Here is a 57,671-nt window from a genome sequence, read left to right on the forward strand (position 1 = left end):
GGTGGGGTTGCGGGGTGGTGGTGGGTGCGTGTGTGGTGGCGGATCGCGCTCGAGAGCACAACAACCAGTGAAGGGTGGGGTTGCGGGGTGATGGTGGGTGCGTGTGTGGTGGCGGATCGCGCTCGAGAGCACAACAACCAGTGAAGGGTGAGGTTGCGGGGTGGTGGGTGTGTGCTTGATTACGGCGCGACGCCGGCAATAACGCGAGCCGGCGCCGTGGTTGCTTGTCGGAGGCGCTATGCCCGTAACAGCGCGAGGCCGCAGCGGGGATCGCCAACTAGCGCTGTAGTTGATTACCGGCGGCGCTACGACTGTAACAACGCGAGGCCGCAGTAGGGTCGCCAACCAGCGCTGTAGTTGATTACCGGCGGCGCTACGACTGTAACAACGCGAGGCCGCAGTAGGGGTCGCCAACCAGCACGTTCGTTGATGTCCCGCCGGCAATCTGCTGGCGAAGCGCTTGCCAGGTCGCTGCGAGCAACGGCAGATTATGGGTCTGCCCACCTCCCCACACTGACTGCAACAACTCTTCCGGAGTGAAGGTGCGGTAGGGGGCTTCAGCCAAGACGCAGAGCAAGGTAAACGATGGCAGATCGAGTTCGAGCGGGCGGCCATAGTACGTAATACTACGCGCCGCTAGGTCGAAGATAAAAGGGCCAAGCGTAAATGGCGGCGGCGCATAACGCTGCCGTCGCCGCAACTGCGCCCGCACCCGCGCCATGAGCTCATCAGCGCGAAACGGACGGGTGACATAGTCATCAACACCCTGCGCGAACGCCGTCACAACCAGCCGGTCGTGCCGCGGCCCCAAAACGACTAGCGTACCGGTATACTGCATACGTAACGCATTCAGCAGATCGAGATGGTCGCTGCCCGGCAGATCGATCAACGCGAGATCGATTTGCCGGTTCAGCGTGTCGAATAAGACGGTAGCGCCTCGCGCTGTTTGAAGGTAATACCCAGCGGACGTGAGCAGCGGCGATAGATATTCATCAATATATTCGCCCAGTCCGCCAATCAAGATGCAATACGGAACGCTCATTCCCCAACGCCTTGAATTCAGAGACTAAGTTGCTGTTTATATCGCTACGGTATAACTTTGCATTCTGCCGGCGGTGAGGTGTTCACCTCGACCACGACGCCATCCATCAATCCCAAAAACTGGCGCAGCGCCAGCTCGGCATTGCGCGTTCCCTGTTCCATAATCCCATCTTCGCATGCCGCTTGCAGGATCTGCTGTTCGGCTGCTTTCCGCGCCATCGTTTCAAGGTTTGGGTTTTCGGGGGCAAAGAGACCGCGATCGCGGCTGTAGACGCGCGTTTTGCTGTTGTCGAGCGTCGCACTCAAGACTTGCACCGGCGGTAGCCACACGGTGATCTGTTTTCCATCAGGCGAAACTGTGACGGCGTCGGGCGTGAGCTGGCTAAGATCGACGCCAACCACCACAGTGCCATGGGCGATCAGCAAGAGTGCATCACCCGCTAACCAGTCACCGATAATCGGAATATTGCTCCCTTGGCGAATGTCGATCACCCGCTCGATCGTATATTTGCTGGTTTCCAGGCGGCTCAGTTGCTGGATCCGTTGCACCACTGCCGCGCTACTGATGATCTGCGGGGTTGGCGTCTGCACAATAACTTGCGGGTTCGGCACTAACGAGCCAAGAGCATTCAGCCGTTGCGACAGCCAAAACACGCCTAGCCCGACTACTAGTATGAGCAGCAGGAAGATGACGAATGATACTGACCACCCGCCGCTCATCGATCGCGAACGGTAACGAACAGGGAGTGGTTCGTCCCAGTCATCGTCAATCCACTCGCGCTGCCGGCGCAAACGCAACAACCGTTGAGCCCGGCGGCGAATATCATCATCGTCGTCGTACATCGGAAACCTCATGAACGATTGCGGAAGCATCGCACCGTTGTGAACGAGATGTGGGTACGGCCTAGCATAAGCAATGCTATCTACTCAGTCAACGTTAGGCAACGACCCTTATCACACCCCGCGTCGCTGCTACACTTTCGCGCCAACGTGAATAGCCACTGCCCCCAACCCGTACAACCGGTAGAAGACGTGACGCCAACCAGCTTCGCGCATCATTTCGGCCAAACGATCGGGCGACGGAAACACACGCGCCGACTGGGGCAGATACGTATAGGCGCGCCGGTCGCCGCCGAGCAAGGTGCCGATCCACGGCACGACCTGCTCGAAATACACCCGGTGCCCCCACCGGATGAGCGGGTTGTGCGGGCGGGCGACTTCGAGGCAGGCCATCATCGCGCCGGGCCGGGCTACGCGGTACATTTCGCGCAACGCAGCGGGAATATCGGTCACGTTGCGTAACACGAAACCAGTGGTAATCGCGTCGAAGGTATTGTCAGGAAATGGTAATTGCAACGCATCGCCAGCGACAAACGCCGCCCGGCCCGCTGCCGCCAATTCGGCAATTTTGGGCTGGCCGGCCTGCATCATGGGGAGGGTAAAATCAACCCCGACGACGATGCCATCTCGCGTCCACCCGGCCAACTCCGGCAAGAAGTCGCCGGTGCCGGTGCCGACATCGAGCGCGCGACCATTCACCGGCGGCGCGACATATTCGACCACTTTGCGCCGCCAACCTTGATCCAACCCAAAAGTCATCACCCGATTGACCCGATCGTAACCGCGGGCAATGCGGGCAAACATCCGCTCAACATAGGCCGCTTTTTCTTCTGGCGGCGGTAATACGTTGGTTGTTAATCGATCTGGGGCCATGGATTCCCTCGGTGATATATTTGTTGGAGCTGCACCACCGTGCGGCGCTACGGGATGGACGTTCGTATTAAAACATAGGGACGGCTGACGTTACGCGGATGGGCGAAATAACGCGCGCAACTCGGCAGGTGAACGGGCCACGGCCAACGCAGCCATTAACTTCAACCGCGCTTTCACCCCGCTCAGATTGGGGGCGAAAATCACGCCCAACTTGCGCAAATCATGATACGCGCCGACGAAGCCAAATTCGTCACCCAACCCACCTGCACCGGCCCGGCTCGCCGCCACCACTGGGATCCGCCGTTGCACCACTTCGGCCAGCGCCGGCAGCCACCACGGCGGCAACCGCCCGCTGCCAAACGTTTCAATCACGATCCCGGCTACATTATCGGTAATGCTGTGGCGTAATTGCCGGTCGTCAGCTCCCTGTGCGACCCGGATCAAGTCAACCGGCTCAACCAAGCGCGGCGCGGCGATGTGTTGCCGCGCCAGCGGACGCCAACGCAAATGGGCATGGTCGCCTTCAACCCGGCCTAATGCGCCCCCGGCAGCAGTAAACATACCGGTGCCCTGACTAAAGTGCGATTGTACGACCGCTGCCGCATAAATGGTATCATCAACCACCACCAACGCACCCAACCCGGATGCCGCCCGCGTCGCCGCAACGGTAATCGCCGCCTGCAGGCCATTGGTCGCGGCAGCGCCGCTCGCGTTCAGCCGCGGCAGGCTGGTGACTGCCAATGGCGGACCATCAGGCAAGAGCAGATCGATCAAATAGGCCGTCTCTTCGAGCGTATCACTGCCGGAAGCAACCACAATTCCGTCATACGTGTCACGCAGCGCATTGATCCGCTGCACCAATGCCAAGACCTGCTGCGGCGTCAGATGGCTACCGGGTAAATTCGTGAATTCTTCAATGGTCACGATCAAATCAGAACGCAGCGCCAACGGCTGCTCGTCACGACTGCCGAGCGCACGCCGGATAACCAGAGCGCCACCGGTTGAGAGGATTAAAATCTTTGGCATAGCGGTTTTCGGGCAACCCAGCAGATGCGCTGAGTCATAGCGGTAGGCGGTTGAAAGGTAAAGCCGTCATAACACCCTTCGATCATAAGCCCGGCAGTTTCGATCATCGTTGCCACCTGCTCTGGCGGGTAGGCACGTTCGATATGGATCTCGTCAAAACGCTCGTAACCGTCGTGATCATTGCCGATAAAACCGGTCAGCCACATAGTTGACGTATCGCTCACCGGGTCAAAATAGGTGCGTTCCACTTGCACATAGCCTGCCTGTTCACTGAACGAGCATTGGCCCCAATCGACGGCCAAGAAGTGGCGTGTATTCATATCAGCGACAAACAAGCCTCCCGGCGCCAAAACATGCCCTACGCCATGCAAGCACGCAGCTAGATCGTTGGCGCTGATCAGGTAATTGAGGCTATCATAGGTACACGTAACCAGATCAAAGGCATTTGCCGGCAGCAACTCAGCCACCTGACGCATATCACCCTGCCGCAACTCGACCGCTGTTGCAACGCTCGTGAACTTGCTCGCCGCTTGCGCCAGCATCGCCGGCGAACGATCAAGACCCGTCACTACCCAACCGCGTTCGGCCATGGTAGCGAGCAACGTGCCGGTGCCGCACGCGAGATCCAGCATCTGTTGCCCAGCAACTGGGTGGCGCTGCAAGATCTCTTCCAGATAGAGCGCGGTCAGCAGGGCAAACCGGATCTGGCCGCTTCCATCATACACCGCGGCGTAACGATCGTATGTCATGAAGATATTGTACCACTCCGCCCAAGCGGAACCCAAAGCGAGACAATAAAGCCAACAATGATATGCTCGACGTTGATCAACAAGAAGAGCGCCGCCAGCGTCAACGCCTGTTCTTGCGAATAGCCATACGCAGCCAGCGTTGCTACTAGTATGACATCGCGCACCCCGACGCCGCCGATCGAAATCGGCAACGCTTGCAAGACCGAGATGAGCGCTGAGGAGCCGATCACCACCAATAATGGCACTGCATTCAGATCAAGCGCGAGGTAGAGCAGCCACAACCGCAAGAAGGTAAAAAAGACCGACGCGATGGTTGCTACGCTCACGGTGGCAATGAGGCTTGGCGTGAAGGTCAGGCTATGCATTTGCTCGTTCCACTGATCGAGCCGGGAACGCAAACGCGGCGCGATCCGCGGTAAGACAACGGTGAGCAGCCACGAGCGCGGCCCGCGCGCTGTGAGCAACACCGTGACCGTCACCAGCCCGATTCCCACTACCACCACAATCGCCTGTTGTAACTCGCGGCTGGGCAACAGGCGTCCCAACGCAAAAACCCCGATCACCCCCAACGCCGACATAATAATCAGGTCGCACAGCCGATCCAGCACCACCGAAAGCAGGGCTGGCGCTACCGGTTGGCCGCGGTTTCGTAAATATACTGCCTTTAATAGATCACCGGCCTGTCCTGGCGTCACCGTGCCGTAGAAAATACCAACCATATAAAGGGCGCACGCTGTAGGAAGATCGAGCACGATATTCATTGCCCGCAAAATCTGAATCCAGCGCCATGATTTGAGGATGATGAACGGAGGCAACAGCGCCAGTGACCAGATGATTGGCCCGATCTCAGCCGATTGCAAAATCGCCCACAGCAGACCGAGATCGCTGGTAAGCAGAAAACCGATCAGCAACGCTGGCCCAATCAACCGGAGCAGCCACGAGAAGATGGGTCGCATGAACGCACTACTCCTCTTCAGTGATGCGTGGCGGGCGTTGGAAGCGGAGGGCAGCGACCTGCTCGGCATTCAGCCCGAACATAAAAATGATAATGCTGCCGATAAACAAGCCCACGGCTGAGTTGGGAATATGGAAGCGCAGCGGATCGGTGATAAATATGCTGATCAAAAATGAGAGCAAGGCTAGCAATTGCATCGAGACGGCAACCGGAAAATAGACGCGCAACGGCGCGAACAGCGAGACAATCCGCAAGATGATCAGGCCAAAGCGAATGCCGTTGCGTAAGAGTTTTTGCCCGCTCTGACCACCTTGCCGGCGCTGGCTGATCACCGGCACATACCCGACATGGTAGCCGGCCTTCAGCAACGCCAGCGTGCTGGTCGTGGGGTATGAGTAGCGATTGGGCAGCAAATTGATGAACTCCATAATCACGTCGCGCCGCATCGCCCGGTAGCCGCTGGTCAAATCACGCACCTCGGTTTCAACCAGATAGCTGCCCAGCGCATCGAGCGCCCGGTTGCCCCAGCGCCGGAAGACCGAATCGCCTTGCGTGTCGCGGGTGCGCGCGCCAACCATCATATCATAGCCATCCGCAATGCCGCCTAACAGATCAGGGATATAGCGCGGATCCATCTGCCCGTCGGCATCCATGAGTAGCACGACCTCGCCACCCGCCCGCCGGATGCCGGTTTTCACGGCTGCGCCGTTACCACGGTTGACTGGATGCCGGATAACCCGCGCACCCGCGGCTTGTGCAACCGCAGCCGTCTCGTCACGCGAGCAGTCATCGACCACGATAATTTCGGCGGTAGGCAAGACCGAGCGCACCCGCTCGATCACGCCGGCAATGCCATGCGCTTCGTTGTAGGCCGGAATGACCACGCTCACGGTAAATGGATAGTCGCGAACGGCCTCCGGCATTGCCTGCGACGAAATCTGCATCGGTTGCATCATATCCCTTCAGCGAATTGATATCTGCTGCACCATCACGCTCAACGGGCGCGCGTCGGTGTTGTCCGGCAATGATTGGTAGGGTAAGAACGTCGGCGCGCTCAGACTGAACGTCACCTCGCGCACACCCTGCATCTGTGCCGGCAATGGCAGATAATACACCCGCCAGCCCCCTGGCGCAACTATGATCGGCATACGTTGGTCGCCAATCGTGACCGTCAGCGGAGTTGGCGCCGGTGCGGCTAACCGTAGGGCCAGCATCTCATTGCCGGCGAGCGGCTCCGGCAAGGGCAAGCAGATTACGCCTTCGCCTTGCAGCCAGCGATAGGTTGTCGCGCCAGCGCGCTCGCCGAAGGCAAATCCGTACAGATACCCAAGGTCAAGGTCGTTGCCAAGCGTTAGGGTTGTCGTTGGTGCCGGCGTTAACCACGCGAACGCCAGCCGCTGCACATCTTCACCAGCTTGTTCTTCGGTGTTGCGCAGCAGGGCCATCGCCGTCGCCGCATCACCTTGCGCCCGCGCGATTGCCCCTCGCACCAGATTATTCCGGTGGGTTGGGTAATCGCCGATGATCTGGCTAGCTTCATCGTACCGCCCTTGCGCCAGTAACCAACTGGCAAACTCGGCGCGGCCATCGGCAAAATCGGGATCAGCCGCCAGCATTGCGCGGTAGGCCTGTTCGGTCGCAGCCGCATCACCGCGCGCTATCGCCTGTTGCGCCGCTGCCCACGCTTGCTCGCGGGCAAGACCGGCACGGATGATCTGGGGGTAGTCACGATAGCTAAAAATGAGCACTGCAAGGAAGAGGCTTGTCGCGAGACCGGCTAACGTAAAGCGATCCCAGCGCCACGGCTGTTGGCCGATCCGGGCCAGTGTCGCCGCCCCATACAGCGCGAACCACAGCCAAACCGGCAAAAGGTAACGCGGTTCGACGTGGATGAGCATCACCATCAGACACGTATAGCCGATCCAGCCGAGCGCCACCAGCCGAAACGCGCCTTCACGAGGGCGTGAAAGCAAGGTGAATGGCGTCGCTAGCACCATCACGAGCCAGATGAGATCACTGACGATGCCGGCTAGCCAGATCTCGCGGACAGGACGGGCAAAGAAACTGGCTTTGACAAAAAAGTCTTCGATAAACTGCGCTTTCCAGATATGGTAAAAGTGCGGCCAGAGATAGCGCGTAAACCGCCACGGCTCGGTTTGGATGATTCGCCGCAATTCGGCGCTCACAAATCGTTGCCGCTCTTCTTGCGGCAAGCGTAGTAGTATCCCTTTTGCCTCACCTTCACCACGGCCCTCATGCACGGCATCGCTCATCGCGATCCAGAGATTAACCGGGCCAAGGGTGTCAATCAGAATAATATCGCGGTAGAGGATGTAATTGCGGATCGTCCACGGCGTAATCGTCAGCGCAAACGGCAGCAGAAAGGCCAGCAAGGCTAGCGCGACTTGCTGCCGACGATGTTGGCCGGCGGCGCGCCATGTACTGATCGCGATAAAGAGCACCGCAAACGCAGCGCCGTATAAGCCCGGCGAGCGAGCCAAGGCTGCGAATGCCAATGTTACGCCGGCCCCGATCAGCCAGCGCAGCCGCCGGTCATCACGCCAGCGCACGAGCAGCCACGCATGGATGAATAGCATACTGAAGAAGAGCTGCTCGCTGAGGATGAGCGCCGGCAACTCTACGAACGGCATCCAAACGGCGAGGATGGACGCAAAGAGAAACCCGGTGCGCTGATCAAACAAGCGCCGCGCCAGATCGTAGCCAAGCGGGATGAGCGCCAATGATAAGACAACTTGGACGGCACGAATCAGGGCAATCCCGATAGCCGGATCGCCGAACCACAACCCAATCCGCAGCATGGCCGCGAAGAAGAAGATGTGGCCGGGCGGGCGCACGAGCCACGAATTATCGACGTATTCGCCGGTGACGGCAGAGCGGAGGGCGCGCACGTAGTAATCGCCGTCATCGGCTGCCGAAAAGCGCGGATCGATCTGATTGACCGCAATAAACCAGAGCCGCAAGGCGAGACCGATCACGACCAGCACTCCAATGACCACAGACGGTCGCCTAACCACTTGGGCCAGCTTGATGCGCCGCCAACGCGGCGGCTCGATCGCTATGGGTTGGGTTGGCGAATATTCCATAATCTGCTCGTTTCCTCATTCACCGCCGGAGAAGACACCTGCATCGTATAGAGCGTAAACCGTCCGGTGCCAATCCGGGCTACATCCGGCTGCGGCAACGGCGGCAACCCTTGCATGTTATCCCACAAGAGGTAATCGGCGTGCAGCGCTTGCAATTCGGCATACGTCACCGTGATCGGAACCCGCCGGTCGATCAGGTGCGCGATGGCCGAGTATTTGGCCAATGGCAGCCGGTCGGGGATAGCGGCGACAAGTTTTGCGCCAGTAGCCGGCACCGTGTGTTGCACCAACTCGACCGCGGCCACTTCATCCGCCGGCTGCGCCGTCAGCACGGCTCTCACCCCATTGGCCGAGCCGGGGAGGAGGATGGTGATGACAACCAACGTCGCTAGCAAGAACGAGCGTTGGCTCTCCCAAAGCTGCGCCAAAGCCCACGCCGCAGCAACGGCGTATAGCGGCGCCAACGGTAAAAAGAAGCGCGGCAAGATGAAGGCAGTGGCAATTGCCGCCACGTACAACCCGATCAAGGCGATCAAGGCCAGCCAACGCCGATCGGCACGGTTGCGCCACGCCAGCCACCCTACCGCCGCGATCCCGCCGATCGCGAACCAGTTAGCCGGCCAACCCAGCAAGCGCAACTGATCGGCCCGGCCAAACTCGCTCACATCTTCGGCACCGGCGCCGAGAAAACCCACGATATTGCGGCCCCAGTTGGTCAGAAAGCGCACAGGATCCCGCCCAATCACTTCTGCCAGACTAATGCTATTGGGAACCTCATTCCACCGGCGCCAGTCAGTATTGGCGTAGACCGCCAGCCAGATATTTTTCGCTTGCTGATTGAACAATGGTTGGCCAGTTTGCACCGTATTCACCACAACCTGCGGCGCTGCCGCCAAGGCAAATCCTACCACAAAGCTGAACGCAGCGCGCTTCCCGGCCCCTAACCAGAGCGCAATGGCGCCCCACAGCAGCAAGATCAAGCCGGGATGGCGGATGAGAAACGCGGTGCCGGCCAGTATTCCGGCGAGGAACGCTATTAGGCGCGACGATCGCGCATGCGCGTGCAAGGTGACGGCCACCGCTAACGTGGAGCAGGCAGCAAACGGCATATCGCTGCCAATTAGCAAGCCGTATTGCGCCACCATCCCGCTCAGCGCTAACACCATTGCCGCCAGCGCTGCCGGAGCGGGTGGCAGCAAACTGCGCGCCAGCAGATAGCCGGCACCGATTAACACTCCGCCGCTCACAAGCGCAATGAGGCGCGCGGCGAGAAAGGCATTATCACTGGTCAATGGCCGTACCAGCCAGAGCAAGAGCGGATAGCCGAGATTGTAGAAGCCATCGGCTTGAAAGATGGTTGCCAGCGTATCGCGAGTGGCAAACACCCGAAAATCGTTCTCGACGCCGGGCCGGGCCAGCGTGACATGGGCTTGCATTGCCGGCATCAGCCACGCCATCCAACCAAGCGCGACGGCAAGCGCGAGAACGGGCAGGCTCCAGCGCGGCCAAACGACGCTCAGCTGCGGCCATTGCCAAACAACATAACCGGCAGCGACCAACGCCACCGTCGCCGGTGGTAGATAGAGCAAGGGATACGGGCTGAAGCGGTAGAGTAGCAGCCAGAGGAGGCCATACCCCACGACCGCAGCCAGTACGAGTCGCCACGACCGCTGATGCAAGATCATCCCGGCCAAGGCGCCAATCAACGCCGCATATCCCAATTGCGCAGGGTACGGCAGCAACGGCGGCATGGCGCTGAGCGTGATCTCATCCAACAGGATGCGCGCATCTATAGCGGGTGAAGCGAAGCGGATCACCACATCCACCGCTTTCGTCCAGCCGCCGGTGAGATAGACCGTATGTTCTTCCCAATCACCGCGGGCGAGCAACTGAAGCGGCACTTCGTCATTCACCTGTACCGTCAGCGGCGTGCCAGCCGGCGCCTGCCACCGGAACGTAACGATCACCGGCGCACCCATCTGCGGCAAGCGCAGCGCCGCTGCCGGCAACACCCGCCGCACCGCCCCATCAGCGCCGGCCATCCCAGATTCGGGTTCGCTGAAGCCTTGCGCCACCGCCGCGTCATTGCGGCCAATGTCAAACGTGCGTTGCACCGGTGTTTGGCTAAAGAGGGCAATAACTAGAACGGCCATGATCGCACCGGCCAGCGCAGGCTTCAGGGTTGGCATAGCGATGAGCGCTCTCACAAGATCCGGCCCTCACCCATTACGGTGTCGCCGTGGGTGTAGTGAGCGGTAACGGCTCTTGTACCGGCACGTCCGCCGATGGCGGCGAAACCAAGGCCCGGTTCACCCAACCGGCGCCGCTGCCATCGGGATTGGCAATAAACGAGTCGGGACTGCGCCGTTCGCCTAGCCGGATCAGATACCACTGATCATTTGCGGTGCGGGCCAGAAAGATGATCTCATCACCGGCATTAATGCGCCCAATCGGCTGGTTGTTGGTGCCCGGCAACGGGCGCACATTCGCCACTTGCAAGGCTGTGCCCGTGATCGGCTGCGCCACTGCCGGCGCCGGAGTTAGGTTGGCCGCTGGTGTTGGCCAGCGCGGGGTCGCAGTCGGGCGCGGCGTCGGCAGCACCAGCGTCGGCAATTCGGTTTGGCCGGGCACGTAGCGGCCAAACTGATCCAATTCGTTGCGTAGCGCGCCAATTACCCCAAACGCCAGCGCTACCGACAACAAAAAGATTACACTCACTACAGCTAGCTTGATGAATTCAAGGCTCTGCGCCCAAATGCTGCGCCGGCTCAGCAGATCGAGCGCACTCTGCGCGGCGCCGGCCACCGATTCGCCCCAACTGGTGCGGCCTTGATCCGAACGGGCCACTTCGCGGAGGGCCAGCAAGGACCGCACGTCCCCAACTTGGATCAAAGCTCGCACTGCTCCCCAGCGCACATTGGCGTTTTGATGCTTGAGGGCGGAGATCAACGGCCCGGTTGCCCGGCCATCACCAATCTGCGCCAACGCTTCTGTCGCGCGATAGACGGCCAACCAAGGCTGATCAGGGTTGACGATGGCGCACAAGGCCGGCACTGCCGCTGAGCCGATATTGACCAGCGCATCAACCGCTTCGGCATGGCGCGGATGGTTGGGATGGCCAAGCGCGCCAATCAGCTCGTCGATCTCATCCCGCGAGACGGGACGTTCTGCCGGTGGGGCTGATCGCGGCAGTCGGGGCGCGGTCAAGCGCCGGGTTGGGCGCGGGGTTGGAGTAGGTTCAGGCGGTGATTGGTTTGGTTGCGGTTCAGTCGTCATCAGTCTGCAATCTCTCCGGCATGTGGCTAGCGCGTCAGCAGCCACTGCTCAAACCGGGCTACGATCAGATCAAGCAGCGTGGCCGCCGCTTCAGCTTTCAACTGCCGCGGCAATTCCACGGCCTGCTCACCATCAAGAACGGTTAAGGCAATCTCAGGTTGGCCGATGCTAGCGATGGCATCGTTGGCAACGATCAGATCCAAGCCTTTCCGTTGCAGCTTGCTGCGGGCATTGGCCAATAGATCATGCGTTTCGGCGGCGAAGCCAACCTTAAAGATGTCGGTGCGGTGGGCTAATTCACCGACGACATCAGGATTCTGCACGAGTTGCAGCGTCATGCCTTCATCGCCATACTTCTTAATCTTCTCAGCCGCCATCTGCGCCGGGCGAAAGTCGGCCACTGCTGCATTCATAATCAAGATATCGGCGTGGACACACGCGGCTTGCACCGCCGCGCGCATTTCGAGAGCGGTCTCGACGGCAACATACGTGACTGCCCGTGGCGGCGTGAGCGCCGTTGGCCCGCTAATCAGCGTCACCGTCGCACCTAGATCACGGGCGCGTTCGGCCAGTGCATACCCCATTTGCCCCGATGAGCGGTTGCCAAGATAGCGCACCGGATCGATCGGCTCACGGGTGCCGCCAGCCGTCACCACCACGCGACGGCCCCGCAACGGCCCGTATTGGCGGCCCAGCAAGGCGCGAATTTCGGCCAGCAGATCGGCTGGTTCGGGGAGGCGACCGCGTCCAACCACCGGTTCGGCCATCCGGCCCACCTCCGGCTCAACCACGTAAGCCCCGCGCGCGCGTAGCGTCGCCACATTCGCCTGTGTCGCCGGATGTTCGTACATCGAGGGATTCATTGCCGGCGCAATCAGTAATGGGGCGCGGGTCGCCAGCACGGTGGTGGTAAGCAGGTCATCACACAGACCGGCGGCCAGCCGGGCAATGGTATTGGCCGTCGCCGGCGCGATCACCACCGCATCGGCCTGCATGCCAAGACTCACATGACCGATCACTCCATCTTCAGGCAAACGCCACATATCGTTCAACACTGGCCTTCCAGTGAGCGCTTGAAACGTTGCCGGGCCGACAAACCGCTCGGCGGCTTCAGTCATAATGACGTCAACCTGCGCCCCAGCCAATGTAAGATCGCGCGCCACTTGCACGACTTTGTAAGCGGCAATACTGCCGCACACACCTAGTACAATTCGTTTGCCCGCCAGCGTATCCATACCATTTCCGTCATTCAGGCCGACTCCCTGCGGGCGCATTGTAGCACATGTAACGCAATGCCACAGCTGCGCGCGGTGTAGCGTAAAATGTTCACTAAATTACGCGCTAAAAGCTCTTGCAGAACCGATAAGCTTGTGCTACACTTCACAACACTCTCCCCGAACCAATGGAGGACTTTCGTGGAGCGTTCTGATTTACCACCCGATGTTGTCATCCGGCGACTTCCTCTCTATGCACGGAGCTTGCGCTACCTGCTCGAAGAGGGTATTCACTCCGTCTCTTCCCAAGAGCTTGGTGAACGGATCAATGTCACCGCGGCCCAGATTCGCAAAGACCTTTCGTACTTTGGCGAGTTTGGCAAGCAAGGCATCGGCTACGATGTCGAGAAGTTGTTGCAGCACATTGAGCGCATTCTTGGCATTAACCAGCACTGGCCGGTTGCGCTGGTTGGCATCGGTCTGTTAGGACAAGCGATTGCTCGCTACGAAGGTTTCCGTACCGAAGGCATTGAGATCGTTGCGCTCTTTGACTCTGACCCGGCCAAGATTGGTCAGCAAGTCGGCGAGCTGGTCGTGCAAGACTTTGCCAATGTGCGGCGCGTTATTGCCGAAAAGCATATCAAGCTGGCAATTATTGCCGTGCCAGCGCTGCAAGCGCAGCGCGTCGCCGATGTGTTGATCGAAGCTGGCGTTCGCGCTATCCTGAGCTATGCACCGATGATCTTGCAAGTGCCGGAAGATGTCTGGGTGCGGTATATCGATCCGGTGGCCGTGTTGCAAAGCATGACCTATTACCTCGCCCGCGAACAATCGCCCTCGTAGGGCCGCATTGCCGGATGCCGCACGGCAGTGCGGCCCCCGGTGATGCGCCTCCGCCCCCCGCGGTGCGCCTCCGCACGGTGGTGCGGCACGGTGCCTGTATGCAGGCGTAGCGAAAGGAACGCGTGTGCTGGCAAGCTTCAAGCGGCACCGGTTCGGAGTACTGATCAGCGGGTTGATTGCAGCCTTGCTGGTCGTGCAATTGTGGCCGGTTGCGCCGGTTGAGTTCGCGTTCCGCCCGCCATTCGCGCCGGTTGCGGCCCACGCCAGCCATGCCTTCACCACTTTAGCTGCTCGCACCACAACACCACTGCTCGCCGCATGGGATGCCCGCACCGGCATCCCGACCTTTCTCGTTCCCGCTACAACTGATGGCCGGCTACCCTACACCCCAACTGTTGCCGAAATTGGCAACCCGATCGCGGTTGCCCGCGGTTTTCTCGACCGCGAACGCGCGCTCTTTGGCCTGCGCAGCGTTGCCGCCGAGTTGCGCCCGTTGCCGACGGAACCCGATCGCCAGCTCGGTTTTCACCACATCCGGTTTGAACAGGTCTACAACGGCGTACCCGTCTTCGGCCGCCGATTGATTGTTCATCTCGATCCGGCAGGGCAGGTGGTAGCGGTCAACGGTCATTTCGAGCCGGGGATTGCGGTCGAAACCCAACCTGCGCTCGCGCCGCAAGCCGCGATGACGCTTGCGCTGGGCCATATTTGGCAAGAATTGGAGCCGGACGAGCGGAAGCAGGTGCAATTCACGCCGTTGCCCGATCGCACCAGTTTGATGATCTACGTCCGTGCCGACGGCCGTGCGGTGCTGGTATGGTCGGTGCGCGTGCTGACCACCGCACCGCTCGGCGAGTGGCAGGTGTTTGTGCATGCGCGGCGCGGCAGCGTGATGCATGCGATTGATCAACTCGCCGGCGCGAAACGCCGCCGCACCTATACCGCCAACAATACTACCCGCTTGCCCGGGCGCTTGCTGGCCGAAGAGGGTGAATTGCCCCGTGATACGATTGCGCGCGCTGCCCACGAGGGAGCCGGCAAGGTCTACGACTACTATTTCAATACCCACCAACGCGACTCGTTTGACGGGCGCGGCGGCGCAATGGTCTCAACCGTCAGCTATGGCAGCGATCCCGAAGATGCCGATAACGCAGCGTGGGTCGGCGAGCTCAAGCAGATGATCTATGGCGATGGCGGACGGCTCTTTCGCCCGTTGCCGTACGGTCTCGATGTGATTGGCCACGAGTTTACCCACGGCGTGATCGATGCGACGGCGCAATTGATTTATGAAAACCAACCGGGCGCGCTCAACGAGTCGTATGCCGATGTGTTTGCGGTGATGATCGATCGCGACGATTGGCTGATCGGCGAAGATGTGGTGAAGTCGCCGCCGTATCCGGTCACGCATCTGCGGAGTATGGCCGACCCGACGTTAGGCGGACGCTATGACGCGCGCGATCCGCTGCGCAGCGTGGGCCAACCGGCCACGATGCAAGAGTATGCGAACTTGCCCAATACCCGTCGCACCGACAACGGCGGCGTGCATGTGAATAGCGGCATTCCTAACCACGCCGCTTACTTGCTCGCGCAGCAGATCGGGCGCGAGAAGATGGAACAGATCTATTATCGCACCCTGACCCAATACCTCACACCGAGCAGCAACTTTGCCGATGCCGCCGCCGCTACTGCCCGCGCCGCCGCCGATCTCTACGGCCAGACCGAAGTCGCGGCGGTGCGCGACGCCTTTGCCGCCGTTGGGATCACCAACACCGCCACCCCCGGCGGGCCGGTGGTGCAGCCGCCAAGCAGCTTGCCTGCTACGCCTCCCGCGCCGCCGGCAGCGCAGAATCTCCCTCCCGGTTGCAGCGACCTGATTGTCAATGGCGGTTTTGAAGCTGAAGCCGGTTGGGAACAGGTGACAACCCTTGACGCCTCGTTGATCGACCCTGAGGTGCCCCGCAGCGGCAAACGCAGCGCATGGCTCGGCGGAACTGATCAAGAGAGTTTTCAGCAAATCTATCAAGATGTCCGTATTCCGGCTAACGCCACTAGTGTCGAGCTGCGTTATGCCCGGCTGGTGCATTTCGAGCTCAGCAGCATCGCCGGTCTCTTTTCCGGTGAAGCGTTCTTCTCAGTGGTCATTGCCGATACCCGCACCAACCCGCTTACTATCGTGGAGCAGATACGCTCCAGTGAGGGCGATGACACGTGGCGCGACCGGCGCGCCGATGCTAGTCAGTATGCCGGCAAGACGGTGCGCATTATCTTTGCCGCTGAAAACCCGCGCGGCAATATCAGCAGTATGTTTGTCGATGATGTTGCGTTGATCGCTTGCACGACCGGCAATGCGCCAAACGCACCGCCGGTCAACAACAACGATCTGGTCTTCTTGCAAGGCACGATCAGCGATGCTGACAGCGGGCGCGGCGTGCGTGGCGCGCAGATGTTTATTCTGAAACCGGGCATCACCGCCCGCCAAGCCGCTGCCGATGATACCCTCACGCCTGATGAGGTATTGACCATAGCGATCGCCGATGACAATGGCAGCTTCCGCACTGAGCAACCGGTGCTGCGCGGCCAGAGTTATAGCGTGATTGTGGTGGCGCGCGGGTATCGCACGATCCTTTCTGATGGCGAATTGCGGATTCCGGCGACGGCAGCCAATCCGTACCGGGTCGATGCCCAAATGCGCCGGTCGCGGTAGTAGGGGTGGAGCATGCTCCGCCCGAAAAGCAGAGTGTGCTTCGACCCTACCGTCACCTACGGCAACCGTCTTGTAACAAGTACGTTTTATGTCAAATGAAACCTTAGAGTGTTGTATCTGCCATCAACCCCAATCACCACCCTACCACATTCTCGGCAGGAGGGTCTATTGCGCGCGCCATTATGCGCTGGTCAATAAACCGCACCGTGGTTTTTGGCAAGCTAGCCTCATCCAGATTCTCGGTATGGCTGCGCTCAGCGCGCTGCTGGCATGGCTGGGCAACGCCATCGGCCCGCTCAGCGGCCTGCCCCTGCTCGTGGCCGGCATCGTCTTGTCGGTGGTGCCGGCGGCGTTGTGGCTGATCTTCTTTTACCGCCAAGACCGGCTCGAACCAGAACCGAAACGCAATATCGCCGCTGTCTTCTTCACCGCGCTCTTGCTCACCGATGTGATCGGGCGGCGGGCCATCGAAGCGTGGTGGCGAGTCAGTGAATGGGCCGCTGCCGATACGACCACATCGCTGCTGGCGGCGCTCTGTATCTTGGGGCCGCTGCGGCAGGTGATCGCTTACATCGCCGTGCGCGCTATGGTCTACGCCACCGAAGAGTTCGATGAACGGATGGATGGGATTGTCTACGGCACCGTCGCCGGTCTCGGCGTGGCTACCTTGCTTAACCTGCGCTATGTGCTGGCAAGCGAAGGAGTGGCGTTAGCGCCGGGGGTGATCACCACCGCTACCACGGCGCTGGCGCAAGCCAGCTTTGGCGGGTTGATGGGGTACGTGATGGCGGAAGCGAAATTTAGCCATCGCCCGATCTGGTTTGTGCCGCTTGGCTTTGCCGTCACCGCGGCGCTGAACGGTTTGGTGAGCTGGCTGATCGCCGAAGTGAGCGCCGTGGGTCTCACCGTCGATCCGTGGCGTTCGCTGGCGTTAGGGGTGGCAGTGGCCCTGATCGCCTACCTCACCCTGATCGCGCTGATCCGGCGGAGCGTGATGGTCACATTGCAGCAGTCGTCGTAACGAGGAGCACCCATGATCGGGCAGCTTGGCAATGAACGAGTCTGGCGTGTGCGGTTCTGGAATAAAGACCTCGGTGTGGCGCTGGTCACGGCGTTGGCGCTGCTGGCCGGCACGTTGCTGATGTGGCGCACCGAGACGGCCACCCGATCGTTTGTGAGTCCCGACGCCACCCTGCGCCTCGCCTATCCGGCCCATTGGGTCAGTGTTGACTCGCTGAGTGATGTGCTGCTGAAGGTGGAAGACCCGCAAACGGCGAGCCTGTTCAAAACTACCTTAAGCGTTGAACAGCGAGACATCGATCCGGCCAATCCACCGACCTTGCAAGAGCTGCTCGACCGCCGGGTCGAAGACCGCAGTCTGCTGACCGGCTACCATTTTCTGGGTGAAGCCGAGACAACGGTTGCGGGCCAGCGCGCAATTGCGACCGATTTTACGTATGTCGTGCAACCGATCGACGAGCCGCGCCGTCCGGCGTTGCCGGTAGTGGTGCGCGCGCGCGAATATATCTTCGTCACCGCGAACCATTCGTTCTATCTGACGCTGGCCGCTCCTGCTGCCGAGTTTGACCGGCTCGAAGGCGCGCTAGCGCGGATTATCGCTTCGGTGGAGGCGCCATGAGCATTCCTGATGAGCACGGCGGCTGGTCGCTGGGTGAGCATCTCGCTGATGGCAGCGACGCATCATTGCGCGCACCGGCGCTGTCCCGGCGAGCGTTGCTGATGGCGAGCCGCAGCGGCGGCCTGCGCTTCACCACCCGCACCATCACCATCTACCACAACGGCTTGGTGATCAGCGACGATCCCGCCCGCCGTCCCCGCACCCTCTCGCCGCAAGCCATCAGGCGCCTCTACCACACCCTCTTGCGCACCCGCCCCTGCCGCCTCCCCTGCCGCAGCGAATCATCGCCTGACAGTTATGTCTACTCTTTCCACGCCCGCATCGGCGAACGCATCTGCCAGTTTGAAGTCGTCACCCACAACGCACCGCCGGCAGTGCGCGCCCTGCTGCGCTTGGTGCAGCAAGCGGGGTTGTAAACGCCGGAGCATCCGCAGCAGCGCCGCGTGCGGAGTATGCCGGCAATCGCGATCAGGAGCCAAGCTTGCGATAAACCCCTCTTGATAAACTGTTGTCTCTTTATTATTATTTTTTAATAACGTTATACAAGCTCAACTCGAACCACAAGCTAGAATTCCGGCCCTCAAGGAGTACCCATCAATGCCATCGAAAAAGACCATCAAAGAAGTCGGTTCGGTCATGCTCAGCTTCATCTTGGGCGTGTGGCTTTATGATATGACCTGTACGAAACCGGCGGCTGGGACTTGCTCGCTGCCGAGTAGTGGAAGGAAACGCTTGTATTGGGGATTCTGCTCGTGAACTTGCTCACGCGGGATCGATTGCCGTTCAAGCGATAGGCTAAACAGTGTGCCATCCGGCCACCTGCTCATGATCAGCGACATCCAGCACCTCCCAACGAAGCCTATTTCGTGATATGCTGCCGGTAAGCGCATCGCGTGGCACTGTTCGCCGTGCATTGCCTAATCACGAGGAGGTGGTTATGAATATCAATAATGTGAAACTCTTGCAATATCGCGCAACTGCGCAGCCTTCTTTTCGACTTCGTTGGTCGCAATCAACCACAACCGGCGCAGCTTGCCGACTTTCAGGTGATGCGCAATCGCCGCCGATTCAGCACCGCTCTGTCTGGCGCTGACAAACACGATCAGGCCGGGGTAGGCGCGATCGAGTTTGACTGCATCGGCCAGCCGGTTGCGCTGGCGCCAGCGCAGGTTGAACCAGAGCCAGAGCATGAGTGTAATCGCGAACAGCAATGCGGCAAAGAACACGGTGATCACCGCATAGAGCAACGCGCTCTCGCCGCCCAACAGGTCTTGCAGCAGCTCAACCAACAAATCGTAGAGCGCATTGCCGAGAATGGCAAACACCATGGTACCGATCAAAAAGAGCGCCGGCACCTCTGGATCGTTGATACTTGCAAAAATCTCTTTCCAGCTCCGGCGATTCACGGATCTTACTCCTGCATCTATACTTGCACCCTGTTGGGAAAGGAACTAAGCCATTTGGCTTGTAAGAATGAGCCGATAGATTGCTCAGCATGCCTCATCACAATGTCACAAACCGGTACAGCGCCTCCCAATCGCTGCGCGACCGCTGCCCAATCGCGAAGAATTGATCCAGCAATTGCTCAACCACTGTAACAAAATCGCGATATTCATCTTTGCTAATCTGGCGGAAGCCGTGGGCGAGAATGCTCTGATTGCGAGCGCTAACCCGCTGGTGAATATCAATAGGCTTCACTGTGCGCATCAACGGATCATCAAGCGCTGCAAGTAGCATGTAGCTGTTAAGTAACGTCATTGCACTGTACTTGCCATGGTGATTCGGTTTCAGACCGCGCTCTGTAAAATCCAGCGCTTGCTCTTGATCGCGATACCTTTGATCAAGGTTTGGCCGCGCTTCTTTGAGCGGATCAAGGTTAGGTTCTGCTGGCCATACGCCATACGTTGCCAACCGGTGTTGGCTCATCAATTCCAAACAACGGTAACGGAGCAACGCGGCAATGTCGTAGCGCAGTTGCGCTTCGCGGTGTAACGCATTGGCGTGCAATGAGCCAAGCAGCGACAGTACGTCGTCGAGGTTGGCAAGCGTGGCAAGGGCGCGTTTGATGTCAGCTTGCCGGCTGCGATGTCCTTTCCGTTTATCGACATTCAAAGCGCTAGTCACTTGATGCAGGCGAGCAAGTGCTGCTTGCTGCTTCTCTAAGATAGCTGCTTGTGCTGCAAACGGCCCTGGCAACGGCTTGCTCAACAGGTGCTGCAACGTCTGCGCCGCGGTCTGCAGATCAAACGCTTCCCATTGGGTATAAGCGATGGCCAACTGCTCGAGAGCGGCATACGTTGTGCGATCGGGTTCCGGCACCCGTCGGGCTAAATCGGCGTAAATCCGCGCTGCACTCAAGTAGTCGTGGGTGTTGAAGGCACGGGCAGCTTCCTCTGCTTCGAGATCGCCGAATACTTCATACGGATCAGGCGGGGCGATCAGGCGCTGCGTGCCCGGTACCGGCTTATTTTGCTGATAGTCGCTCTCGATGTAGATCGTATCAAGATCGAGCGCATAGGCCGCTTTGGCCAGCCCTACCGACATCATCTTGGTGCCGCCAGTCAAATCAACGAGGATCTGTTCGCGCGGCAAATCAGACCAATCCTCGATGATCGCGCGCAATGCGCGATAGACCTGATTAATGTCGGTGTAGCGTGCTGTTTTGCGCAACCAATTCGGATCAGGGGAAGAATCAATCTGCTGTGCCACTCGTTCAGGGAAGGTACGCGTCTCCGGCGTCAGCAGGAAAGCGACTCGCTGCGGTTGCAGCGCCGCCAGCAACAATGCAGCGGTATCGGTTTGACCGCTGCCGGTGAGGATTAACGCCACCGCATGCCGGTCGCCTACTCGTTCGCGGAAGAGACGGAGTTGTTCGTTAAAGTCCATTATTGTCTCCTATAGCATATCGCGTCACCGGCGAGCCAGCGGCTCGCGCCCCATTCCCCTCGGCGCGCGGGCGGCTCGCTCGCATCCGCACCCCACGCTTCACCGCAGTGGACGCACCTCGATCCAACCGTGGCCAAACACGCACGATTTGCCGGCATGCACTACACTTGCCGCCAACAAGAACGACCGCACCACCGGCGGCACATTGCGCAACGTCGCTGCGCCGACCAACCCGCCCAACACCATCGACTGCCGCTTGCTGGGATGGGTGCTTGTTCGTTCCCAATCCACCCAGCGCGTGGTGTCATCTTCAACCGTTACCTGCTGCGCAGCAGCGATCGCTGGCCGGTAATCAACCTCCCACGGCACATGGATGTACAAGCGATTGAGCGCCTGCAAGCGCTATGCAGTCGTCTGCATGATCGCCGGAATCTCCGGTTTCTGCATGAGTTCGCCGCGCGTCTTGATCCGCAGCGGCGTGCGGAGCGCGAGTCGGAGATCGGCGGGTAAGCGTTGCGCGATTGGCGTCAGTTCCGAGAGGTTAAAGACCGGCAACTCGCCTAGGGCCAGATCAGCATCGCCACGCGATAGATCGTCACCCCCAGCAACTGGCCATACGGCAACGCCTCGATCCGTTCGAGGCGCGCTGTAGTTTGGTAGTGGCCCAGACCGGTGCGGGCGAAATCGGCGAACGCTAGCGCCACAAAGGGCAGAAACTCGATCCCGCACCCAAACAGCAGCATATTATATTCGTTTCGAGCAGATCGCCGACAGCGTAGATACGACGCTGGTCGAGCGGCGGCTCGATCACGAACGGGCGCGGCGCATCGCACAGATCGTGCAAAAACTCGCTGTTCGGCGGCACCGCCGGCTCAAACAGATCACGATAGACGCAATGCGCTAGCGCCGCCGGGCAGGCGTTCGACCGGCCCCAACACTGTTGCGGTCACGCAATCCGTTGCAGCGCATAGCCCAACCCGCCACGAAATAATGCGCCTTTAAACGGTGGCAACCGCGCTGGCGCCGCCGGCCGCAACGTGACCCGAATTCGTAACACGTTCAGCGCCGGCAGCGTCAGTTCAGGTTCAGCCATAACCATTGACTTTCCGTGACAAGAGGGTTCGTAACCAAGAACGATGATCCCCGCATGTCTCCCAGCCGGGCGAGGGCGTCAGTGGCTTCTCACACACAACAGCGGGTAAGAATAGCGCAACACGTACATCGCAAACGAGTTCGGCATTTAGGTGCAAGTATACCGCATTAGCGTCGAAAGCATGTGCGATGAGCCAAACGGATCATCGATTGCTGAACGAATCGAACAATTTGCACCTTCCCATGCGACCACCGTGGCTGGTACGATACATGTATTCACGGCGAAAGACCAGCGGTAAAGGATGGTCAACCATGCCGCTTGATCCTGAAGTTCAGAGGGCGCAGTTGAGCCGCGACATGCGCCTCAATCTTAACTGGCGGTGGCGACAAATCAGGGGGCATGGTTCGGCCAAGAACGCGGTGCGTTGTTCTTGATTTGGTGCTTGCGGGTCGGCGGTTTGGGATTGCTCATTATGTGGGCATGGCTCAAAGCGCCAAACATACCGGAGCCAAACCTGAAGACAGGCTGGCTCATTATCGGTGTGATGGCTTGTTTTCAGATCTTTACAGCGGTCTGGGGGACATTTCAACCCGAACAATGGCACAAACCGCCAGCGAAGTTCCTGCAAAACCTGATCGAAGTCATCTTGATCAGCTCGGCTATTTTGCAGTTTGGGACAGCGTCTAATACCTTTTGGGTACTTTACCTCATCCCCATTGTTAGCGCGATGCGCTTTCTCAATAACCTATGGGGCAGTGTCATCGTTGGGATCTCGATTAGCGCGGCCACTGCGGTAGGCAGCGTTCATGCTGATAGTCTGCTCGAAATCGCGATCGCGCCAACCATCACGATCTTTGGCTTACTATTGTTGTATGTTTTGCGCCGCACCTCGGTGCATCCGGACGCTTTTGCTAATCAACAGACCGAATTAGCCCAAATCCTTGATCGATACCAAGCCGGGATCTACGTGGTCGATCAACATCGCCGGCTCGTGTTTGTCAATCATGCGCTTGAACAGCAATTTGGCCCATGGACGCCCAAGATGACCTGCTACGAGTATTTGGTCTGCTTGCATGCGAATTGCACGGCCTGCCAAAAACCCCAGTCATATCCGCAACCATACACGATGCAAGTCCCCGGCGGGCGCAAAATAACATTCAATGTCGAGTCGCAGCAGGTCGCTGATGGCGAGCATCTCTTGCTGTTTCTCAATCCGCCGCGCAAGATCCGGCTTGATTTGTACGAACAATTGCTCAATGCCATTGTTGAAGGGGATCAGCAAGGGTACATCAGCGCCCTTCGCCAACTGCTTGACTCGGTACGTAAGGGTTTTAGGGCGGAATCAGCGGCGATCTTTTGGTTCAAGGATGGGCGGCTGACACGTGACATCATCAGTGGCCCGCCATTGCCGTTCGATGAGGATTACGAATCGGGCCAAGGGATTACCGGGTTGGCGTTGCCCGGTTCAGGAGGGGCGCCATTTGGGCGTACCGTCGTCGTCAATAACCTCGACGTCGCACCAGTAGTCATCGATAATTTTACCGAACACCCGGTCGTGCATCCCAAATATTTCGAGGCGTACAAACAGGCGCTCCTCAGCCAGCAGGTGAAACACCTCTTAGTGGCGCCGCTCAATGGACGCCGGCGGATTATCGGCGTGTTGCGGTTAGTCAACCGGCTGAACGAGCACGACCAATTGCACAGCGAGGGGTTTCAGCGCCTAGATGAAATTGATTTGACCATCATTTGTGAACGGCTAGCGCATGCAATCGAGTATCGGGAATTGTACCTTGCCCGGCAACGACAGCTTGAAGAGACGGAACGGTTCTACCGCATCTACGACGCCAGCACGCGCGGCCAAGCCGTCTTTACTACGATCGTTGAAGAAGCGCTGAAGGCGTTTCCCGCCGCGAGCAAATGTGAAATCCGGCGGCTTGATCGGGCGAGCCAGACCTTACAATTAATCGCGGCCCGCCACCGGCGCGGCTTTGATTATGGCGCGCCACCGAGCCCGCTCGCCGGCATTAATGCGCGCGCACTGCGTGAAGGGTAAATGCAGTTTGTCACGGATACCGCCCACGACCCCGATTTTATTCATCGTCAACCACCCATTGGCGCGCTGATGGTCGCGCCGCTGATCGGCTACCTCGGCATTATTGGTATTCTCACCCTTGATTACGATGAGCCACGCGCATTTACGACCGAGGAACACCGGCGGTTCGAGGCACTGGCGACCCATGCCCAGTTGGCAGCAACCGTGGACTGGCGGAACGAACAGGCTGAACATCTGCGCAAGCATATTCAACAGATGAGCGACTTGAGCGAAGGTATCACCGGCGTCTATCAGCATATCCTCAAGGCTTACCACAACTTGATTGGCTACGATAGCGCTTCGATTCAGTTGCTCTACGGTCACTATTTGCAAATTGTCGAATGCAGCGGCTTTGCTGATCGGAATGCGGTCTGTTCCTTGTCGTTCGACCTTCACGATGAGCGGTTTCCCAACACCCGTGTGTTGCGCGCGCAACAACCGCTGGTTGAGGCTGATGTCACCCAAACCTGCCCCCACTTTAGGCAAGAAGCGGAACGGTATCAGACAGTGAATATTCGCAGCATCCTCTATACACCGCTGATCTATCGCGGCCAATGCATCGGGATGATCGCGCTCGACAGCCATATACCCTCCTTCTACCGTGAAGGTGATGTAGAGCTGAGCACACTGCTTGCCAGTGCCGCCGCTTCGGCGATCGACAACGCGCGGCTAGTGGAAAAGCTCCAACAGCAACAAAAACAGTTATGGGTGTTGCTTGAGAGCGGCACGGCGTTAATGAGCATTCATGACGAGCGCAAACTCATTGCGTCGTATGCCCAGCTCGGGTCGAACCTGTTCGCATGCGAGCACTGTGCCATCTTCCTACGCCGATCACCGGATTATGAGTTTGAGCTAGCGGTGTCCTCGCAGCGCGATAGTTACTTCGACAATGAAGCCTATGGACGATTGGCGGCAACTATTGCAGAACACAATCAGATCATCGCCCTCACTGGTGATGCGTTGCTAGCATGGTATGCCGAACATGGTATTGCCGGCGATGAGCTTACGCATTTGCCCACCGCGCGCGGTCGTTCCTTGCTCGCCGGCCCGATCCGCGACCAACGCCAGATGGTGGTTGGCGTATTAATCTTTGAAAATCACGAACCTGATTATGGCACAGGTTTCCCGCAGCCGGCGCATGATTTATTGGAATTGTTTGGCAAACAAATCTTAAACGGCGTGAATATTGTCAATATCCGCCGGACAACCCGCGAGAGTTTAGGTCTCGATGTCCATGATTTGCTTAATTTTGTCCAAGGAACAATTATCTTCTCACTCAATACGATGATCAGACAACTCGAACGAGCTGAGCCGGTGGCTTCGATAACCCCGCAGTTACTGCAAACGAACCAAGCAGCAAAGTTTCTCTACCAACAATTGCGCTATATTCAAGACGATCTCCGTGGACGTACCGATCTTGAGCAGCCATTTGACCGGATGGTCAATGATTATATCAATTTACTCAGAGGATCGGTGCTCAAAGATGTCCCGATCTCCTTCGATCCCTTGACCAACGTAAACCTGCCTCCGAAAACGGCTTACGCCCTCTTCCGCATTTGCCAAGAAGCGCTCGCCAACATCGCTAAACACGCTGAAATCCACCTTAAGCCAGATGGCGCAGTGTGGATCACGTACACCCAAACGGAGACTGGATTTACGCTCACGATCGAAGATAACGGTCGCGGTATGGCAGAGAGTATGGAAAGCCTGCGCCAGTGGGGTGCGTATGGCTTAACCACGATTCAACAATGGGCAGAACGGATCGGCGGACGGGCAATTGTCCAACCGCGTCCCACCGGCGGCGTCATTGTGCAGGTCACCGGCCAGATCAAGGAGGAGCAGGCATGGACACCCGCATCAGAGTCGTTATTGCCGATGATTTAACCCTCTTTCGCGAAGGGCTGAAAAAGGTGCTCGCCTATATTCCTAACATTCACTGTGTTGGTGAAGCGCACACCCCGCAAGAAACGATCAGCATGGCAAGCAGGCTCCAACCAGATATCATCATGATGGATATCTCGTGGTACGGCGACCGATGGACCGGCATTCATGCGATCGAACAGATCAAACGCCAAACGCCGCAGGTGGCAGTCATTGCCATGACAGCCTATCCCGAGTGGATCGAACAGGCTCAGCGCAAAGGCGCTGACATAGCAGTCTCAAAAGAGGTTTTCAATGATTCTGACCAACTCGAGCGCTTGCTTGAAGAGGTGTTACGGAAAGTCCGGCAGGCGCATACCCGGCATACCATCACGGCCCCACTCACTGAACGCGAAAAACAGGTGCTTCGCCTGATGGCGCGCGGCGCTCTAATCGAAGAGGTGATGAAAGAGTTGAGTTGTAGCGCTGGCACAATTAAACGGGATGTGCAAAACATCTGTGATAAATTGCAAGTGACCAACCGGGTTCACGCCATTGCGCGCGCCTATGATCTCGGCATCTTAAAAATGGGCAGCAGCTTTTCACCCGAACCGATCTAAGCCGAGAGCCAGTAACGATGCCGAAAGACGGCGCAGCCGGCTGCGCCGTTTTTTCGTTGCCAAATGATTGCTCATCGACGCATTTCTTCATGTGGCAGAGCATGATCCATTCGACGATCATATCCGGTGTAACCATGAGTCTTCTGATGGATGCGATGTAATCATCTGATTACGTATAATCATCATAACAAATCTCTATCGCAGCATACAACAAACGTACCCGTTAAAAAGAGTAAAAAAGAGTAAAAAAAGGAGGTGATTGGCCGCACTCGTTGTCACTCGTTGTCATAGGCAGGCACCAAGCGGAACATCGGCACCCAGATCGGTTCGCCAGCGCGAACCGGCTCGCGCCACTCGGCGAAGGAGGATACGATGGCGATCATTCACCAGTCTCCCCCGACCCCGTTCCGTCGACATCCGCTGCGGCGCTTGCAGCAGTATCTCGGCTTCGCGGCTCTCTACGGCATCCTTGCCGGATTAGCGTGGCAAACGTTCACCGTCGGGTATGTCTCGATCGCTCTTGGCTTCGCCGTAGCGAGTACGGCTGCTCTGCTAGGCATCATCGTGCTGGTGATCCAAGAACGCCAGTTCCACATTGTGATCACCTGCGACCGGATCATCATCGATGACGGCTATCCGTTCGGTTCACGCCGCGTTATCGAACGGATCTATATCCGTGGACATTACTTCCCGCCTAATCCGATTGGTCACTGGTTCGACATCGGCACGCTGGTGATCGAATATGGCGATGAAACGATCGTCCTCGACGGCTTGACATCATTTAGTACTCTCCGCAACCTGTTGGAGGTGTCGTGATGATAGGGGTGCCATGCAACGAGGTGGTGGCCGATCGCTTTCAGGTAGTTCACCGGCTGGCCCGCACGGCTCACAGCATTATCGATCTGGCTTACGATGAAGCGAATGCGCAATTGGTGGTGATCAAGCGGCTTGCTCCAACCAGTCGCAGCATGCATGTCGCGCGCCAACGCTGCCCGCGCCTTCCGGCGCGAGATCGACATTGTGCGCGCATTGCCGGCAGCAGTCGACAATAAATGGCACTACTTCCCGCGGTTCATCACGGCGGACTGTGACCATTACGAAGATTTCTATGTCCAGAGCTACATTCCCGGCCAGACGCTGGCTTCCATCCTTGCCGCCGGTCATCCACACGACGCGCTCACCATCGCGATCAATCTCTGCTGGGTGCTGCGTATCTTGCACATGCACGGGATTGTTCACGGCGATCTGCATCCGCAAAACATTATGGTGGGATTGCACGGCGAGGTGGCGCTGATCGATTTCGGCCTGAGCCGCTACTGCTACCAACTGGTGCCGGACGTGCAAGGGATTGGCCGGCCCATCTATACCCCGCCTGAACAGTTGGCCGGCAGGCCGATCGATGAACGGAGCGACTTCTTCGCGTTGGGGTGGGTGTTGCACGAGCTGCTAGACGGCGAGCAGTTACCTCCGGCTATCCAGCATCTGATTGCAACGATGCTCGATCCGTTTCCGGCCAACCGGCAGGTGAAGTTGGCGGCATTGCAGGCCGAGCTTGAGGAAGTGCGCGATGAGCGCTCGCAACCGCAGCCGGCGCCACAATGGTTCATCAATGGCCTCATCATTGTGAGTATCGCCGCTATCGCGCTGCTCTATCTCACCTTGCTTTGGCGATAATCGCATCTCTACGTGCGGCAGCTAGCCTGCCGCACGCCATCCTTTTCCTTACTCGGCATACACCGCGCGCATCCGTTCGACCGTCTGCCGGATCATCGCCACCAGCTCATCCGGTTCGAGCACGCGGCAATGTTCGCGGTAGCGAAGCAGAATCTGCTCGGCTTGCCACAAATCGCTGGTTTGGGCCGCGATCTCGGCGCTGCCGTCGGAGTGATACGTCACCGTACTGTTGGGAAACCAGAGCGCCACGTCACGGTTGCGCGCCACTTGCGGCGAGAGCCAGTAGCGCAACGACCACACCTTGCGCGGCGGCAATTCGGGTGGCAACACTCGCCGCTCGACGTGCAACGAATCGGGGATGATCCGGTCAACCCGGTAGGGAATATAGCGTCCCACCGTCGCTTGATGGGGTGAACTGTAGCAGTAGGCTTCGAGGTAGGTATGGCCATCGCGCATAAAGAGCCGCACCGGCGCTACCCGGTGCGCTTCTGGTTCTTGGCTAAAGGTCGAGCGGTAGAGAAAGCGCAGGGCATGGCGGCGGAGATTGCGCTGGAGGCGAGCTAACAATTGTTGGTCGACGGTCGCGCTGCTTTGGGGCAAGTCGAATTCCACTTCTTGCTGCTGGCTGAGATATGACCGCCGTTCCGGCGGCAGCAGCGCAATGACATGATCGAGCAGAGACCGCAGCTGCGGGCCGTTGGGCCAGTTGCTCTCGCTGAACAGCGCTGTGAGAAACGCAAGCGCCTCTAGCTCTTCGTCAGGCAGATTGAGCAAGGTGAGCCGGCCAAAATCGGTCAGCGCGTAGCGTCCGTCAGGTTGGCGTTCGATCGTGCAGAGAAATTCGTTGCGGAGCGTGTTGAAATCGTGGCGAAGCGCAACTAGCGCGTTAGGGGGATAGATGCTGGAATCGAAAGTGCGGCGCGCGTCTGCGATCAGCTCAGCGGGAGTCGCCGGGCCGCGTACAAACCGGCTGATCAGCCACAACCGCCGCTGCACCGTCAACGCAGAACTGCGCTTTTGGCCGCGACCATGACGAGAGCGTGGAGTCGCCACGTGACACCTCGTTGCCATATCGTGCGGATCTTTTGCGTATTATACCTGACTTGGCCGATGATGGGAATAGCCGCTCGACAAGAATAAATTAACGTTGTATATTTACATCATAAATAAACACTGTTAACCCAGAAAGGAACCGCTCCTATGCACCTCGTCTCGATTACCCGCCTGCGCGTCCGTTCAGTCTTCCTCATGCCACTCTTTGTCTGGCACGCGCTGCGTTCACATCGCCACCCGTTTCGAGTGGGGTAATGTCGTCTGGACAAAGACGGTCTAGCGCGATGCGACGGCGATGAAGGGGTATCGCAATGGCGGGGCGCATCGTTTGGCGATGCGGTTACTGGCCGAGCTGTGCAGTGAGGCGGCGGTCGCGCGCTGGGAGCAAGCCTCGCCCGAACCGCCAAGCTGGGCCACGGCCCACGAGCGCTTGCTGCGCGATGGCCGGTTATCGCATGTCAAGCGTCTATCGCCTCTGCATGCCGCCGGTCACACTGCTCTGGCGACGGTGCAGCCGGGGTTTGCGCCGCCATCGCCGCCGGTTCTGAGCTGAGGAGATTGAGTAGACCATGCCCGGCCCTATCTGGCACGGATGACAACACCCGCGGCGCGGCCTTGCCCCCAACCCCCGCTCCCACCGTGCGACGGGAGCGGGGGAGTAGCCTTGTATGCGTGACAGCCACCGCTTGAGCGGAACCCAGCAGCGCCCCTCTCCCGCGCCGGCGGGAGAGGGGACAGGGGTGAGGGTCATCCCTCCCCCAGCGGGGGAGGGGCACGGGGTTGGGGCTAGCCGTTTACCGCAAAGGACGCAGGGGTGGCGGCCTGCTGTCATTGCGAGGGCGCACCGCGTCCGAAGCAATCTCCTTCTTTAGCGAACCACATGCCTGAGTGCATCTTTCCCGCTCTTGGGGGAGATTGCTTCGCCGCGATCCGCTCGACTCGCAATAACAACCCCGGAAAGGTCATCTTCCCCCAACAATTCCCTTTGCGTCTTTGGGAGCCGGACAGCCGTCCGGCTCTACATGCGCCTTGGCACCCTTTGCGCCTCCTCATTCCATCATTGGCGGCAAGTCTTGGCCGTAGCTGCGCTGGAGCGGCAGTTCAGGAATGAACAGCGCCAGCACCAAGCCGATCACCGCCAGCCAGAGCGCGTACCAGTAGATCGTCGTCACGCTCTTGGTAAAGGCATCTTTGAGCGCCGCGCCAATCTGCTCGCCGATGGCGCGCCCCTTGGCACGGGCCGTCTGCTCAGCTTGGTCGAGTTGGGCCAATACCCGGTCGAGCGCCTGCGCGCGGGCAGTTGCCGGCAAGTTTCCGATCATATCCAGCATCGCCTTCTGCTGATCGGGTATTTGTGGATCGGCACGCAATGCTGCAATCGCAGCCGGATCGGCATCACGTAAGGCGCGGGTCAGCAAATCACGGCGCGACGCAAACTGCTCGGCAATCGCCTGCTCGATCCGCGCCGCCGGATCAACCGTTTCGCCACTTGCCCCCTCACCGGTGCCCATACCGTTGCGCAGCGTGCTGCTGTCGAAGCGGGCAGCCATTTCCGGCGGCAACTGAGCCTGAATCGGAGCCAGATTCGCGGTGAGGGTTGTTGTCAGTACGCCGGTAAGTAGCGCACCAAAGACCGCCGAACCGACCACCTGGCCGAGCTGCTGGAAGAATTGCCGACTCGCCGTTGCCGCGCCCATGTCGGCGCGCGGTACCGCATTCTGCATGGCCAGATTAAGCATCGGCAAGGACGGGCTTAAGCCTAGACCCAAGATCACCATCCGCAGCCGCACCATCCACACCGAGGCGTCGGGTGTTAGGGTCGTTAACCACCACAGAGCACCGCTCATGATTATGAAACCGACCACAATGACCGGTTTGTAGCGACCGGTGCGCTGGACGATCTGTGAGGAGACCAGTGAGCCTACGACCATACTCATGGTAAGCGGCAAGAGCGTGGTACCGGCAGCAGTCGCACTGACGCCCAAGACGTTCACCATATATAGTGATAGGAAAAAGATGGCCGAAAACAGCGTAGCACCCACAGTCATACCGATCAGCGCGGTGAGGGTGAAGGTCGGAATACGGAAGAGATGGAGCGGCAGGATCGGCGATTCGGCACGTTGTTCGATCAGAATGAAGAAGATCAAACCGACGATACTGATCGCCAACAAACCGAGAACGAGCGGCGAAGCCCATGGGTAATCGGTCTTGTCGAGAGTTAAAGCCAGCAAGAAGGGAACCACAGTGATCAACAGCATCACTGCACCGGCATAGTCAATCGCCGGTTTGAGACCACTGTGCAACCGTGGCAACTTGGCGATAATAAAGCCGAGCGCAATAACGCCCAAGGGCAAGTTGACGAAAAAGACCCAGTGCCAGCTCAGGTTGTCGGTCAGCAGCCCACCGATGAACGGGCCGAGGACGCTTGAGAGCGCAAACACGGCACCGAAGAGACCCATATAGCGCGCCCGTTCCGCCGGTGCGAAGAGGTCGGCGGGAATGGCGAATGCGGTCGAGGTTAGGGCTGCGGCGCCAAAGCCTTGGAGACCGCGATAGAAGATCAGTTGGGTCATGTTACCGGCCAGCCCGCACAACAGTGAGCCAAGCAAGAAGACCACGATCCCAAACAACAGAACATATTTGCGTCCGTAGATGTCTGACAGTTTACCGTAGATCGGCACCATGGCCGTTGAGGCGAGCAGATAACTAGTTGAAATCCAGCCGATTAGGTCAATCCCCTGCAAATCGGCGACAATGCTGGGTAGCGCCGTTGAGACAATGGTCTGATCAAGTGCCGAAAGGAACAGACCGAGCAAGACACCGACCAAGATGATCAGCTTGCTGCGCTGATCGAGAGTGACTGCGTAATCGATTCGTGTTACCGTCGTGGAAGCCGGTGATGTTGTGGTAGTCATACGATGTGTTTCCTCTGTACGCCCTAGAATGTGCCTGTTTTCAGACAAACGAAGGTCGGGCGCCGCTCTGGCCAGAGCGGCGCAGCAGAAAACGAAGACTGCCGTTACCGTCCGTTATGGCTTTGGCACGAGCTGCCACTCACGGCAAGCCGCACTGAGCGCTTGCCCCAACTGCTCGAGCACGTCTGGTGGTAAGCGACTGAGATGACGACTCGCCTCGTTCAAGCGGATCTGACGAGCTTCGGCTGCTACTGCTTCACCCAGTGGTGTGAGCGAAACCAGTTTCTGCCGACGGTCGTGCGGTGCTTCATATCGTTCCACTAATCCTTCTTGTACGAGCTGATCGATCATCTGGCTGGTCGTAGCTAAGGTGAGATTGAGATGTTCACTCAGTGATGAGATCGTGGCTTTCTGTTGGCGTTGAATATGCATCAGCGAGACGAGACGCGGCATCGAGAGATTGGTGCGCTGCAAAAATTGCAAGAGGGTATCCATGCTTTGCCCCATCAGCTCGCTATGCACGAGATTAAAGAGTTCCGCCACCCGTTCTGGGGTATAGGGTGGATCGAGGATATGAAACATAGTTAGTTCCTTCAAATAGTTTGTACTATCAAACTATTTGAAGGATACGACAATCACGCGCTATTGTCAAGAGGGAAATACCGAACAAGTTACCGCGGTTCAGACAGTACCGGCAAGCGAAGCGAGCATCTCGTCACAACAAAGAACAACGGTAGCGGTACAGGACGCCGTACCGCTACCGTACCCATTGGTCTACTCTCGTCTAACGTTATGCCACTCCCTCGAGGCGGTCTTCGAGATCGGCATGCAACTCGCGCAACCGCTCCAGGGTCTCCTCATCGGTTTGCCAGATCCCACGCGCGTTGGCTTCGAGCAAACGCCCCACCATATTACGGGCTGCCGCCGGATTGAGCTGCTCGATCCGCGTGCGCATTGCATCGTCGAGCACGAAGGTCTTCGCCGCTTCATCGTACACCCACTTGTCGACCGCGTCAGTTGTGGCACTCCAGCCGAGCATGTAGGTAAAGCGGCTGGCAATCTCGGCGGCACCGTTGTGGCCGTGGCGCAACATCCCTTCGTACCACTTCGGGTTAAGGAACTTGGTACGATACTCCACCCGCAACGTCTGCTCAAGCGTTTGCAGCTTGGTTTCGGCAGTAAAGCTCTCGACGAAGTTGAGTGGCACGCGCTGACCGGTGGCTCGCTCGGCTGCCGCTTTCAGCGCCCCCGAATAGCCATAGTAGTGTTGCATGTCGGTTAAGCCATACTCTACACTGTCAATCTCTTGGGCGACACGACTGACTGTGCCGAGGAGGGCACGCAAGACTTCAGGTTGCGCTTCACCATGCTGACGACCGCCAAAGGCATATGCGTTACGCTTGATGAACAGCTCCTCTAGCTCTTCACGCTTCTCCCACGCACTGCCCTCAATCGCCTCATCGACATCGGTCCCGTAGGTACCGGCTGCCTGCGTGAAGATACGAGCCGTCGCCTGATCAAAGCTCTTGCCGGCAGCCATTATCTCTTGCACGTGCTTGCGGATGTAGTTCATCTCAACCGGCTCATCGGCTGCCGCCGCTTCTCGTACCAATCGATCGAGCATATCCATCGTACCGGCGAAGATGTCGCGGAAAATACCGGAGGCAGTCATCAACACATCCACGCGCGGGCGCCCTAGCTCGGCTAGCGGGATGAGCGCGTAGCGACCTACCTTGCCTTGCCCATCTTTGATCGGGCGAGCACCGATCAGACCGAGGACAATGCCAATCGATTCACCTTTGGTCTTGATCGCGTCAAGCCCCCACAACACCTGCGCAATCGTCTCCGGGTATTGACCGGTTTCAGCCCGATGCGCCGCAATCAACGCCTCAGCGATCCGCACTCCGCGTTCGTAGGCGCTATCCGATGGGACACGGAAGGGATCGAGGCTATGGATATTACGTCCGGTGGGTAATACCGTCACTCCGTCGCGGATAATGTCACCGCCAGGAGCTGCCGGAATATAGCGTCCGGCCAAGCCACGGACGAGATAGTCGAGTTCTTGCGTATTATCGCGTAACGCTGCCAGCAATGCCCGCCCGTGCTGGATCAGTCCCTGCACCTCGTTGCCGGTAGGCAAGCCAAACCGGTGCGCAGCCTGTTCGGGCGACAGATGCCCAAAGACGGTCTGGCGGACGAAATCGGTACACCGCTCCTCAATCTCGTCGCGCAGGGCCAAGGCTTCGGCATCACCCTGCCGCGCCCGCGCCAACACATCGCCGTAGCGCACGGTGGCGCGCCGTGCTGCGAGGAACAGATCGGCTAGACCGGGCAACTCGCCGCGCGGCACCTTGAGCGTCTCGACGATCAGGGTCAGTTGCTCTTCGGGCGGCGGGGCGCTGCCCAGCACGTGCAAGCGGTCGGTAATCATCGTCGCCGCTAGATCGCGCAGATAGGCGTATGCCCGCGACGCAAAGCGGCTGAACGGCTCGTTGGGCTGACGTACCAGATCGTTGTCAAGGTTGAGCAGCGCGATCTTCTGCATAATCGCCACCGCCTCCGGGCTTTGGTCATCGTCGGCGACCGAAGCCGGGCGCTCGCGATACTCGGCCAGCAGGTCTTGCAGGGCCTGCAACTCGCGGTAAAGACCGGCCCGTCCGTATGGCGGAATGGCGTGGCCGATAATCGTGCTATAGCCGCGCCGCTTGGCGATATTGGCTTCGGCGGGGTTATTGATCGGGTAAACGTAGAAATTGGGCACTTCGCCAAGCAGAATATCGGGCCAGCAGCGATCGGTCAGGCCCAGTTGCAAGCCGGGCATCCACTCGGCGGTGCCGTGCATACCGAGGTGGATAATCGCATCGGCGCCGAAGCTCTCGCTGAGGTAGCGGTAGAAGAGCGCATACTGGTGGTGCGGCGTATTTTCCTTATCGAACAGCAGCCGCATCGGGTCGCCGGGCATGCCGATTACCGGCTGTACGCCGATAAAGATATTGCCAATCTGGGCGCCGGCCAAGCGCACCTTATTACGCCCCAGCGGGGCAATATCGCCGGGGAAGGCGCCCCAACGGGCATTGATTCGCTCTTGATCAGCGGGCCGCAACCAGCGGTAGAAATCTTGCAGATCGGCGCTCACCCCTATCACCACTGGCGGGTGGCCGGGAGGCAACGGCTGATCACCCACCAACCCTTCAAGGCAGCGGGCAAAGGTTTCGGGATCGCGCGGATAGCGCCCCACCTGATAGCCTTCGGCAGCCAGCCGGTCGAGGATCGCGATCAGGCTCGCCGGCACATCGAGCAGGGCCGCCGTCGCCACCTTGCCTTGGCCGGGAGGATAGTTATAGACGATAATCGCCACCTTCTTATCGCGGTTCGCCTTCTTGCGCAAACGGACGAAGCCGCGGGCAATCCGGGCCAGCCGCTCAAGCCGGTCTTGCACCGCCGTGATCGTGCTGCCACGCATCCCGCCCAACACCACCGGCGCGATCGCGCCATCCATTTCGGGCAGGCTGTAGAGGAAGGTGCTTTGCAGTGGGCCGACGCCGCGCTCGCGCCAATCGTCTTCGTCTTGCACAAACAGCGGTTGGGCGACGATATACGGCACATCGAGCTTGCTGAGCAACTCGCGGGCGACATCAACCGTCAAGCCGGCCTTGGTCGAACCAGCCGGGCCGCCGACCAACGGAAAGCCCATCGTGTTAATCACCAGATCGACCTTCATGTGGCTGAGCCACTCGCGCACCACGATATGGCTCTCGATCCCCATCACGAAGATCGGCAGCACCCGCAAGCCGGCGGCTTCGAGCGTCTGCACAATTTTGTTATGGTAATCAGCCCCCGACAGGATATGGGCACGGAACGACAGCACCGCCACCGTTCCGAGCGGGGCCGGCACCCCTTTGCGCGCACGGTTGCGTTCCTTTTCCCACCGCTCGTACTCGTGGGGATTAGCGAACAACTTTGGCGCATCAGGATGGGCAAAACCCATATTCGGCATCTCGACCACCGGGTCAACCCGCAGATGGCTCATCCCGCTATACTCGCGCATGATGAGCTTAAACATATTGGCCGCGTTGGCAATGCTGCGATGATTCCAATAATTATTGACATTCGTCCAATTGCGAAAATCGTTGAGGCGCTTGCCGGGCAAGAAATTGATCAGTTTTGAGGTGATTTTTTGCAATTTGACGTAGCCGTAGAGCGCGTCTTCCTCGCGTCCGCCAACCAACAGTCGGGCCACATTTTGCACCGGCTTAGGCATGCCCTTGCCACCTTTGAGGTTATACGACCCAACCTTATTCAGCCGCATCACCTCAGGCAACCCTTCAAACGAGAAGACCACCGGCGGATCGTGGCGTTCGACCATCGGGATCAACACCTCCGCCGTCTCGTTCAAGGTAATCAGTGAAAGGATGAGGCACTGGCAACGGGCAATTGCCGCCTCGACTTCAGCCGGGCGCGCGGTGACATCACGATCTTCGAAAATATGCAAGCGGAAGTCAGGCACCTCTTTGCGCACCTCAGCTTCGGCGCGGCGGAAGAAATCCTGACTGTACCGCTGCATCCCCAGCACCATCACAAATTCTGTCGGCTGGCTCATAGCACCATTGCTCCTGTCGTCAGCGATAATAACCTAAGTATATTATGCAAGATCGTACAAAAAATAACAATCTGAACAGAAAACGAACAAAACCCGTGCAATTATGCACAGGTTTTGCAACAAAGATGAACAGCAAAACCGTCAATCTCCATATTCCATCACTGTACCGAGATAGCGCAGCGCCTCTTGTTCGGTGCCAAAGAGGCCAACGCCACTGACAAAGCGTACCAATGGCGCAAACAACAGCAAATGATGTTCGGAAACAATAAAGGCAATCCGGCCTAAATGCTTATGGCGCGCAATGGCTTCGGTGCGCTGGCGCGCTCCCCAATCAGCGCTAGAGATTCGTCGCCCATCAACCAGCAGATCTGTCGGCTTTGGGCACTGGTCGAGCAATCGCCACATTTCTTGATAGTACCGTTCCGCTTCGGCCAAGTGTAGATGATCCTCCAGCACCACCCAGATCAGATCATGGGCCCGGCGACGAATGCGGTAGGGCATAGTGTACTCCCTCACAAATTACGCGACGTTTTGCACATTATACATACTTTTGTTGTATATGTCTAGCGAAAAAGATGCCACGTTTCTGGTGCGAACTTTGTGCAAGGCAACCCGGACGGTTGACGAGCATCCCCGGCGCTGCTATAATCGCCGCCACAATCTAGCAGTACCGACGCTCGGCGACCGTGGAGAGAGGCTTGTCATTATGGGGTTCTTCGACTATTTCGTGACAGTGAGTCCTACCTTTGGCTCGTATGCGTGGACATTCTTTATTGTGCAGATTCTGCTGGTCGCGGGCGGCGCCTACTTCATCTGGCTGCACACTGAGCGGAATGTTGCCAAAGCAACCTTTTTCCGCCAGTTGGGGATTGCGCTGATGATTGTGGGTGGCTTTGGCGTGGCGCTTGGTGTGGCACGCATGCTCAATGCGCCAACCTTTAACCTGCGGTTCTGGTTTTACATTCAGTTTGTGGTTGAGCTGATCTTGGGCGGTTATGTCTTTTATTACATGCGTAATGTGCTGCCCGAGTTGGTGCGTAACTCGCGCACCCGTGCGCCCGCACCCCGCCAGATGCCGGCTGACGTTGCTCCGGCTGCGCCGCGTCCGGTAGCCACCACTGGCCGTCGCGAAGCCCGCCGCGAACGTAAACGTAAACAACGGTAAGGGCGAGACCTGCCTCACCCTCATGGGCGACGCACGCCGCTCCCCCAGCAGCTATGGTCAGGGCGAGGCATACCTCGCCCCGCCCCCTCTTATCACCAGATCGCTGGCACCCGCAACGCCGCTCGCAACAACCGGTGATATTCAACCCGCGAGATCTCGATCGTGCCGAACTGCAACATGTGCGGCCCGACCACAAACTGCGAGTCGAGCAACGTAAATCCGCCCCGCCGTAGCCGCTCGACCAGATGTACCAACGCCACTTTGCTAGCGTCGCGCACACGGTGAAACATGCTTTCGCCGGCAAACAAACCGCCTATCGCCACCCCATACAGGCCGCCGGCCAATTGGCCGTCACACCAACACTCGACGCTGTGGGCATAGCCTAATCGGTGCAACTCACTATAGGCCCGGATGATCTCCGGCGAAATCCACGTTGTCTCCCGGCCCGGCGCCGGTTCGGCGCAAGCGGTGATGACCGCATCAAAAGCCGTGTCAAAGGTGACGGTAAAGAACCCCGATCGCACGGTACGCGCCAACCGGCGCGGGACGTGAAAGCGTTCATCAAGCGGAATGATCGCCCGCCGCACCGGCTCGTACCAGCCGATCTCGCCGTTCTCATCGGCCATCGGGAAGATGCCTTGCCGGTAGGCGGCAAACAGGAGTTCGGGGGTTAAGCGTGGTGTTGCCATCGTCAGCGTCGTTCGCGTGCTTCTGTCCCATTCCAGACTCAGACATTCGTCTCCGCGTCCGGGTATCGCTTACACCACTCGGTTCAAGCGATTCAACCCCGACGTGATAATCGCCACACACCACCCCAACAGCAGCAGCGTCAGCCCTAATCCGACCCGCGCCGACCACTCGCCGTCGGGCAACAGCCGGCTGATGAGCAACGGCGCACCGGCCACTCCGTAGACCAACCCGCCAAAGATCAGCGGCATCGGCAAGATGGCTGCCGCCATGCTTGGCCACGAGTAATTCTGTACGGTAATGAAGACGTAGCAGAGGCCATACGTGATCGTGGCGCTCATCAGCGCTGCCAGAAACTCGGCGCTAATACCGAAGGATAACGAGCCGAGCAGCGCCGGCGGCGCCGGGTCGCGCAAACCGAGTAAGCCCACCAATAATTGAAGGCTGATGAAGATGGCGTAGGTGAAGAGACCGGTCAACAGGCTGGGGTTCCACCAGCGATAGAGGTAGATCGCCACAATGATCATCGCCGGCAAGGTGTCAGGCCATGCCGCGCGAAGTGAGGCCGTGACATTGAAGGGTGTCGTCAGCGCCGCTACCAGCGAGGTCAGCGACAGTACCGTTTGGATGCTGTACAGCAGCCGCCAAAACGGATCGAGCAGGGTGCTCAGTTGACCTGCTACCAATGCAAAGACGTAGAGCGGATTGCGCTGCTGCCACCACAACCAGAAGGCAGCGCCGTACAGCAGAAAGGTGATAACAACCGCCAGCAGAGTTCTCGCTCCTTGCGCGCCATCACCCGATGGCGCGCGCTGCTATTCCCAGATGTACTCTCGAATCTGACCGTCTTCAATCGTGAAGAGCTGATCGGTCAGGCTGTATTCGCGTTGGGCGGTATCAAGCTGGATCTGATGCGCGACGCTGGTCAAGATGTCTTGGTCGGCATCGCTAAAGGCAATCAGAAAATCGCGATCAGGAATGCCGATGATCATCTTGCCCGGAAAATGCGGCTGCCAGCTCGCCAGCAGATCAGGCAAGAGCAGGCGGGTCGCATCGTAACCGTCTTGGGTGTTGGCGATGATGAGCAGTTGCGCCCCTTCGCCGGTCATCAAAAAGTGGGCTCGCTCTTGGGTACGGGCAGCTAAATTGGCTAATGCCCGCTCGTGCAACTGGTGCTCGCCAATCCCCCACCGCTCAAGATGGCGCTCGTTGATGTAAGCCACGCTCTGCGGTTCATCGATCACATACGCGATGATCAGATCGGCCAGAAAGGGCCGGTAGGCCAGCATCGGCAATTTCTTCTCAAACACCGCGTTGAGCAGCGTGATCGGTTTGAGCATCGGCATCACCCGATCGGCCACTTTGGCGAAGGTGCGCGCCTCGCGCGCCGGTGTTTGTTCGCGCAGCACGCGCAAGAGGGTGCTGTACACCAGCTCAAGATGCTCAGGCGCTTGCGTGTAGGCATTGTAGAAGTTCGTCAGGTCGACTCGCATCCGTTGATTGGCAACGCGCACCTGCATGATGTCGCCTTCGCGCCCAAGGAAATCAACGGTTGGCTCAGCCGCCAACCGGCGCTCGATTTCAGCCGCGAAGGCGGCTCGATCGAGCGGAACCTGCCCGTTCATAGCTCCTCGTCCTTCACACTAATCGCATCAAGCCCATGTTGCCACACTGCGCGCAACTGAGCCACCGGCAGGTTGATCAGGGTCTGGTCACGCCAGACCGCCTGCACCTCCGGCGCTGCCGTCACCACCCCCAACCGCGTCAGTGGCAAGCCGGCTAGCATCGCATCGAACACGGCGCTCTGCGCCGGATCGACCGCGATCAAGAACCGGCTCGGCGTTTCGCTAAACAGCAGCGTGATCGGGTCAAGATCAATCCCATCGAGGGTCAGGTGCATCCCTAACTCACCGGCGATTGCCATCTCGGCTGCCGCCACTGCCAACCCACCCTCGCTCAGGTCATGGCAAGCGCGCACCAAACCGGCGCGAATGGCGCGATGGAGGGCGCGGAAGGTAGCGCGCGCCGCTGCCAGATCGACTTTGGGCAACGCGCCAGCGTCTTCGATCACGCCAACCGCCGCCAGATGGCTGCCGGCGAACTCGGCCCGCGTCGCACCGAGCAGGTAGATCACATCGCCGGCCTGCTTGAGATCCATCGTCACACACTGGCCGATATCATGAACGTGGCTCAGGGCCGAAATCAGCAAGGTGGGCGGGATCGCCACCCGATTGCCATCTGCATCGCGATACTCGTTGTTGAGCGAGTCTTTGCCACTGATGAAAGGGGTGCCAAAGGCGACTGCGCCATCGTAGCAAGCGGCTGCGGACCGCACCAACCCAGCCATACGATCGGGTCGCTTGGGATCACCCCAGCAGAAGTTATCGAGGATAGCGGTGCGGTCAGGGTCGCCGCCAACCGCCACCACATTGCGCAACGCTTCATCGATCGCGGCCAAGGCCATCCAATACGGGTCGTGGCGGCCATAGCGCGGGCAGATGCCAAAACCGAGCGCCAAGCCAGCCGGATCATGCGGCACCGGTTTGATCACTGCCGCATCAGATGGCCCAGCAAGACTAGCGCCGACCAGCGGCTTGATCACCGTGCCGCCACCCACTTCGTGATCGTAGGTGCGGATAATCCGCTCTTTCGAGGCGATCGAGGGATGGGCCAGCAGCACCAGCAACGCCGCTTCCGGCTGCACGCCAGCGAGTGACGGCGATTGGCCCAGCGCCGGCGACGGTTCCCAACGGGCGTTGAGGATGCGCTGAGGCCGTCCCTCGTGCAAAAAGTCCATATCGAGATCGACAACCGCCAGATCGTGATAGTACACGCGCAACCGGCCATCATCGGTAAAGCGACCAATCGGCGTCGCTTCGACCTCTTCGGCGGTGCAGAGCGTGAGCAGCGCCACCAGCCGGTCTGGCGGCACCGCCAACACCATGCGCTCTTGCGCCTCTGAGAGCCAAATTTCCCATGGCTGCAAACCGGCGTACTTGCATGGCACATGTTCGAGATGCACCTCGGCCCCCAGCTCAGCGCCCATCTCGCCGACCGCCGACGACAAGCCGCCGGCGCCACAATCGGTAATCGCTGAATAGAGTTGGGCATCGCGGGCTTGCAACAGCACATCGAGCATCTTCTTTTGGGTGATCGGGTCACCGATCTGCACCGCGCTGCCCACCTCGCTGGCAGTGGTATGGGTCAACTCAATGCTGGAAAAGGTCGCGCCGTGGATACCGTCGCGCCCGGTGCGCCCGCCCATGACCACGATAATATCGCCGGGCCGCACGTTGCGCGGGTGCATGCCACGCGGAGCAATGCCGACCGTGCCGCAGTAGACCAGCGGATTCGCCGTATAACCGGGGTCAAACAGCACCGCCCCGCCAACGGTTGGAATGCCGAGCTTATTGCCATAATCGCGCACCCCGGCTACCACGCCGCTCGCGATCCGGCGCGGGTGCAGCACGCCGGGAGGCGGCGGCGCATCGGGCATGCCAAAACAGAGCACATCAATATTAGCGATCGGGCGGGCCGACACACCCAGCACATCGCGAATCACGCCGCCGACGCCAGTATTCGCACCGCCGAACGGCTCCAGCGCACTCGGATGGTTGTGCGTTTCGACCTTATACGACACTTCGTAATCGTGACCAAAGGCAAGAATGCCGGCATTATCCACAAACGCGCTCAACACCCACCGATCATCGCGCCCGACCAGCGCCTGCTCGGTCGCCCGCATCAAGAAGGTGCGGATCAGGCTATCAATCTCGGTCTTGCCGGTAGCCAGCCGGGCTAGCATGGGATGTAAGGCCGCATTCGCCGGCAACTCTTCGGGAGGTTGCTCGTACTGCACGCGGGCCTTGAAGGTCTTATGCGAACAATGCTCGCTCCACGTCTGGGCAATCGTCTCAAGTTCGCCATCAGTTGGATCGCGCCCCTGCGCCGCGAAATAGGCCTGAATCGCCCGCATTTCGGCCAGATCGAGCGCCAGCACCCCGCGCCGGCTAATCTCAAGCAACTCGGCGTCATCAGCCGCGCGCAACGGCGCCGTCGCCACCACCGGCTTAGCCGGGGCCGGATCGGCGACCAGCATCGTGTAAAATGCCGTGCGCGTCGTGTTCGGCTGGTCAGCATGGTAGGCAATCGTCGTATGCACCACATCGATGGACAAATCGGCAGCGGCTTGGGCCGGATCGGTCTCAGGCGGCAAGAGATAGCGGCGCAACGCGCGGGCATGCTCGATTCCGCGCACCCCCAACCGGCACGCCCCTTCCAGTGCACTCTCGCCCTCGCTGTCGGTCACGCCGGGCCGGTAGGCCACTTCCAACACCAGTGCATCAGTCGCCGGCAGAAACGGATCGGTCAAGGGCCGATTCGCCTCCACGACCTGCCAATGCGCCTGCTGCACAATCGGATCGTGCAAGAGCTGATCGACCACGAGCGAAACCGCTGCCGGAACCAATTCATTGCCCGCCAGCAAATAGAGCGTCTGCGGCGAAGCGGCGGCGCGCGACGCCACCGTTACAAGATAGAGCGGCATAAGAACTCCGAAACTTCACGCAAAGGCGCATCGGCACGAGCAGCCGGCAACAGATTGGCATCATCTGATCATCACTGCCCCAACAGGTTCGCACCTGCATCTCTGCGCCAGATTTTGCGCGTTCACATCGTTTATAATCTTGAGTATACCATCTTCTCTTGCCGATGTTGCAGCACGGAGCAGATTATGCAGTTCTATCGCCGGGCAATGGTTCTTCTGATCGGGGTATTGTTGCTTATTGCGCCAACCCTGACCATCGCGCAAGGCACTGCCAGCCTTACCGGCACGATCACCTACCGCGAGCGAATAGCGTTGCCGGCTGATGCGCTTGTGACGTTGCAGATCGCTGAAGTGACGGCGAGCGGCGCAGCGGGCCGGGTGATTATCGAACAGACATTTGCCACCAGTGGCGCGCAGCCGCCATTCCGCTTTAATCTCACCTACAACCCCGCGGTAATCGACGCCGGACGGGTGTACACCCTCCAAGGCTACATCCGGTCGGGCGGGAACACGCTCTTCGCCACCGACGGTCTCATTCCGGTAATTACCGGCAACGCACCCCGCAGCGATCTCAGCGTGGTGATGGTCACGGCTCGCAGCGCCAATCTGCCGGCTGCCGGCAGCGAACTGTGGTTGGTGTGGCTAGCGATCGGGTTCGGACTTGCTGGCGGCATTGTTCGGATGGTGCGCTTACGCTAGCAATTGGGGCTGCGGATTGGCAACGGATTGCTGGCGCGGCAGGCGCAATTGATAACCGATACCGCGTTCGCAGACCAAATACTCAGGATTCTTTGGATCACGCTCGATCTTTGATTGCAGGTAGTACATCCGTCCCCGCAACAGATGGCGCGCCTCCTCTTCGTCATAGTGTGACGGATAGAGGAGGCGCGCCAATTCTTCGTACCGGCAGAGACGCCCATTCGCATCGTACAGGTATTGCAACAGCGTCAACTCATCCTTGCTCAAACGCACTTCGCGCTGGCCGAGATAGAGCCGGCGCTGGATAGGATCGATTGCGAACAAGCATGGCGAATCAGCCTCGATATGGTCAGCGGCCAGCGCACCTCTATCGTCAGAAACGGGCTTAGGTTGAACGATCGCTTCCAGCAACGCATGCGGCACTGGATATGGCAACCAGATCATGCACGCTAGCCAAATGGCATTGAGGGTCATCAGCAACCACGGATCGCCGCCAGCCAGCACGATCTTCTGATGTAGCGATAGTTTATTTGTAAATATTTTCAGATCGCTTGGTAGATCGGTAAAAAGAGCAGCATTAGCAATACAGATAGTAATCCGCTGATCGTTAAGATAATGCGCCATTAGCCTGGCATCGGCTGTTGCCAGCACAGGCCATTGCCATTCGTGCAAGCGGTTCACCAAGGTTGTGCGGCTGGCGTTATCGTAGTCGAGGAGCAGCGCGATACCACGGCTCATAATATTGATGGCTCCATATTTGATTGAGAGACTGCTTGGCGAGTAGTATAGGCAGAAAGAGAAATTTGTGCAAACGAACGTGAATATTGTATGTAGATGCATGCTCTCGTTTTTTGTTTGTTTTCGTGAATGAGTTTGGCTAGCAGGTGCAGTATTTCCCTCATCTCTTGTCTTGCCAGTTGCCGAATCTTTACCATCCTCTCGGCCAGAATGCGTGTTTCTTTACAAAGTGAGATAATGTATCTATAATGACATATCATATAATAAGAGATAGCTTCTTGGACAAAGGTTGATCACACAAACGTGATGGCGCCGGCGCACCATACCATTGCGTCGCTGCATCAACTAGCAAGGAGATCAGCTATGCGCTTCGTGTTCATGTGTATCGAAGCCAACAACGCTCCCGCTCTGCGCAAGGCGGCGGCGGCAATCGAACGCGAATACGGTCTACGGTTGGCGATTGATTTCTTTGCCCCGCCTGATATGCGCACCGCTGCCGATTGGGAACGGTTAGCCGCGGCGGTGGCGCGGGCCGATTTTGTCTTCGGCTCGATGCTCTTTGGCGAGGAGTATGTCCGCCCCTTGAGCGAGATTTTGGCAACTGCGCCGTGCCCGGTCTGTATGATCATGAGCAGCCCCTCGCTGATTAAGCAGACGCGCATTGGCAAGTTTGATCTCCGCCCCAAGCCTGCCGCCGAACAGAGCGCCTTCCGCCAGTGGCTGAGCCAGTTCCAACCCAAGCACGGCCACGGCGAGATTCAGCGCCAGATGTCGTTGGTGCGCGGCCTGAGCAAGATGCTGAAGTTTTTGCCCGGCAAGGCGCGCGATATTCACACTTATGTGATGGCGCACCAGTTTTGGGCCGCTAGCACGCCCGAAAATCTGCGCCGGTTGCTGTTGCTGTTGATCGAACGCTATGTGCCCGGCTATAAGGGCAAATTGCCGGTGCTTGATCCGCAGGATATTCCCGAATCCGGCGCGTTTCACCCTGATGCGCCGGAGCCGTTTGCTGATCTGGCCGCCTACCGCGCGTGGCGGCGCAAGCAGCGCCAGAAGCTAACCGCTGGCACGGTTGGCTTGCTGACCATGCGCCCGTTTGCCCTGTCGGGCAATAGCGCCCATCTCGCAGCGCTGATCCGTGCGCTGGAAGCCCGTAGCATCGAAGCGCGCGCCGCCTATAGCCCGACGCTCGATATGCGCCCCACGGTCGAGCGTTTCTTTACCGATACCGCCCGTGCTCGCCACCACGAGCCGCCAGCGGACGTTGATCTGATTGTCAATACCACCGGTTTCGCGCTCGTTGGCGGCCCGGCTAGCACCGATCCCGTCCAAGCGAGCGCCACCCTCGACCAGCTTGACACGCCGATGCTCGATCTCTTCCCGCTGGTGTTCCAGCATATCGAGCAGTGGCGCAGCGATGATCGCGGGATTGCGCCGTTCCAATTGGCGCTGAATGTGTCGCTGCCCGAACTCGATGGCGCAACCGATCCGCTGGTGATCGGCGGGATGCCGCGCGGTCGCGAAGATGTGATTCCGCTTCCTGCCGAGATTGAGCTAGCCGCTGAGCGGATTGCAGGCCGGGTAGCGCTGCGCCGCACGCCCCCCGCCGAACGGCGGATCGCGATTACGTTGTTCAATTTCCCGCCCAACCTTGGCAACGCCGGCACTGCCGCCTATCTCGATGTCTTTACCAGCGTTTTCCGCTTGATGCAAGAGCTGCGTGCCGCCGGGTATACGGTCGAATTGCCGCCGAGCGCCGATGATCTGCGCCGGTTGGTAGTCGAAGGCAATGCCTTGCTGCACGGCACCGACGGTAACGTCGCCGATTCGCTGCCGGTCGAAGAGTATCGCCGCCTCTTCCCCGATTATGTCGATATCGAGCCGTATTGGGGTCCGGCCCCCGGCCAGTTGCTCAGCGACGGCAAGCGGCTGCATATCCTTGGCCGCCGCTTTGGGAATGTGTTTGTCGGTTTGCAACCCAGCTTCGGCTACGAGCGTGATCCGATCCGGCTGTTGATGAGCAAGGATGCTGCCCCGCACCATGGCTTTGCCGCGTATTATGTCTGGTTGCGCAAGGTCTTCAAAGCCCACGCCGTGCTCCATTTCGGCACCCACGGCGCGCTTGAGTTTATGCCCGGCAAGCAGGCTGGTCTGAGCGCGCAGTGCTGGCCGCTGCGCCTGCTCGGCGGCTTGCCTAACGTGTACTACTACTGCGTCAATAACCCCAGCGAAGGCAGCATTGCCCGCCGGCGCGGCATGGCGACGCTGGTCAGCTATCTGGTGCCGCCGGTGCAGCAGGCCGGTCTCTACAAAGGGTTGCGCGCGCTCAAAGACAGTATCGATCGTTACCGCGCCCACCCCGACCCGGTGCTAATCGACGACCTGCGCGCCCAAGCCGAGTCGCTGAATATTGCGGTCAGCGGCGAGGGTGACGAGTATGTCGCTGCGCTCGGCCACGAGCTGTTGCAGGTTGAGCAGCGCATGATCCCGGTCGGTTTGCACGTGCTCGGCCAGCCGCCCCAAGACAGCGAGCAGGTCGATGTGCTTAGCCTGATCGCAACCTTTACCCGCGTACCGAGCGACCATAACCAGCCGCCGCTCGAACCGCTGCCGCATATTGTTGGCCGCGCCTTGGGGGTTGACTACGCCGCCTTGACCGGACGCTTGCGCCACGATCCGGCGGCCCAAGCCCGGTATCGCCAGATCGAAGAGATTTGCCGCGCGACGATCACGGCCTTGGTTGAGCATGGCACGGGCCGCGCCGCCGATGAGGCGCTGGCCCGCCACGTGAAGCTGCCGCACGGCCAGCTTACACCCTTGTGGGATTACCTGCTCGATATTCAGCGCCGTATGACGACCGAGCGTGAGATCAGCGGGTTGCTGCGCGCGCTCAACAGCGGCTATGTGTTGCCTTCGGCAGGCAACGATGTGGTGCGCAACCCATCGGTCGTGCCTACTGGCCGCAACATCCACGCCTTCGATCCGTTCCACGTGCCGGCCCCGGCTGCCGCTGCCGCCGGCATAGCCGTCGCCAACGAGCTGCTCGAGCGGGTGCGCGCCGAGCAGGGGGCCTACCCCGAAACGGTGGCGATGGTGTTGTGGGGCACTGATAACATCAAGACCGAAGGTGAAGGGATTGCGCAGGCACTGGCCTTGGTCGGCGCGCGCGCCGTCGCCGATGAACTGGGCCGGATCACCACGGTCGAGCTGATCCCGCTGGCCGAGCTGGGTCGCCCGCGCATCGATGTGGTACTGACGGTGAGCGGTATCTTCCGCGATCTGTTTGCCGCGCAGGCCGCCTTGCTCGATCGCGCCATCCGCATGGCCGCCACCGCCGATGAGCCGCCAGAGCACAACTTCGTGCGCGCCCACGCGCTGGCGCAGGCGGCTGAATTGGGTTTGAGCGTCGAAGCGGCGGCGACCCGCGTCTTTTCGAACGCTTCCGGCAGCTATGGCGCCAACGTTAACCATTTGGTCGAGAGCAGCACGTGGGAGGAAGATGGTCAGTTGGCTGAAGCCTTCATCACTCGCAAGAGCTTCGCCTTCCAACCCGGCGGCGAATGGAGCGAAGCGCGAGCTGTGATGGAAAAGGCGCTGGCAACAGTCGGCGTTACCTTCCAGAATGTCGATAGCGTTGAGAACGGGATCAGCGACATCGACCACTACTACGAATACCTTGGCGGCCTGACCAAGAGCGTTGAGAAGACCCGCGGCGCGCGACCGACGGCGCTGATGGGTGAAGTGGCCGAACTGGTCACGCCGGGAGCTAGCCGGGTGCGCTCGCTTGAGCAGATGGTGCGGATCGAGAGCCGGGCCAAGTTGCTCAACCCGAAGTGGTACGAAGGCATGCTCAAGCACGGCTACGAAGGCGTACATGAAATCGAGATCCGGGTCAGCAACACCTACGGCTGGAGCGCCACTGCCCAAGCAGTGGATGGCTGGGTCTACCAAGGCGTCGCCGAAACCTACTTGCTCGATCCAGAGATGCGCGAGCGGCTGGCTAGCCTCAACCCGCACGCTACCGCCGGTATTGCCGGGCGCCTGCTCGAAGCCCACAACCGCGGCTTCTGGCAAGCCGACGAAGCCACGCTTGAGCAGTTGCGCGCGATCTATGCCGACCTCGAAGACCGGCTGGAGGGGGTGCGGTAAACGCCGAACCGGTCGCAGCGACGGCCCTGCGGGGCCGTCGCTACTTGACACACCGCCCCTGCTTTACTACACTGGCAACGCATTGCATCGCAGAGCGCCAGAGTAAGGAGCGGCGCATGGCGCGGATCGTCGCAGTCATCAATCTCAAAGGCGGGATCGGCAAGACCACCACCGTGGTCAATCTCAGCGCCGGATTGGCGCTGAAGGGGGCGCGGGTGTTGCTGATCGACATCGACGCGCAGGGCAATTTATCCATGGCGCTCGGTGTGCGCGCGCGCCGTACCCTCTACGAAGCGATCGTTGATCATAAACCGCTGGCTGATCTGCGGGTCAGCGCCCGCCCCAACCTCGACCTCGTCGCCGCCGATGAGTCATTGCTGCTGGCTCAGCAAGCCATCGCCGGACGCGCCGATTGGGTGCGCGTGCTCGAACAACTGGTGCGCCCGCTGCGCCAAGAATACGACTTTATCTTCTTCGATTGCGGAGGTTCGCTGACGGTGCTGAATCAAAACGCACTGATGGCAGCTACCGAGGTGATCGTCCCCACGACGGTTGAACCATTCTCAGTACGCGGCTTAGAAAAGCTGATCGCCCAAATTGCGCGGGTGAAGGGCAGCACCAGCGTGGTGCGCGCGATCATTCCCACCATGGTTGATCCGCGGATGAAGCAATCGATTGAGCTGCTCGCGCACCTCAACCGCGCCTATGGTCAACTCGTCACGCCGCCGGTGCGGGTCAATGTGCGCTTATCGGAAGCTTCGGCGGTGGGGAAGACGATCTACGAACACGACCCGCGCTCACGCGGCGCACTCGACTATGCCCAGATCGTTGAATTGCTCAGCAAAGCGTGGACTTTCCAGCCTCAACGTGCAACACCGCAACCAGCCGCGCCCATTCGTCCGGCAGCGCCCGCCACACGTTCTGAACCGGTTGTGACCGGCGGCGGCGAAGTGCAGACCAACGTGTGCCCTAACTGCGGGCACACGCTCCAGCGCGCCACCGTCGCCGGCTACCGCATCACCTATTGCGCCAACTGCCGCTATCGCCGGCAAGAGCTGATCAACGGGAGTTAAACGGGAGCGCGGGCTGCCCGCGTCCGCTCTACCACGCCCCGGCATCGCGAGAAGCGCGGGCCGCTGGCCCGCCCCACTATTCACCCGCGGGCGCGCCGCCCGCACCCCGACACCCATTGCGCCTTTGCGCTGAATCACTCACCACCCGGCCCCCTCTCCCACCTGACGGCGGACGAGGGGGAGCCACGCGATGGGTGGGTGAGGCATTGTTGGAACGAAACGCAGCAGCGCACCACTCCCGCGCCAGTGGGAGCGGGCTGGGGGTGAGGGCGAGCTTGTTTACCGCAGCGAACGCCGAGGGCGCAGAGGGAGTAGGAGGAGCGGCAGGCTGTCATTGCGAGGGCGCGCAGCGCCCGAAGCAATCTCCTTCTTTAGCGAACCATATGCCTGAGTGGATCACTCCTGCCCGCGGGGTATGTTTTTTACCGCAGAGGGCGCGGAGAACGCAGAGGATGCGAAGTAGAGAGATGACACACAAACCCCGTTGCGCTATCGAGAGCGCGGGCCACTAGCTCGCCCCGCCAGCACCACCCGCGGGCGCGCCGCCCACCCACTGATCACCAGCATACGTACCCTGCGACGTAAGGACATTACGCTACCATGTCCCTATCTCGTCGCCAATTGCCGGCTCACCCGCTCGACCGCACCGGCGAGATCGCTGAAGACGTGCGAAATCGACAACTCGATCCCAAGACTCACCATTGTCTGTGCCACTTCCGGCCGCACCCCGACCAGCGCCACCTCAGCCCCTAGTAAGCGCACACTCTGCACCAGTTGCACCACCCCAGCGGCGACATCGGTATCGATCACAGGCACGCCGGTTACATCGAGGATCAGCCAACGCGCGCGCTGCTGCTCGATCTGGGCCAACGCTTGCTCTTGAATCAGCGCCAACCGATCGCGATCAATTGCGCCCACCAGCGGCATCACCAACGCCTGCTTGCCAACCGGCAACACCGGCACGCTCAGATCACGGATCACGTCACGTTGTGCGATCACTTCGGTTAGCAGGCGATCCTGCGCACTAGCACGCTCTTCGAGTTCGCGCAGCGCATCTTGCAGCGCAGCAGTTTGCCTTGCCACACGCCGATCTAACTCAGCGTTGACCTGTTGCAGTTGGGTTGCCGTGTGCTGCGCCTGTTGCAATGCGGCCTGCAACTGGTGATGGAGCGATTCGTTGCCGGCGCTTTGCACAAAACTGACAATTGCGACAAACCCCACTAAAATCCCAGTCGTCACCAGAAAAGAGTGCAATGGCAACGAAATAATCACTGGTTGAGCCAAAAATGCAATGCTCACTAACCCAATCAACACTGCCGCCGTAACCGCAACGACATCGCGAAACCGTAAAATGGTCGCTGCCAGCACTAACGGCACAGCAATAAACGTGGCAACCGGACGATCGGGATTAACAACTATCGCCGTGACTGTGCCAAGCAATGACACCAAAACAGTCAGCCACCCAGCTAAATCAACATATCCCATGCGGGTCAGCGCAATGATCGCGATATAGAGGGCGGCGCCAAACGCGGTTGAGATTAAAAGCACGGTCAGTTCTGGAAAATAGAACAGAATCGTAAATGAAACGAGCAGATTGATAACAAACAGACCAAGGCCGATAATGATAATATTTCGTCCACGCTGGCGAGTTTCTCCATCAGGGTGGCGAATGTCGAGCAGGGTGGAAAAGAGGTTTTTCATACGTCGTACAGTACAGTTGCAAGAACGATTACTCGGTGATTATAATAGATATACCTTATTTTGACAAAGTATACTCCTTCATGCATTTACTATCGTTCAAGCACGCACACTACAGGCTGGCCGGCGCGATCGCCACGTTGAGCGGCAGCGGAATACTTTTCCGCATCCAGCGCCAGCCATTCACGACGTTTCATGCCATCATCGTGATTGATGGATTGAGTTGCCTCGTGCTCATCACGGCCGGTCTGCTGATGTTCACCATGCCGGCCCATTGGCGCCGCTTAGGGCAATTGGCGGCGCTGGGTTTTGCGATGGTGAGCGGCCATCTGGCCGGGATCGCAGTGGGGTTGCTGATCACGCTGCTCTTGAGCGAACGCTGGCGGGAACGGGGGGCTGGATTGGCGTTGGCGGCGGGGTATGGCTTGATCGGTTTTTTAGCCTCATCGTGGCGCTTGAACGCCAGTGGTGATGGCTTGAATAGCCTGAGCTTCATCTTGCTCTTGGCCGGGGCAGCAATTGCCGCTGGTTTTCTCGATCTTGCCACTGCCCAACGCGGGCCGTTCGACCCACTGTCGGCGCTAGCCGGCATTGCCGCATTATTGCGGTTGTTTAGCGTGGGGCCGTGGAATCTGGGTTGGCAGTTGGCCATGCTGCTGATAGGCGGCATGCTTGCCATGAGCGCAGCGTGGCGTGCGGCTACAACAACCGAGTCGCTGGAAACGGAGGAGTGGCTGCAACGGAGTTTGAGCGGCTTAGCCCTTACCGTGACCGGCTGCGCTTCGCCGGCTGGGGTGGTGGCGGCTGGGTTGCTGCTGCTCCATCTCGTCTTGCGCCGGCTAGCGCAACCAATGGCAGGATCTGCAACGTGGGCCGGTTGGCTGTTAGCCGGCGCCGTGCCGGGAACCCTCGGCTTTGTCGCTTTATGGTCGGCGAGCGCCGCAGCGATGACCGCCGGTATACCGGCCTTAGCCATTGTTGGGTGGGCCACCGCGTTGTTGTGCATGCTGGCTTCAGGCCGCCACATTCAGGGGCCAGCGCGCTGGCCAAGCACAGCTGGCGCGCTAGCCGGTCTCGCGCTCGGCCTTGCCGCGCCGGCCTTGGCGCGTTGGCTGCTTCGCCCGATTAGCGACCATCTTCAAGGCGGGTTGACGCCGTATGGCGCGATCGAACCGTGGGGATGGGCTGGGTTGCTGGCGCTCGACTTCGGCGCACGCACCGCAGCGACAGCACCGGGACTAGCGTTATTCGCATTGATAGGGCTGTTCGGCGCGCTTGTCTGGCTGATCAGTCGCTGGCGCGGGTGGGTATGAGCGATCTGCTGGGTGCGTTTGGCCAAGCGTGGCTACGGCTGCTGCTCTACCCCGGCGGGCTAAGCGCGATATTGGCTGCGTTGGTCATAGTCCGGTTGCTTGGTATCCGGCAGCTTGAACCGCTCACCGCACCAAAGTTGCTCGATCTGTTGCCGCCGCTCAGCGCCATTGCGCTGCTTCCGCTCGCTCCAGCGGCCTCGTTCCCTTACGGTCTCGATTTACCCACCGCTGTGACGTTACTGCTCTGGCCGGAATTGCGCCGCGCTGCCGCCGAACGCTGCGATCCGCACCAGCTTGCTGCGCACTACCTGCCCGCCTTCCTTGGCGCGATCGCTTTGGCTAGCGCAGCAGGCACCTTCGACCTCAGCGGCTTGCTGCGCTGGCCATCCACCCCCCTACGACAAGCCGCATTCCTCCTCGGCGCCGGGGCTTGGATCGCTGCCATACCGCGCCTTGCCCCATCCCAACCCCATCTCGCCGCCGCTTGCAGCGCATTAGGTCTCATGCTAGTCGGAGTCTTGCCGCTCAGCGCCGCCATCAGCACCATCGCCGCCGCTGCCCCGGCATGGCTGGGTGTGGCGGCAGCAACGGCGATCGCAGTTGCCGGTATCGCAGCATCGCACCGCCTACCGGTGCAATGGGGATATGTGTGGGCAAGTATGGCGTTGATAGCGGCAAGTGGCGTGTTACTCGACAGCCGCTGAGGCAAGGCACGGCAGACCGCGCCCCGCTGCTACGCCGCATCTACCGAGCGATAGCCGCCATTGCCGTGCGGATGGAAGGTATCGCTCAGATTAGCGATGATCGTGCGGGCCAGACTCATCTCTGAACGCAAGAGCCGGCGCAGACTCTGCACGTCGCGGTCTTCCCACTGCTCGAACAGGTCAACCATCGTTGAGCTGACTAACTGCACCGCTTCTAATTCAACCCGTTGCCCGGCGGGTTGATACACGCGCCGCACCTCCACTGAAACCGGCTCAACTTCGGCTATCTCAGCCGGAAAGTGGCGCTCAAATGCGATGTGGACGGCACGCTGAAACATGCGCACCAGTTCAATGTCGCTCCGATCACGGTGATTGGTCAGTGTCACCGTGTACGTCATGGTCAATTCAAGCGGATCAGCCGGTAGATCGCGGCCTTCGCTAATCAGTTGATGCACCGGCGACCACGTAAAGTTAATCTCAAGCCACGGCGGCATTGTCGCCAAGGTTAACGGCTCGGCGTGATCGGGGAAGAGTTCAATCTTACAGGTACGATCGTGCGTGGCGGGGATGACGCTCTCTATCAGCGCGTGTTCATGCAGGCCAACACTGAGCCATGCATCTTCCAGCGCCATCACGAGATCGTCGTAGGTTACCATCAATTGCACTCCTTGCAACAGTATCATAACCTCTCGATTGTACCCGAGTCTGACGATGATGGCAACCGCCGTTAGCCGGATGTCATCTTTACCTATTACTGTAACACGAGAATGTGGTTGTTGCGGTATAATTCCGTAGAGAATATTTACCCAGACGCTAAGCGGCGTAATTGGGCGAGATCGACTAAGACGATCGCATCGTCAGCGATCCGGATGAGGTTTGCCTCGCGCATATCGCCGAGCGCCTTTGTCACCGTTTCGCGGTACGCGCCGATCATTTCGGCCAATTGTTGGTGGGTATACCGGACGAGCGTCGCCGGTGTTGCGCCATCAGCCGGATCGCCGGCCAGATCGAGCAACAGAGCCGCCAATCGCTGCGGCACACTCTTGAAGGCAATATCGGCCAGCCGTTGCTCCATGGTGCGTAAGCGCGCGCCCATCAACTCCATCAGATCAATGGCCGCCCCTGGATGGCGGCTCAGAAAGGCGCGCAACGCTTCCCGCTCGATCCACGCCACCACGCACTCAGTCATGGCCTCAGCGCAGGTATCGTGAATCCCCGGCCCAATGAGCGCCATTTCACCAAACAGACTCGGTGGATGGAGCACCAACAAGGTCAACGCCCGCCCTTCTGGCGAGAGCTTATAGATCCTGACCCGACCTTGTTGCAAGAGAAAGACGTGCGCGCCGGCTTCATTCGGCAGATGAAAGGTATGCCCCGCCGGATACGAACCAACCTGTAATAATGCCGTCAGATCGGCTTGGGCCGCCGGATCGAGATCGGGGAAGAGCGCCAAGAGACTCTGGCGGTTAGTCATGGCCCGGTTTCCTCGCTCACAAAGCGCGTGCCGCCCTCGCTGAGACCGGCCAGATTCGTGATCCGGACGCTCGCCGCGCCTCGGCTAAGAGCGTCTAAGGCTGCCCGCACCTTCGGGATCATGCCGCCGCTGATCACCCCCGCCGCGATATACGCCTCCGTGGCCGCAGGGGTGAGCGTTGGCGCGACCCGGCCCTCAACCAACACACCCGGCACATTGCTGACAAACACCAATTCAGCGCCGCTGAGCACGCCAGCCACTGCTTCGGCCACCATGTCGGCATTCACGTTGTAGCTCATGCCATCGGCGCTTCCCAACGCCACCGGTGCGATCACCGGCAACCACCCCAACGCCAGCATCTGGCGCAACGCTGCACCATCAACCGTTGTCACCACCCCCACCCGGCCCAAATCGCGCCCGTTAGGCCGGTAGGGTTCACAACGCAACAGCCCGAGGTCAAGCCCGCTAAGGCCGATCGCGCGCGCCCCAGCATTAACCAACGCCGTGACAATCCGCTTGTTAATCGCCCCGCAAACCACCATTTGCATAATCGCCATCACTTTCGGCGACGTCACCCGCAAGCCATCGACAAACTCCACCTGCAAACCGGCTTGTTCCACCGCTGCGCTGATCTCTTTCCCGCCGCCATGCACCAGCACCACTGGTTGGTGTATGGTGCGAATCGTTTCAGTCAGTCCCCCCAGAAATGCCGGATCGTCGAGTTCGTGACCACTGACTTTAATCACACTGATTGGATCCATACGATTATTCCGTTCATTGTGGATAAACAAGATAACAGTATCACTCCTATACATTATTGCCGCTTTCCACCTGTCAGGGCGCGCCAACGCCCTCCACCTGTCATTGCGAGCGTAGCGCAGCGGAGCGAAGCAATCCCCCCGAGCACGAGATGCACCCGCTCAGCGGTCGTTCTCGCTGACGCGGGGGATTGCTGCGGGCGCTTCGCGCCCTCGCAATGCCCCAACTCACGACGCCAACCGCACCCCGCTGTGAGCCACCTGTTGGATGCGCCGGGCCAGATCGACACCGTTGCGCTCAGCTAGCATTTGCCGGTAGTGAAGCGTGCTCCAGATTGGCAACAGCGGCATCGCTGCCGTCAACCCAATCACCCACGCCACGGCGCTTAAACCGCGGGTCAGCGGATGTTCCGCGCCAAACAGCAGACCAAAGGGCGCCGGCAGCAAGACCGCAATCGTCAGCGTCACAATCACTGCCAATACGCTGAAGAGCAACGCTGCGCAGGCAAAAACAAGCACATTATAGTAGAAACGCCGAAAGAGCAGACTCCACGAGAGCTTGAACGCCAATCCGATAGGAATAGTGTCGTCAATGAGCGGTTGGATGCTATACAGAGCAGCCACTAGACCAGAGGCGCTCAGCACGAGATAGAGGAAATACGCGATGAGTCCGGCGATGATAATTAACGGCACAAATACGATTAACGCGCTGGTACTCAACGCGGTGCTCGTCACGGCAACTACAGCGACCAGTACACAAAAAGCGACAAAGAACAAAACCCCGCTAACCGACGACATGATCATCACCCATGCCAGCGCCATTGCCCCGCCGTACACACTAGCGATGATCCAGCGCCCGATCTGCGGCCAACGCCATAGCACGCTGCGCAGCGACGGCGGCTGGCCATCGACTGCCATCCGGGTGGCGCGGGTCAGCGGCGGAATCATCAGCAGCGAGGTGAAGAGCAGGCTGGCGAGAATGAGGAAGAGATCCTCAAAGAACGTTTCCTCTAGATCGCTGAGTGAAAAGAGGAGATTGAAGGTGACGAGCAGCGCCGGCATGCTGAACAGCGCAGCTAACAGCGCAAAGGTGCTGAGATAGCGCCGGTAGAGATTGACGCCTTCATCAAGTAAGTTAATCGCTTCTTGCAAAGGCAAACGCCGTGGGTTGGGCATCGGTGTGTCCTCTCAGTGTATGGACGGCAATAGCTGCGCAGACAGTCGCTACCCAATGCGATCAGCTTCGGCGACGAGGTTCAGCAACTCGGCTTCACTCAGATCCGGACGCCGTAATTCGGCCAGCACCCGGCTCAGGGCAGTGCGATCGATCGGGCGAATCGCGGCCAATTCGGCAACAAAAGCATCATCGTCAAGCACGAGCGAGATGCCATAGGGCTGGCCGAGCCGACGCCGGAGCATGTGCCGGTAGTGTTCGGCGGCGTAGGTGATCTGTTTTGCGCGGCGCAACATGCCGGCCATACTGTCGATGAATTCGACACTGCTGCGGCGAGCGGCTTCGCTGCGCAACGGCAGCGGGCGGGCGAACCGGCGGCTGCCGGCGAGGATGTACAGGCCCGCTATCGCCACACTGTACAGGATGGCCCAACCGAGCG

51 protein-coding genes (1 of these 51 running past the window's edge) are annotated in these 57,671 nt (G+C 59.4%); 18 read left to right on the top strand and 33 right to left on the bottom strand.

Features of this window, described 5'->3' with window-relative positions:
• Positions 1 to 373 precede the first annotated feature (373 nt).
• From U9R61_RS16135 to coaBC, 11 genes are all read right to left on the bottom strand, one after another.
• Positions 374 to 1,042 carry a response regulator transcription factor gene (locus U9R61_RS16135; protein ID WP_322489835.1) on the bottom strand — a complete coding sequence of 223 codons (669 nt, stop codon included), beginning with the start codon at positions 1,040 to 1,042 and terminating at the stop codon, positions 374 to 376.
• A gap of 44 nt (positions 1,043 to 1,086) precedes the next feature.
• Positions 1,087 to 1,884, bottom strand: a complete 798-nt coding sequence (locus tag U9R61_RS16140; protein WP_322489836.1) for a DUF4230 domain-containing protein — start codon at positions 1,882 to 1,884, stop codon at positions 1,087 to 1,089.
• 129 nt (positions 1,885 to 2,013) lie between these two features.
• Positions 2,014 to 2,754, bottom strand: a complete 741-nt coding sequence (ubiE, locus tag U9R61_RS16145) for a bifunctional demethylmenaquinone methyltransferase/2-methoxy-6-polyprenyl-1,4-benzoquinol methylase UbiE (RefSeq protein ID WP_322489837.1) — start codon at positions 2,752 to 2,754, stop codon at positions 2,014 to 2,016.
• Between the two features lie 90 nt (positions 2,755 to 2,844).
• Positions 2,845 to 3,780 carry an asparaginase gene (locus U9R61_RS16150; RefSeq protein WP_322489838.1) on the bottom strand — a complete coding sequence of 312 codons (936 nt, stop codon included), beginning with the start codon at positions 3,778 to 3,780 and terminating at the stop codon, positions 2,845 to 2,847.
• Positions 3,765 to 4,529, bottom strand: a complete 765-nt coding sequence (locus tag U9R61_RS16155) for a class I SAM-dependent methyltransferase (protein WP_322489839.1) — start codon at positions 4,527 to 4,529, stop codon at positions 3,765 to 3,767. The genes U9R61_RS16150 and U9R61_RS16155 overlap by 16 nt, the downstream gene beginning before the upstream one ends.
• The gene (locus U9R61_RS16160; RefSeq protein ID WP_322489840.1) at positions 4,526 to 5,485 is read right to left on the bottom strand and encodes a lysylphosphatidylglycerol synthase transmembrane domain-containing protein; all 960 of its coding nucleotides are present in this window, start codon (positions 5,483 to 5,485) and stop codon (positions 4,526 to 4,528) included. The genes U9R61_RS16155 and U9R61_RS16160 overlap by 4 nt, the downstream gene beginning before the upstream one ends.
• Before the next feature lie 7 nt (positions 5,486 to 5,492).
• A complete protein-coding gene (locus tag U9R61_RS16165) occupies positions 5,493 to 6,440 on the bottom strand; it encodes a glycosyltransferase family 2 protein (RefSeq protein WP_322489841.1) in 948 nt (315 codons plus the stop codon).
• 6 nt (positions 6,441 to 6,446) lie between these two features.
• On the bottom strand, positions 6,447 to 8,588 hold the full coding sequence (locus U9R61_RS16170; protein WP_322489842.1) for a glycosyltransferase family 39 protein: 2,142 nt from the start codon (positions 8,586 to 8,588) through the stop codon (positions 6,447 to 6,449).
• Entirely contained in the window at positions 8,561 to 10,777 is a 2,217-nt protein-coding gene (locus tag U9R61_RS16175) for a glycosyltransferase family 39 protein (RefSeq protein ID WP_322489843.1), read from the bottom strand. The genes U9R61_RS16170 and U9R61_RS16175 overlap by 28 nt, the downstream gene beginning before the upstream one ends.
• A 37-nt stretch (positions 10,778 to 10,814) precedes the next feature.
• The gene (locus U9R61_RS16180; protein ID WP_322489844.1) at positions 10,815 to 11,864 is read right to left on the bottom strand and encodes an SH3 domain-containing protein; all 1,050 of its coding nucleotides are present in this window, start codon (positions 11,862 to 11,864) and stop codon (positions 10,815 to 10,817) included.
• Positions 11,865 to 11,890: 26 nt separating this feature from the next.
• Positions 11,891 to 13,099 carry a bifunctional phosphopantothenoylcysteine decarboxylase/phosphopantothenate--cysteine ligase CoaBC gene (coaBC, locus tag U9R61_RS16185; RefSeq protein WP_322489845.1) on the bottom strand — a complete coding sequence of 403 codons (1,209 nt, stop codon included), beginning with the start codon at positions 13,097 to 13,099 and terminating at the stop codon, positions 11,891 to 11,893.
• A gap of 180 nt (positions 13,100 to 13,279) precedes the next feature.
• Here coaBC and U9R61_RS16190 point away from each other — a divergent pair, with 180 nt between their 5' ends.
• The 5 genes from U9R61_RS16190 (at position 13,280) to U9R61_RS16210 (ending at position 18,680) form a co-directional block, all read left to right on the top strand.
• Positions 13,280 to 13,921 carry a redox-sensing transcriptional repressor Rex gene (locus U9R61_RS16190; protein WP_322489846.1) on the top strand — a complete coding sequence of 214 codons (642 nt, stop codon included), beginning with the start codon at positions 13,280 to 13,282 and terminating at the stop codon, positions 13,919 to 13,921.
• A gap of 124 nt (positions 13,922 to 14,045) precedes the next feature.
• Complete coding sequence (locus U9R61_RS16195; protein ID WP_322489847.1) at positions 14,046 to 16,625, top strand: M4 family metallopeptidase; 2,580 nt, start codon at positions 14,046 to 14,048, stop codon at positions 16,623 to 16,625.
• Positions 16,626 to 16,713: 88 nt separating this feature from the next.
• On the top strand, positions 16,714 to 17,646 hold the full coding sequence (locus tag U9R61_RS16200; RefSeq protein ID WP_322489848.1) for a PrsW family glutamic-type intramembrane protease: 933 nt from the start codon (positions 16,714 to 16,716) through the stop codon (positions 17,644 to 17,646).
• Between the two features lie 12 nt (positions 17,647 to 17,658).
• Positions 17,659 to 18,264, top strand: a complete 606-nt coding sequence (locus tag U9R61_RS16205) for a hypothetical protein (protein WP_322489849.1) — start codon at positions 17,659 to 17,661, stop codon at positions 18,262 to 18,264.
• Positions 18,261 to 18,680: a hypothetical protein gene (locus U9R61_RS16210; RefSeq protein WP_322489850.1), complete on the top strand. Its 420-nt coding sequence runs from the start codon at positions 18,261 to 18,263 to the stop codon at positions 18,678 to 18,680. Before U9R61_RS16205 ends, U9R61_RS16210 begins: the two co-directional genes overlap by 4 nt.
• 528 nt (positions 18,681 to 19,208) lie before the next feature.
• Here the strand turns inward: U9R61_RS16210 and U9R61_RS16215 are convergent.
• From U9R61_RS16215 to U9R61_RS16240, 6 genes are all read right to left on the bottom strand, one after another.
• Complete coding sequence (locus tag U9R61_RS16215; RefSeq protein WP_322489851.1) at positions 19,209 to 19,670, bottom strand: hypothetical protein; 462 nt, start codon at positions 19,668 to 19,670, stop codon at positions 19,209 to 19,211.
• Positions 19,671 to 19,767: 97 nt separating this feature from the next.
• The gene (locus tag U9R61_RS16220; RefSeq protein ID WP_322489852.1) at positions 19,768 to 21,150 is read right to left on the bottom strand and encodes a TIGR02710 family CRISPR-associated CARF protein; all 1,383 of its coding nucleotides are present in this window, start codon (positions 21,148 to 21,150) and stop codon (positions 19,768 to 19,770) included.
• 99 nt (positions 21,151 to 21,249) lie between these two features.
• Positions 21,250 to 21,531, bottom strand: coding sequence for a CRISPR system precrRNA processing endoribonuclease RAMP protein Cas6 (gene cas6, locus U9R61_RS16225; protein ID WP_322489853.1), 282 nt, complete (start codon positions 21,529 to 21,531; stop codon positions 21,250 to 21,252).
• Positions 21,532 to 21,552: 21 nt separating this feature from the next.
• On the bottom strand, positions 21,553 to 21,705 hold the full coding sequence (locus U9R61_RS16230; RefSeq protein ID WP_322489854.1) for a hypothetical protein: 153 nt from the start codon (positions 21,703 to 21,705) through the stop codon (positions 21,553 to 21,555).
• Between the two features lie 5 nt (positions 21,706 to 21,710).
• Entirely contained in the window at positions 21,711 to 21,893 is a 183-nt protein-coding gene (locus U9R61_RS16235) for a hypothetical protein (RefSeq protein WP_322489855.1), read from the bottom strand.
• A 203-nt stretch (positions 21,894 to 22,096) separates the two neighbouring features.
• Positions 22,097 to 22,243 (bottom strand): hypothetical protein, encoded by a 147-nt coding sequence (locus U9R61_RS16240; RefSeq protein WP_322489856.1) that lies wholly within the window; start codon positions 22,241 to 22,243, stop codon positions 22,097 to 22,099.
• A gap of 379 nt (positions 22,244 to 22,622) precedes the next feature.
• On the opposite strand from U9R61_RS16240, the gene U9R61_RS16245 reads away from it, so the two are divergent.
• The 6 genes from U9R61_RS16245 (at position 22,623) to U9R61_RS16270 (ending at position 28,489) form a co-directional block, all read left to right on the top strand.
• Positions 22,623 to 24,296, top strand: coding sequence for a GAF domain-containing protein (locus U9R61_RS16245; RefSeq protein WP_322489857.1), 1,674 nt, complete (start codon positions 22,623 to 22,625; stop codon positions 24,294 to 24,296).
• Positions 24,297 to 26,219 carry a GAF domain-containing sensor histidine kinase gene (locus tag U9R61_RS16250; protein ID WP_322489858.1) on the top strand — a complete coding sequence of 641 codons (1,923 nt, stop codon included), beginning with the start codon at positions 24,297 to 24,299 and terminating at the stop codon, positions 26,217 to 26,219.
• Positions 26,180 to 26,815 carry a response regulator transcription factor gene (locus tag U9R61_RS16255; protein ID WP_322489859.1) on the top strand — a complete coding sequence of 212 codons (636 nt, stop codon included), beginning with the start codon at positions 26,180 to 26,182 and terminating at the stop codon, positions 26,813 to 26,815. Before U9R61_RS16250 ends, U9R61_RS16255 begins: the two co-directional genes overlap by 40 nt.
• 372 nt (positions 26,816 to 27,187) lie before the next feature.
• Positions 27,188 to 27,631 carry a PH domain-containing protein gene (locus tag U9R61_RS16260; protein WP_322489860.1) on the top strand — a complete coding sequence of 148 codons (444 nt, stop codon included), beginning with the start codon at positions 27,188 to 27,190 and terminating at the stop codon, positions 27,629 to 27,631.
• A complete protein-coding gene (locus U9R61_RS16265; RefSeq protein WP_322489861.1) occupies positions 27,631 to 27,867 on the top strand; it encodes a hypothetical protein in 237 nt (78 codons plus the stop codon). Before U9R61_RS16260 ends, U9R61_RS16265 begins: the two co-directional genes overlap by 1 nt.
• Positions 27,788 to 28,489, top strand: a complete 702-nt coding sequence (locus U9R61_RS16270; protein ID WP_322489862.1) for a serine/threonine protein kinase — start codon at positions 27,788 to 27,790, stop codon at positions 28,487 to 28,489. Before U9R61_RS16265 ends, U9R61_RS16270 begins: the two co-directional genes overlap by 80 nt.
• Positions 28,490 to 28,537: 48 nt before the next feature.
• On the opposite strand, the gene U9R61_RS16275 is transcribed toward U9R61_RS16270, so the two are convergent.
• On the bottom strand, positions 28,538 to 29,542 hold the full coding sequence (locus U9R61_RS16275; RefSeq protein ID WP_322489863.1) for a WYL domain-containing protein: 1,005 nt from the start codon (positions 29,540 to 29,542) through the stop codon (positions 28,538 to 28,540).
• A 295-nt stretch (positions 29,543 to 29,837) separates the two neighbouring features.
• Between U9R61_RS16275 and U9R61_RS16280 the strand changes: the two genes are divergently transcribed.
• Positions 29,838 to 30,095, top strand: coding sequence for a hypothetical protein (locus tag U9R61_RS16280; RefSeq protein WP_322489864.1), 258 nt, complete (start codon positions 29,838 to 29,840; stop codon positions 30,093 to 30,095).
• Positions 30,096 to 30,591: 496 nt separating this feature from the next.
• On the opposite strand, the gene U9R61_RS16285 is transcribed toward U9R61_RS16280, so the two are convergent.
• The 4 genes from U9R61_RS16285 to U9R61_RS16300 all read right to left on the bottom strand — a co-directional run bounded on the left by U9R61_RS16285 (position 30,592) and on the right by U9R61_RS16300 (position 37,558).
• Entirely contained in the window at positions 30,592 to 32,457 is a 1,866-nt protein-coding gene (locus U9R61_RS16285; RefSeq protein ID WP_322489865.1) for an MDR family MFS transporter, read from the bottom strand.
• 114 nt (positions 32,458 to 32,571) lie between these two features.
• The gene (locus U9R61_RS16290) at positions 32,572 to 33,039 is read right to left on the bottom strand and encodes a MarR family winged helix-turn-helix transcriptional regulator (RefSeq protein WP_322489866.1); all 468 of its coding nucleotides are present in this window, start codon (positions 33,037 to 33,039) and stop codon (positions 32,572 to 32,574) included.
• 208 nt (positions 33,040 to 33,247) lie between these two features.
• Positions 33,248 to 37,057: a magnesium chelatase subunit H gene (gene bchH, locus U9R61_RS16295; RefSeq protein ID WP_322489867.1), complete on the bottom strand. Its 3,810-nt coding sequence runs from the start codon at positions 37,055 to 37,057 to the stop codon at positions 33,248 to 33,250.
• A 141-nt stretch (positions 37,058 to 37,198) separates the two neighbouring features.
• Positions 37,199 to 37,558 (bottom strand): STAS/SEC14 domain-containing protein, encoded by a 360-nt coding sequence (locus U9R61_RS16300; RefSeq protein ID WP_298405341.1) that lies wholly within the window; start codon positions 37,556 to 37,558, stop codon positions 37,199 to 37,201.
• A gap of 205 nt (positions 37,559 to 37,763) precedes the next feature.
• Between U9R61_RS16300 and U9R61_RS16305 the strand changes: the two genes are divergently transcribed.
• Positions 37,764 to 38,222 (top strand): hypothetical protein, encoded by a 459-nt coding sequence (locus tag U9R61_RS16305; RefSeq protein WP_322489868.1) that lies wholly within the window; start codon positions 37,764 to 37,766, stop codon positions 38,220 to 38,222.
• 92 nt (positions 38,223 to 38,314) lie between these two features.
• On the opposite strand, the gene aat is transcribed toward U9R61_RS16305, so the two are convergent.
• The 4 genes from aat to purL all read right to left on the bottom strand — a co-directional run bounded on the left by aat (position 38,315) and on the right by purL (position 43,452).
• Positions 38,315 to 38,911: a leucyl/phenylalanyl-tRNA--protein transferase gene (gene aat, locus U9R61_RS16310; protein ID WP_322489869.1), complete on the bottom strand. Its 597-nt coding sequence runs from the start codon at positions 38,909 to 38,911 to the stop codon at positions 38,315 to 38,317.
• 69 nt (positions 38,912 to 38,980) lie between these two features.
• A complete protein-coding gene (locus U9R61_RS16315) occupies positions 38,981 to 39,634 on the bottom strand; it encodes a hypothetical protein (protein WP_322489870.1) in 654 nt (217 codons plus the stop codon).
• 90 nt (positions 39,635 to 39,724) lie between these two features.
• Positions 39,725 to 40,534 (bottom strand): DUF1444 family protein, encoded by an 810-nt coding sequence (locus tag U9R61_RS16320; RefSeq protein ID WP_322489871.1) that lies wholly within the window; start codon positions 40,532 to 40,534, stop codon positions 39,725 to 39,727.
• Positions 40,531 to 43,452 carry a phosphoribosylformylglycinamidine synthase subunit PurL gene (gene purL / locus U9R61_RS16325; protein ID WP_322489872.1) on the bottom strand — a complete coding sequence of 974 codons (2,922 nt, stop codon included), beginning with the start codon at positions 43,450 to 43,452 and terminating at the stop codon, positions 40,531 to 40,533. The genes U9R61_RS16320 and purL overlap by 4 nt, the downstream gene beginning before the upstream one ends.
• Before the next feature lie 186 nt (positions 43,453 to 43,638).
• On the opposite strand from purL, the gene U9R61_RS16330 reads away from it, so the two are divergent.
• Entirely contained in the window at positions 43,639 to 44,151 is a 513-nt protein-coding gene (locus tag U9R61_RS16330) for a YbaY family lipoprotein (RefSeq protein WP_322489873.1), read from the top strand.
• Here U9R61_RS16330 and U9R61_RS16335 read toward each other — a convergent pair.
• The gene (locus U9R61_RS16335; RefSeq protein ID WP_322489874.1) at positions 44,143 to 44,889 is read right to left on the bottom strand and encodes a winged helix-turn-helix domain-containing protein; all 747 of its coding nucleotides are present in this window, start codon (positions 44,887 to 44,889) and stop codon (positions 44,143 to 44,145) included. The two genes, U9R61_RS16330 and U9R61_RS16335, sit on opposite strands and share 9 nt — an antisense overlap.
• Positions 44,890 to 45,195: 306 nt before the next feature.
• On the opposite strand from U9R61_RS16335, the gene U9R61_RS16340 reads away from it, so the two are divergent.
• Both U9R61_RS16340 and U9R61_RS16345 read left to right on the top strand, forming a co-directional pair.
• Complete coding sequence (locus tag U9R61_RS16340) at positions 45,196 to 49,038, top strand: magnesium chelatase subunit H (protein WP_322489875.1); 3,843 nt, start codon at positions 45,196 to 45,198, stop codon at positions 49,036 to 49,038.
• 116 nt (positions 49,039 to 49,154) lie between these two features.
• Positions 49,155 to 50,111, top strand: coding sequence for an AAA family ATPase (locus U9R61_RS16345; protein WP_322489876.1), 957 nt, complete (start codon positions 49,155 to 49,157; stop codon positions 50,109 to 50,111).
• 606 nt (positions 50,112 to 50,717) lie between these two features.
• Here U9R61_RS16345 and U9R61_RS16350 read toward each other — a convergent pair.
• On the bottom strand, positions 50,718 to 51,812 hold the full coding sequence (locus tag U9R61_RS16350) for an STAS domain-containing protein (RefSeq protein ID WP_322489877.1): 1,095 nt from the start codon (positions 51,810 to 51,812) through the stop codon (positions 50,718 to 50,720).
• An 80-nt stretch (positions 51,813 to 51,892) separates the two neighbouring features.
• Between U9R61_RS16350 and U9R61_RS16355 the strand changes: the two genes are divergently transcribed.
• Positions 51,893 to 53,122, top strand: coding sequence for a hypothetical protein (locus tag U9R61_RS16355; RefSeq protein ID WP_322489878.1), 1,230 nt, complete (start codon positions 51,893 to 51,895; stop codon positions 53,120 to 53,122).
• Positions 53,119 to 53,826 carry a hypothetical protein gene (locus tag U9R61_RS16360; RefSeq protein ID WP_322489879.1) on the top strand — a complete coding sequence of 236 codons (708 nt, stop codon included), beginning with the start codon at positions 53,119 to 53,121 and terminating at the stop codon, positions 53,824 to 53,826. The genes U9R61_RS16355 and U9R61_RS16360 overlap by 4 nt, the downstream gene beginning before the upstream one ends.
• 29 nt (positions 53,827 to 53,855) lie before the next feature.
• Here the strand turns inward: U9R61_RS16360 and U9R61_RS16365 are convergent, their stop codons facing one another.
• The 5 genes from U9R61_RS16365 to U9R61_RS16385 all read right to left on the bottom strand — a co-directional run.
• Positions 53,856 to 54,482, bottom strand: a complete 627-nt coding sequence (locus U9R61_RS16365) for a hypothetical protein (protein ID WP_322489880.1) — start codon at positions 54,480 to 54,482, stop codon at positions 53,856 to 53,858.
• A gap of 146 nt (positions 54,483 to 54,628) precedes the next feature.
• Positions 54,629 to 55,300 carry a Crp/Fnr family transcriptional regulator gene (locus U9R61_RS16370; protein WP_322489881.1) on the bottom strand — a complete coding sequence of 224 codons (672 nt, stop codon included), beginning with the start codon at positions 55,298 to 55,300 and terminating at the stop codon, positions 54,629 to 54,631.
• Positions 55,297 to 56,061 carry an acetylglutamate kinase gene (gene argB / locus U9R61_RS16375; RefSeq protein WP_322489882.1) on the bottom strand — a complete coding sequence of 255 codons (765 nt, stop codon included), beginning with the start codon at positions 56,059 to 56,061 and terminating at the stop codon, positions 55,297 to 55,299. Before argB ends, U9R61_RS16370 begins: the two co-directional genes overlap by 4 nt.
• Before the next feature lie 225 nt (positions 56,062 to 56,286).
• Positions 56,287 to 57,234, bottom strand: coding sequence for a hypothetical protein (locus U9R61_RS16380; RefSeq protein WP_322489883.1), 948 nt, complete (start codon positions 57,232 to 57,234; stop codon positions 56,287 to 56,289).
• A 48-nt stretch (positions 57,235 to 57,282) separates the two neighbouring features.
• On the bottom strand, positions 57,283 to 57,671 hold the 3' end of the coding sequence (locus tag U9R61_RS16385; RefSeq protein ID WP_322489884.1) for a DUF4350 domain-containing protein. It continues 754 nt past the right edge of the window; the window shows 389 of its 1,143 coding nt (coding positions 755-1,143); its start codon lies beyond the right edge, outside the window; its stop codon occupies positions 57,283 to 57,285.

The organism is Chloroflexus sp. (assembly GCF_034431535.1).
In the GTDB taxonomy this organism is placed as follows: Bacteria; Chloroflexota; Chloroflexia; order Chloroflexales; family Chloroflexaceae; genus Chloroflexus.

Bases quoted from the DNA above. Each gene is read 5' to 3' on its own strand.
- ubiE (WP_322489837.1), bottom strand. From the start codon at position 2,754: ATGGCCCCAGATCGATTAACAACCAACGTATTACCGCCGCCAGAAGAA.
- U9R61_RS16135 (WP_322489835.1), bottom strand. From the start codon at position 1,042: ATGAGCGTTCCGTATTGCATCTTGATTGGCGGACTGGGCGAATATATT.
- U9R61_RS16235 (WP_322489855.1), bottom strand. From the start codon at position 21,893: ATGCTGCTGTTTGGGTGCGGGATCGAGTTTCTGCCCTTTGTGGCGCTA.
- U9R61_RS16330 (WP_322489873.1), top strand. From the start codon at position 43,639: ATGCAGTTCTATCGCCGGGCAATGGTTCTTCTGATCGGGGTATTGTTG.
- U9R61_RS16350 (WP_322489877.1), bottom strand. From the start codon at position 51,812: ATGAAAAACCTCTTTTCCACCCTGCTCGACATTCGCCACCCTGATGGA.
- U9R61_RS16365 (WP_322489880.1), bottom strand. From the start codon at position 54,482: ATGGTAACCTACGACGATCTCGTGATGGCGCTGGAAGATGCATGGCTC.
- U9R61_RS16290 (WP_322489866.1), bottom strand. From the start codon at position 33,039: ATGTTTCATATCCTCGATCCACCCTATACCCCAGAACGGGTGGCGGAA.
- U9R61_RS16255 (WP_322489859.1), top strand. From the start codon at position 26,180: ATGGACACCCGCATCAGAGTCGTTATTGCCGATGATTTAACCCTCTTT.
- coaBC (WP_322489845.1), bottom strand. From the start codon at position 13,099: ATGGATACGCTGGCGGGCAAACGAATTGTACTAGGTGTGTGCGGCAGT.
- aat (WP_322489869.1), bottom strand. From the start codon at position 38,911: ATGGCAACACCACGCTTAACCCCCGAACTCCTGTTTGCCGCCTACCGG.
- U9R61_RS16320 (WP_322489871.1), bottom strand. From the start codon at position 40,534: ATGAACGGGCAGGTTCCGCTCGATCGAGCCGCCTTCGCGGCTGAAATC.
- U9R61_RS16380 (WP_322489883.1), bottom strand. From the start codon at position 57,234: ATGCCCAACCCACGGCGTTTGCCTTTGCAAGAAGCGATTAACTTACTT.
- U9R61_RS16240 (WP_322489856.1), bottom strand. From the start codon at position 22,243: ATGGCTGAACCTGAACTGACGCTGCCGGCGCTGAACGTGTTACGAATT.
- U9R61_RS16355 (WP_322489878.1), top strand. From the start codon at position 51,893: ATGCATTTACTATCGTTCAAGCACGCACACTACAGGCTGGCCGGCGCG.
- U9R61_RS16205 (WP_322489849.1), top strand. From the start codon at position 17,659: ATGATCGGGCAGCTTGGCAATGAACGAGTCTGGCGTGTGCGGTTCTGG.
- U9R61_RS16250 (WP_322489858.1), top strand. From the start codon at position 24,297: ATGCAGTTTGTCACGGATACCGCCCACGACCCCGATTTTATTCATCGT.
- U9R61_RS16155 (WP_322489839.1), bottom strand. From the start codon at position 4,529: ATGACATACGATCGTTACGCCGCGGTGTATGATGGAAGCGGCCAGATC.
- U9R61_RS16300 (WP_298405341.1), bottom strand. From the start codon at position 37,558: ATGCCCTACCGCATTCGTCGCCGGGCCCATGATCTGATCTGGGTGGTG.
- U9R61_RS16150 (WP_322489838.1), bottom strand. From the start codon at position 3,780: ATGCCAAAGATTTTAATCCTCTCAACCGGTGGCGCTCTGGTTATCCGG.
- U9R61_RS16200 (WP_322489848.1), top strand. From the start codon at position 16,714: ATGTCAAATGAAACCTTAGAGTGTTGTATCTGCCATCAACCCCAATCA.
- U9R61_RS16340 (WP_322489875.1), top strand. From the start codon at position 45,196: ATGGCGCCGGCGCACCATACCATTGCGTCGCTGCATCAACTAGCAAGG.
- U9R61_RS16170 (WP_322489842.1), bottom strand. From the start codon at position 8,588: ATGGAATATTCGCCAACCCAACCCATAGCGATCGAGCCGCCGCGTTGG.
- purL (WP_322489872.1), bottom strand. From the start codon at position 43,452: ATGCCGCTCTATCTTGTAACGGTGGCGTCGCGCGCCGCCGCTTCGCCG.
- U9R61_RS16165 (WP_322489841.1), bottom strand. From the start codon at position 6,440: ATGATGCAACCGATGCAGATTTCGTCGCAGGCAATGCCGGAGGCCGTT.
- U9R61_RS16220 (WP_322489852.1), bottom strand. From the start codon at position 21,150: ATGGACTTTAACGAACAACTCCGTCTCTTCCGCGAACGAGTAGGCGAC.
- U9R61_RS16280 (WP_322489864.1), top strand. From the start codon at position 29,838: ATGAAGGGGTATCGCAATGGCGGGGCGCATCGTTTGGCGATGCGGTTA.
- U9R61_RS16210 (WP_322489850.1), top strand. From the start codon at position 18,261: ATGAGCATTCCTGATGAGCACGGCGGCTGGTCGCTGGGTGAGCATCTC.
- U9R61_RS16305 (WP_322489868.1), top strand. From the start codon at position 37,764: ATGGGGTTCTTCGACTATTTCGTGACAGTGAGTCCTACCTTTGGCTCG.
- U9R61_RS16175 (WP_322489843.1), bottom strand. From the start codon at position 10,777: ATGCCAACCCTGAAGCCTGCGCTGGCCGGTGCGATCATGGCCGTTCTA.
- argB (WP_322489882.1), bottom strand. From the start codon at position 56,061: ATGGATCCAATCAGTGTGATTAAAGTCAGTGGTCACGAACTCGACGAT.
- U9R61_RS16140 (WP_322489836.1), bottom strand. From the start codon at position 1,884: ATGTACGACGACGATGATGATATTCGCCGCCGGGCTCAACGGTTGTTG.
- U9R61_RS16360 (WP_322489879.1), top strand. From the start codon at position 53,119: ATGAGCGATCTGCTGGGTGCGTTTGGCCAAGCGTGGCTACGGCTGCTG.
- U9R61_RS16160 (WP_322489840.1), bottom strand. From the start codon at position 5,485: ATGCGACCCATCTTCTCGTGGCTGCTCCGGTTGATTGGGCCAGCGTTG.
- U9R61_RS16265 (WP_322489861.1), top strand. From the start codon at position 27,631: ATGATAGGGGTGCCATGCAACGAGGTGGTGGCCGATCGCTTTCAGGTA.
- U9R61_RS16180 (WP_322489844.1), bottom strand. From the start codon at position 11,864: ATGACGACTGAACCGCAACCAAACCAATCACCGCCTGAACCTACTCCA.
- U9R61_RS16285 (WP_322489865.1), bottom strand. From the start codon at position 32,457: ATGACTACCACAACATCACCGGCTTCCACGACGGTAACACGAATCGAT.
- U9R61_RS16270 (WP_322489862.1), top strand. From the start codon at position 27,788: ATGTCGCGCGCCAACGCTGCCCGCGCCTTCCGGCGCGAGATCGACATT.
- U9R61_RS16345 (WP_322489876.1), top strand. From the start codon at position 49,155: ATGGCGCGGATCGTCGCAGTCATCAATCTCAAAGGCGGGATCGGCAAG.
- U9R61_RS16335 (WP_322489874.1), bottom strand. From the start codon at position 44,889: ATGAGCCGTGGTATCGCGCTGCTCCTCGACTACGATAACGCCAGCCGC.
- U9R61_RS16370 (WP_322489881.1), bottom strand. From the start codon at position 55,300: ATGACTAACCGCCAGAGTCTCTTGGCGCTCTTCCCCGATCTCGATCCG.
- U9R61_RS16260 (WP_322489860.1), top strand. From the start codon at position 27,188: ATGGCGATCATTCACCAGTCTCCCCCGACCCCGTTCCGTCGACATCCG.
- bchH (WP_322489867.1), bottom strand. From the start codon at position 37,057: ATGAGCCAGCCGACAGAATTTGTGATGGTGCTGGGGATGCAGCGGTAC.